This is a genomic window from Mycobacterium timonense (assembly GCF_025821985.1).
Classification (GTDB): Bacteria; Actinomycetota; Actinomycetes; order Mycobacteriales; family Mycobacteriaceae; genus Mycobacterium; species Mycobacterium avium.
Genome location: NZ_JACKSY010000011.1, coordinates 1 through 43,839, shown reverse-complemented (window position 1 = coordinate 43,839; position 43,839 = coordinate 1). Strand labels below are relative to the sequence as shown.

The 43,839-nt window shown below is 66.4% G+C and carries 40 protein-coding genes and 2 pseudogenes; 2 read left to right on the top strand and 40 right to left on the bottom strand.

What is annotated here, in order from left to right; genetic code table 11:
• Nucleotides 1-127: 127 nt before the first annotated feature.
• Nucleotides 128-265 (top strand): acyl-CoA dehydrogenase family protein, encoded by a 138-nt coding sequence (locus tag H7I87_RS03320; RefSeq protein WP_139800138.1) that lies wholly within the window; start codon nt 128-130, stop codon nt 263-265.
• Here H7I87_RS03320 and H7I87_RS03315 read toward each other — a convergent pair.
• From H7I87_RS03315 to H7I87_RS03160, 32 genes and pseudogenes are all read right to left on the bottom strand, one after another.
• Entirely contained in the window at nt 254-1,291 is a 1,038-nt protein-coding gene (locus tag H7I87_RS03315; RefSeq protein WP_023900844.1) for a hypothetical protein, read from the bottom strand. The two genes, H7I87_RS03320 and H7I87_RS03315, sit on opposite strands and share 12 nt — an antisense overlap.
• Nucleotides 1,288-2,172: an alpha/beta fold hydrolase gene (locus H7I87_RS03310; RefSeq protein WP_023900843.1), complete on the bottom strand. Its 885-nt coding sequence runs from the start codon at nt 2,170-2,172 to the stop codon at nt 1,288-1,290. The genes H7I87_RS03315 and H7I87_RS03310 overlap by 4 nt, the downstream gene beginning before the upstream one ends.
• 4 nt (nt 2,173-2,176) lie before the next feature.
• Nucleotides 2,177-3,295: an SDR family oxidoreductase gene (locus H7I87_RS03305; protein WP_167380291.1), complete on the bottom strand. Its 1,119-nt coding sequence runs from the start codon at nt 3,293-3,295 to the stop codon at nt 2,177-2,179.
• Nucleotides 3,296-3,317: 22 nt separating this feature from the next.
• Nucleotides 3,318-3,599, bottom strand: a complete 282-nt coding sequence (locus H7I87_RS03300) for an acyl carrier protein (RefSeq protein ID WP_023900841.1) — start codon at nt 3,597-3,599, stop codon at nt 3,318-3,320.
• Between the two features lie 175 nt (nt 3,600-3,774).
• Nucleotides 3,775-4,902 (bottom strand): ParB/RepB/Spo0J family partition protein, encoded by a 1,128-nt coding sequence (locus H7I87_RS03295; RefSeq protein ID WP_083071536.1) that lies wholly within the window; start codon nt 4,900-4,902, stop codon nt 3,775-3,777.
• An 813-nt stretch (nt 4,903-5,715) separates the two neighbouring features.
• The gene (locus H7I87_RS03290) at nt 5,716-5,976 is read right to left on the bottom strand and encodes a hypothetical protein (RefSeq protein ID WP_090417666.1); all 261 of its coding nucleotides are present in this window, start codon (nt 5,974-5,976) and stop codon (nt 5,716-5,718) included.
• Nucleotides 5,977-6,305: 329 nt separating this feature from the next.
• A complete protein-coding gene (locus H7I87_RS03285) occupies nt 6,306-7,055 on the bottom strand; it encodes a hypothetical protein (protein ID WP_023900838.1) in 750 nt (249 codons plus the stop codon).
• A gap of 66 nt (nt 7,056-7,121) precedes the next feature.
• Nucleotides 7,122-9,245: a replicative DNA helicase gene (dnaB, locus tag H7I87_RS03280; RefSeq protein ID WP_083071535.1), complete on the bottom strand. Its 2,124-nt coding sequence runs from the start codon at nt 9,243-9,245 to the stop codon at nt 7,122-7,124.
• A complete protein-coding gene (locus tag H7I87_RS03275) occupies nt 9,242-9,529 on the bottom strand; it encodes a hypothetical protein (RefSeq protein ID WP_023900836.1) in 288 nt (95 codons plus the stop codon). Before H7I87_RS03275 ends, dnaB begins: the two co-directional genes overlap by 4 nt.
• 142 nt (nt 9,530-9,671) lie before the next feature.
• Nucleotides 9,672-10,430 (bottom strand): annotated as a pseudogene (locus tag H7I87_RS03270) (DUF6551 family protein); the annotation flags it as partial.
• Between the two features lie 91 nt (nt 10,431-10,521).
• Nucleotides 10,522-10,788, bottom strand: coding sequence for a hypothetical protein (locus H7I87_RS03265; protein WP_083071533.1), 267 nt, complete (start codon nt 10,786-10,788; stop codon nt 10,522-10,524).
• Nucleotides 10,785-11,132 carry a hypothetical protein gene (locus H7I87_RS03260; RefSeq protein ID WP_083071532.1) on the bottom strand — a complete coding sequence of 116 codons (348 nt, stop codon included), beginning with the start codon at nt 11,130-11,132 and terminating at the stop codon, nt 10,785-10,787. Before H7I87_RS03260 ends, H7I87_RS03265 begins: the two co-directional genes overlap by 4 nt.
• Nucleotides 11,129-11,866, bottom strand: a complete 738-nt coding sequence (locus tag H7I87_RS03255) for a hypothetical protein (RefSeq protein ID WP_023900834.1) — start codon at nt 11,864-11,866, stop codon at nt 11,129-11,131. Before H7I87_RS03255 ends, H7I87_RS03260 begins: the two co-directional genes overlap by 4 nt.
• Nucleotides 11,867-11,961: 95 nt before the next feature.
• Nucleotides 11,962-12,198: pseudogene (locus tag H7I87_RS03250) on the bottom strand (WhiB family transcriptional regulator); the annotation flags it as partial.
• Nucleotides 12,199-12,539: 341 nt separating this feature from the next.
• Nucleotides 12,540-13,571, bottom strand: a complete 1,032-nt coding sequence (locus tag H7I87_RS03245; RefSeq protein ID WP_139800137.1) for a hypothetical protein — start codon at nt 13,569-13,571, stop codon at nt 12,540-12,542.
• A gap of 135 nt (nt 13,572-13,706) precedes the next feature.
• Nucleotides 13,707-14,141 carry a hypothetical protein gene (locus H7I87_RS03240; RefSeq protein WP_264002560.1) on the bottom strand — a complete coding sequence of 145 codons (435 nt, stop codon included), beginning with the start codon at nt 14,139-14,141 and terminating at the stop codon, nt 13,707-13,709.
• Nucleotides 14,083-14,370: a hypothetical protein gene (locus tag H7I87_RS03235; protein ID WP_264002559.1), complete on the bottom strand. Its 288-nt coding sequence runs from the start codon at nt 14,368-14,370 to the stop codon at nt 14,083-14,085. Before H7I87_RS03235 ends, H7I87_RS03240 begins: the two co-directional genes overlap by 59 nt.
• 182 nt (nt 14,371-14,552) lie before the next feature.
• Nucleotides 14,553-14,966, bottom strand: coding sequence for a hypothetical protein (locus tag H7I87_RS03230; RefSeq protein ID WP_083071529.1), 414 nt, complete (start codon nt 14,964-14,966; stop codon nt 14,553-14,555).
• Nucleotides 14,967-14,976: 10 nt separating this feature from the next.
• Entirely contained in the window at nt 14,977-15,828 is an 852-nt protein-coding gene (locus H7I87_RS03225; protein ID WP_139800136.1) for a ParA family protein, read from the bottom strand.
• A gap of 733 nt (nt 15,829-16,561) precedes the next feature.
• Nucleotides 16,562-18,529 (bottom strand): type VII secretion protein EccE, encoded by a 1,968-nt coding sequence (gene eccE / locus H7I87_RS03220; RefSeq protein WP_167380290.1) that lies wholly within the window; start codon nt 18,527-18,529, stop codon nt 16,562-16,564.
• A complete protein-coding gene (gene mycP, locus H7I87_RS03215) occupies nt 18,529-19,944 on the bottom strand; it encodes a type VII secretion-associated serine protease mycosin (protein WP_083071540.1) in 1,416 nt (471 codons plus the stop codon). The genes eccE and mycP overlap by 1 nt, the downstream gene beginning before the upstream one ends.
• 17 nt (nt 19,945-19,961) lie before the next feature.
• Nucleotides 19,962-21,521 carry a type VII secretion integral membrane protein EccD gene (gene eccD, locus H7I87_RS03210; RefSeq protein ID WP_083071526.1) on the bottom strand — a complete coding sequence of 520 codons (1,560 nt, stop codon included), beginning with the start codon at nt 21,519-21,521 and terminating at the stop codon, nt 19,962-19,964.
• 19 nt (nt 21,522-21,540) lie between these two features.
• Nucleotides 21,541-23,109 carry a CpaE/TadZ family protein gene (locus tag H7I87_RS03205; protein WP_083071525.1) on the bottom strand — a complete coding sequence of 523 codons (1,569 nt, stop codon included), beginning with the start codon at nt 23,107-23,109 and terminating at the stop codon, nt 21,541-21,543.
• Nucleotides 23,110-23,292: 183 nt separating this feature from the next.
• Entirely contained in the window at nt 23,293-24,141 is an 849-nt protein-coding gene (locus tag H7I87_RS03200; protein ID WP_023900965.1) for an ESX secretion-associated protein EspG, read from the bottom strand.
• 148 nt (nt 24,142-24,289) lie between these two features.
• On the bottom strand, nt 24,290-24,589 hold the full coding sequence (locus H7I87_RS03195; protein ID WP_023900966.1) for a WXG100 family type VII secretion target: 300 nt from the start codon (nt 24,587-24,589) through the stop codon (nt 24,290-24,292).
• Nucleotides 24,590-24,651: 62 nt separating this feature from the next.
• Nucleotides 24,652-24,978: a hypothetical protein gene (locus tag H7I87_RS03190; protein ID WP_139800135.1), complete on the bottom strand. Its 327-nt coding sequence runs from the start codon at nt 24,976-24,978 to the stop codon at nt 24,652-24,654.
• A gap of 118 nt (nt 24,979-25,096) precedes the next feature.
• Entirely contained in the window at nt 25,097-26,443 is a 1,347-nt protein-coding gene (locus H7I87_RS03185) for a PPE family protein (protein WP_083071523.1), read from the bottom strand.
• Between the two features lie 118 nt (nt 26,444-26,561).
• Complete coding sequence (locus tag H7I87_RS03180) at nt 26,562-26,858, bottom strand: PE domain-containing protein (protein WP_023900795.1); 297 nt, start codon at nt 26,856-26,858, stop codon at nt 26,562-26,564.
• Between the two features lie 147 nt (nt 26,859-27,005).
• The gene (gene eccCa, locus H7I87_RS28930; RefSeq protein ID WP_023900794.1) at nt 27,006-31,184 is read right to left on the bottom strand and encodes a type VII secretion protein EccCa; all 4,179 of its coding nucleotides are present in this window, start codon (nt 31,182-31,184) and stop codon (nt 27,006-27,008) included.
• A gap of 80 nt (nt 31,185-31,264) precedes the next feature.
• Nucleotides 31,265-32,848, bottom strand: a complete 1,584-nt coding sequence (eccB, locus tag H7I87_RS03170) for a type VII secretion protein EccB (RefSeq protein WP_158084984.1) — start codon at nt 32,846-32,848, stop codon at nt 31,265-31,267.
• A 14-nt stretch (nt 32,849-32,862) separates the two neighbouring features.
• On the bottom strand, nt 32,863-34,713 hold the full coding sequence (locus H7I87_RS28925) for an AAA family ATPase (protein WP_139800134.1): 1,851 nt from the start codon (nt 34,711-34,713) through the stop codon (nt 32,863-32,865).
• Nucleotides 34,714-34,766: 53 nt separating this feature from the next.
• Nucleotides 34,767-35,525, bottom strand: coding sequence for a hypothetical protein (locus H7I87_RS03160; protein WP_083071520.1), 759 nt, complete (start codon nt 35,523-35,525; stop codon nt 34,767-34,769).
• Nucleotides 35,526-35,880: 355 nt separating this feature from the next.
• Here H7I87_RS03160 and H7I87_RS03155 point away from each other — a divergent pair, with 355 nt between their 5' ends.
• The gene (locus H7I87_RS03155; protein ID WP_158084978.1) at nt 35,881-36,603 is read left to right on the top strand and encodes a hypothetical protein; all 723 of its coding nucleotides are present in this window, start codon (nt 35,881-35,883) and stop codon (nt 36,601-36,603) included.
• Here H7I87_RS03155 and H7I87_RS03150 read toward each other — a convergent pair.
• The 8 genes from H7I87_RS03150 to H7I87_RS03115 form a co-directional block, all read right to left on the bottom strand.
• Nucleotides 36,535-38,697 (bottom strand): ADP-ribosyltransferase, encoded by a 2,163-nt coding sequence (locus H7I87_RS03150; protein ID WP_083071519.1) that lies wholly within the window; start codon nt 38,695-38,697, stop codon nt 36,535-36,537. The genes H7I87_RS03155 and H7I87_RS03150 overlap by 69 nt on opposite strands.
• Nucleotides 38,698-38,867: 170 nt before the next feature.
• A complete protein-coding gene (locus tag H7I87_RS03145; protein WP_139800133.1) occupies nt 38,868-39,248 on the bottom strand; it encodes a hypothetical protein in 381 nt (126 codons plus the stop codon).
• 23 nt (nt 39,249-39,271) lie between these two features.
• A complete protein-coding gene (locus H7I87_RS03140) occupies nt 39,272-39,481 on the bottom strand; it encodes a hypothetical protein (protein WP_083071517.1) in 210 nt (69 codons plus the stop codon).
• Between the two features lie 94 nt (nt 39,482-39,575).
• Complete coding sequence (locus H7I87_RS03135; protein WP_090417675.1) at nt 39,576-40,322, bottom strand: DUF4031 domain-containing protein; 747 nt, start codon at nt 40,320-40,322, stop codon at nt 39,576-39,578.
• A complete protein-coding gene (locus H7I87_RS03130) occupies nt 40,319-41,215 on the bottom strand; it encodes an alpha/beta fold hydrolase (protein ID WP_244179129.1) in 897 nt (298 codons plus the stop codon). The genes H7I87_RS03135 and H7I87_RS03130 overlap by 4 nt, the downstream gene beginning before the upstream one ends.
• 67 nt (nt 41,216-41,282) lie before the next feature.
• A complete protein-coding gene (locus H7I87_RS03125) occupies nt 41,283-42,185 on the bottom strand; it encodes a hypothetical protein (protein WP_083071514.1) in 903 nt (300 codons plus the stop codon).
• A 7-nt stretch (nt 42,186-42,192) separates the two neighbouring features.
• The gene (locus H7I87_RS03120; protein WP_083071513.1) at nt 42,193-42,573 is read right to left on the bottom strand and encodes a hypothetical protein; all 381 of its coding nucleotides are present in this window, start codon (nt 42,571-42,573) and stop codon (nt 42,193-42,195) included.
• Nucleotides 42,570-43,709, bottom strand: a complete 1,140-nt coding sequence (locus tag H7I87_RS03115) for a DUF5131 family protein (RefSeq protein ID WP_083071512.1) — start codon at nt 43,707-43,709, stop codon at nt 42,570-42,572. The genes H7I87_RS03120 and H7I87_RS03115 overlap by 4 nt, the downstream gene beginning before the upstream one ends.
• Nucleotides 43,710-43,839: the final 130 nt, after the last annotated feature.

Here is a 43,839-nt window from a genome sequence, read left to right as displayed (position 1 = left end):
GGCCGGTGTGTCGCCGACCGAATCTTCTGCCCGTTTCCACCATCAAAGAATACATGTTTCTTGTGATAAATGCCCAGGTAGGCACGCCGTAAGACTGTCGGTTTGAGCGGTGACCTACAGATAAGCCGTGGGCGCCCACGGTTATCAGGAGGATTCCATTCCTGCGCGCCTGTATCGCGACGCGGTCGCTGCCCCGATCACGGCGGGGGTCAATGAGCTCCTCAAAGACCTCGCCTTCGAGGCCGCCGGCGCGCTAATCCCGTAGCTGCTGAATGCTCACCCGGTAGCCATCATCGTCCATAACGCCGTCGCAGACGTGGGTGATCAGCGATTGGTCAATCGGGCAGCCGGTGGGGATCAACCGATTCAGCCGTGACCCGAGGCAAAACTGTTGGAACTGCGTGTGTTCGGGATAGAGGATCTGCGCGAGGGACCGCAGCGCGAGGTCAATGGGCTTCCACTGGTCGTCGTTGTCGAGTACCTCGATCCAGGCATGTCCGGATGCGGCGAGCGCGGCAAGCCACCCATAACGGGTGCGGCACTGCAGCCCACGCGCTAGGAATCGATGCTCGAGCTCGGCGCTGATGCTCACGCAGTCGAAGATCCGGCGTCCTCGCATCCAGGCGGCGTCTCGCTGCGCTGCGGTGGGCATCCGCGCGAATGTGTAACCGGCGTCGATAATTTCATCGACGACCGCGCGGATCTGTGCGGAGTGGATGACCGCGGCCCTGCCGGCGGTGGCGGTCTCGCACGAGAACGCCAACGTAGGTCCAACCACGGTGGCTTTACCGTTGGCGGCCTGGGGCGCGGTGTTGTTGTGCCCGGCCTCAGGCGCCCACACCACCCAGCGTTCACCCGCCACAGGCGTGCGGTCGCGGGCCGCGGTCTCATCGCTGTGCGGAGCACAGCTGCCTTGGGCGCTGAACTTCCACCTCATCGACGTCGTCCAGGTCGCAGGATCATCGGTGATGAAGCGCAGCAGAAAACCGAGGCTGATCTCGGGGATCGATGTGCCCAAGCGTGCATGCAGCGCGAGATTGATCAGGTCGAACTGGTCGTATCCAGAGGGGTAGGCGGGCAATCCGTGATCGGTCAGCGCCGCCAGCGTGGCCGCATCGCACCCCAGGAAGGTTGTGGCGTCTGCGGAGGCGACGCTCGGGCAGGCGTACTGACGGGGTACGGGTGTCAGCTCCGAAAGCGCCTGCAACCACACGCCATCGTCGGCCACGCCGGCTTCGTTGGAGTCGGGCGAGGTCGCGGTGTCCTCAACGCGTGCCCGGCCGGCCATCACGTTCCCGCTGCTGTTGTCGCCGCAGCGCGATGCTCCAGCGATGCGACGAAATCGAGCACGGCCACCTCGAACTGCTCGGTCTGCTCCACCATCGGCATATGTCCGCTGCGCGGAATCACGCATCCACGACTGCCCGGCAACAGCGCGCAGGCATCCTCGAGCATGCTCGGCGACCATTGGTGGTCGCCGTCGCCGATCATGAACATGGTCGGAACCGCCAGTTGCGCCAACATATCTGGGCGATCAGGCTGGTTGATGACGCCGGCCAGACACGCCCGGATCTGAGCCTCTGAGTTGAGCGCCAAGAAATGCTGCCGCAGCCCCAGATAGCTGGCCGTGCCGCCCTTTTCGACTTGGGCGCCGGCGAACACCAGCGGGTACAGATACTCAAAGACCGCCCGTGCCCCGCCGGCGTCCAGCCGATACATCAGATCGCGCAGCACGAGCTGCAGCCGGGTGTTGCCGTACGGGGTGAAGGCGGGGCCGACCATGATGGCCGCACTCACGCGCTCGGGGTATTTCAGCGCGAAGTCACGCGCGATAAGCGTGGAGATCGATGACGCCAGCAGCGTGGCCTTGTCCAGGGCAAGGAAATCCAGCAGATCTAACAGGTCCTCGACGTGCTCGCCCAGCGAAAACTCGGTTCCACGCTGGGTGGAGACGCCCTGATTTTGCAGGTCGTATTTCACCACGGTGTGATGCTGCACCAGCGTCGGGGTGAAATTACGCCAGGCGGGCGCGACGATGAAGAAGTTGTTCAGACACACGATCGGCGCCCCCTGGCCGTCGACTTCGACGTAGAGTTCGCCACCGTTGCGGGTCGGGCAGCGCTGCCCGCTCCGGTACCGCATGTCCACTGTTTCCGGGCGCGTGAAATCCATACTGCTACCCCTCGATGCTTCCCACGGCCGCCACCGGCGATCCGCTGTGCGCCAGGTGGTGCTCTGCATAGGCCGCAAGGACCTCGCGCGGGGTCGCGAAATTGATCACCTCAGGGTTGACGTAGCGCAACAGGTTGGAGCAGTCGTAGACGTGATCTTGCATCAAATACGGTGCGTGGAAACGCAGTTTGTCGGTGAACATTTGATCGATCGAGGTCAACATCGCGCGATCCTGGACGAAACGTGGCTCACAGATGTCCAGCGCATCGGCGATACCTGCCATCAACACACCGACGTTGCCCAGAGCGGTGTTGGCTATCGTGTAGAAGCCCGATCCCGCGCCGCGCAGACTCAACGTGACCATCGCCTGCGCGACACGATCGATGGGTAGCGCGGCATTGCGCGCGTCCGGCTGCGCGATGACCTGGACACCGTAATGCTTCAGGTAGGAGCCGAGCCGATCGGCGACTTCGGCTTGGAACCGACTCATCTCGTTGATCAGCGTGTAGATACCGCTGGGGGTGCAGGCCGCCATCGCGTACGTGCGGCTATGACCGATGATGATCGGCAACCGCATGATCCGAGCCGTCGTGAATCCAGCGGCGCTGACCAGGTATTCGGCGTCGCGTTTGGAGCGCTCGTAGGCGTTGTTCATCGGCGCGTCGGCAGCGATGGGTTCCTCGTAATGGATGCCGGATTGCGCTCCGGCTGTCCCAATGGTGCTGGCGTGGTTGAAGACCTCGATGCCCGCACGGCGGGCCAACGCGATGGCCTGGCGGGTGCCCTCGACGTTGACCGCCCGGATGGAGGCCTCATGTTTGTCCAGGTAGCGCAACGAGGCGGCGAGGTGCCACATTTCGTCGACGTCACCCAGACATTGGAGGTCGTCGATTCCGCAGCCGGGCTCGGTCACATCGCCGGCTACGGCGCGGCACCGCGTCGTGATGGCCTCGGCCAGCTCGGCGCACTCGTAGACCTCGGCTGCTTCCAGAAGGCTGCTGCGCAGCCTGCGTTGCGCGGTGTCGTCATCGCTGCCGCGGACCAAACAAACGATCTCTGTCGAAGGGCTTTTCAGCATTTCCAGAAGTAAGCCGATTCCGACGCTGCCCGTCGCGCCGGTCACAAGAACTCCCATGGTCTGCCTCTCAATTCGCAAGCGGGGCCGAACTCAGCCGACGCACCTCATCGGTGAGCTGCGCGATGCTGGTGAACGCCTCAGGTGGTGTGTCCAAGCCGAACTGAATCCCGAACTGACGCTCCACAGTGGCGATCAGCGCGACAAGGGATTGGGAATCAAGCCCGAGCGCGCGAAGTTCTTCGTGAGGCTGTGGCTCTGGCTGTTGCGGGTCGCCGAGAGCGCGGCTGACCAGAGCGGTGATGGCGGCTTCGGTCTGTGTGCGTTCGGCGTCGTCATCAGCGTCGGCCAAGGTTGTGCTCCCTCATCGGATACATGTTCGACACACTCTTCTTGATCAGTGGATGCTGGAAAATGCCTATCCCGCAAGGTATCTAGCCTGGTAATAGTAGCCACCTAGCGCCGTTCGTGTTTGACCTGAAGCTGATCGCGGCCAAACACTGGCGGGAATCAATCGGATCGTGCGGCTACTGGGCCTGCGTCGTCTCAACCGTCGCGTCGGCCAGCTCAGCCAACTGCTGCCACGCCTGTGCCTGCGTCACAGCAAGATCAGCAACGGTGCCCAAGCTATGCGTTGGGACAAACGGGAGCACCTGCCGACAATTCGTGACCGCCGCCTGTGCCGCGAGCAGCTGCCGAATCAAGTGTCGGCCAGCTTCATTGAACCGCACGGCGGGATCCCTCTTCAGTCGTTCCAGGACCACGTCGAAGGACACCGCTTTGCGTTCTGCACGCAATTCATCTCCCCAGGGGATGTCCATGCTGACCGTCGGCGGCCTCTCGTCACTCCCGGCCTCTCCATGCTCGCCAGGTGTTGGCATCTCCCCGCCGGGCGACAGCACGTCAGCGCCGCCACCATCCCGACCATCCAGTGCTCCCCGCAAACGTTCCGGAACAGGATCATCACCATTGTCCAAACGAATGCGCACATCACGCGCGGTCGACACCGAGATATCCGCCGCGCGTGCAAGTTGACGCAAGGAAAGGCCCGGAGTTTGCGTGAGCAACGCCGCGGCCCGCAGCCTGCCACTGACGGGATCTACCGGACGCGCCTTGCCGTCCCGCCCAATCCGCCTGTTCAACTGACGACTATCGCTGGTTGAACGCTGCCGTATGTTCGCGACCACCTTGGGCGACAAACCAACAAAGCTCGCCACGAATCGATCAGACCACTCAGGGTTGTTCAGCAAAATCCTGGCCGCTGATTCCTTACGTTCCTCGAGGGCCAGCGGTAAGCCGTGTCGGGTATTGAGCAGTGCACTTAACGCAAAAGCTTCTTCCTCGCCGCCGTCAAAAATTGCAACTGCGATTTCGTCCTGGCCACGAATCTGGGCCGCACGAACGCGATGCAAGCCATCTATGACTCGCAATGAACTCTCGTGCACAACGATTGGCGGTAGCAGGTCCGGGCATTGCGCCAGCGCTTTCGCGTGGGAGTGATCGAGGCCTTGCGTCCGCGCCGACAAGCGGCCCTGCAGACGCGAAACGGCCAATTGTGACACAGTTATCCGGTCAGGCTCTTGCGTCAGCGCCGACACCCACTGCAGGACCGAATCACTTCCCGCAGCTTCGATATCACTCCGGCCGTCGGTCAACGATCCGGTCTCTCACGCTTCGCGTGCTGCCGGGCACCAACGAGCTCGAGCAACCGCCGATTCCGTGCCACGATGGGAATGCTACGAGCCAGTCAGGTGCATACCCCGGGGTGCGGCACATGATTTTTCTGGCAATTCACTGAAAGCGTGGCCTTTTGCTCACCCCTCTCCGGCTCGCTTGCTGACGGCCGACGCCATGAGGTGGCCCAGCGGTCAGGCCGGCGGGCCTGCGGCGGACCGCAGCGAGCAACTCGGAGCACCATAGGTGCGACGACCGACGACCTAACGCGGGCCGTCAGGTTCTCGTGGTGAGATGCCAGTGGCCGCCACGGCACCAGTAGCATCGGGTCGGCGCTTTCAGCACGTGGCGGAACGGCTTCCGCAGCGCAGCCTCCGCCGCGCCGCGTGTCTGATACTGAATCTTGGTCGGCGTCGGACACTTCCGCTTGCGGGCGGTCATGCCGGGAGGCAGCGTGTGTCGTCGTCGGTATGGAAGAACAGCAGCGGTGAACCTGGCCGATCGTGTTCGCTGTACATCTTGCGGCCGTGTCGGCGGCAGATGACGTCTGCCAACTTCCACGGTCCACCTGCGCCCAGCGGAATGCGCTGGCCTCTGTGTGGTCCGTTGAACCACACAGCGTAACCGTCACTGTCGATGCCCACAGCGTTTCCGCTTGGCCCGATGACTGCCGTGACTGTGTTCCAAGGAATCTCGTCGAGGGTGCCGTACATGGCCTTCCTTTCGTGTGACCCGACGCCGATAACTGTGCGGTGCTTTCTTTCCTGACCTGCCGATGCACGGCCACCCCTATGTCAGGTCTTGGGCACTGCCGAGAGTGCGGCTATCGCGCGCGGTGTGATTGCGAGATCCTCGCTGTCGCGGTCCATCCCCATCGCTTCGGCGATGTCCGCCAGTTGCGTGCCGAGGCTGTAGGAGGTGCACTGAGTGATGTAGAGGGCTTCACGTAGAGTTTTCACCTCTGTCACTAAATCGTGGACCAGCGTCGGATCGGCCGCCGCGATCACATACGCGTCTTCGTTGAATCGCATTGCCCTGTCGACAACATCGGTCATGTTCACTCCCTTACGTAAACCGCTCGACGGTGATCCGGTAGCCCGGGGCCGTCGCCATCTTTCGGTTTGACCTCCTCACGCGACTGAAGATCGCGTGATTCCCTATGCCGCTTGCGCGTCATCGGGTCTTCTCGCTTGCGCGAGCACACCCGTGGTGGGTGTTGCCTCCGGTCCGGAGGTGAGCGCGGGCGGAATTGCCCGGGCGAGGATGGTGTTCGCTGCCTGGATGTCGGCGTGGTCTTCGTGGCCACATTTCACGCAACGTTGTGTTGTGTTGTGTTGTGTTCTAGCGTTTTCCGGCGTCGTAACCGGTGCCTCAGACGCCATTGTCAATCCACCTTCTTGACGTAGTCGTCGAGGGCGCTCTGCAACCGAGCGTCGTGGCGGTAGTCGCGGCGTGCGACGTCGACAAAGTGTCGGCTCTGTTCGGCACTGAATTTGCCGCCAACGCCGCGGTGGTACCGCTGTGCGGGCTCACCGGGTGGGGCCCACCGCAGCCGTGGCTGCGTGGCGATGAAGTGGGAGACGGCGGCGAGTTGTTGCAGTGGTTGGGTGAGGTGGTCGAAGTCTCGACCGTAGATGGCCGCGGCGGTCTCCACTCCCGCGCCGAAGGCTGTGGCGGCCAGATCGCTACGCGGTCCGCGGATGTGGTGTTCTCCCAGCGCATCCCACACGGGTTGGGCGATCAGTGTCAGGACCACGGGATGCCCGTCGAGCAGAGTGCACGGCGGGTAGGGTCCCCCGAAGAGGTTGGCGCGCGTCGTGGTTCGCTCGATGAGGTAGAGCAGAGATTCGATCGCGATGTCGGGGTCGAACCAGTCAGGGTCGCCGTGGTGGGTGTGATCGTGGGCGATGAATCGGCCCTGGCGGTGCGCGTGGGAGAAAAACCTTGTGAGCGCGGCTGCATTTGCATCGCCAGTGACCCCGTCGATGCACCCGAACCCGTCATAGGTTCCCTGGATCCCGAGTGCGATCGGGTGATACTGCCCGGCTCCCGTGCGTTGTAGCAGTACGGCGGTGGCCTCGATCCCCCTCAGGTTCACCCCGCTGACGAGGCACGCCGTGTCATAGAATCCCACGACGGTTACCCTCCCCTTGTGTTTGCTGTACGCTGTTTATCAGCGCCGCGGATCGCGGTTCACGCATCACCAGTTCTGCCTATTGCCAGTATCTTCCGCGCCGTATCCGCCGCGCGCCATGTTTGAGAACCGGCTGAGATGAAGTTGGCTGGCAACTTTGATCGTGCGGCACGGGCCCGCCCTGTGTTTGCCGATGATGATCTCTGCTTCGCCGGCCTGTGGGTGGTCACGCTCGAACGCATCGGGTCGGTGCAGCAACATGACGACGTCGCTATCCTGCTCAATGCTGCCTGACTCGCGAAGGTCGGATATCAAGGGCCGCTTATCCATTCGTTGTTCGGGACCGCGGTTAAGCTGGCTGATGGCTACCACCGGGAGGTCAAGCTCTTTGGCCATGAGCTTGAGGGTTCGGGAGAATTCCGAGACTTCCTGCTGGCGGCTTTCAAAGCGCTTGCCCGAGGTCATCAGCTGCATGTAGTCGACCACGATCAGTTTCAGGTCGGTCTTTTGCGCCAGGCGTCTGGCCTTGGCGCGAATCTCCATCATCGTCAGATTCGGTGAGTCGTCGATGAAGAGCGGCGCTTCGCTGATGTCGCTCATCTTCTTGGCCAGTCGGGTCCAGTCATCGTCGCTCATCCGCCCCGCGCGCATGTTGGCCAGCTTGATCTTGGCCTCGGCTGACAGCAGGCGCATCACGATCTCGGACTTGCTCATTTCCAGCGAGAAGATGATGCTGGCCATTTGATGCTTGATCGAGCAGGATCGCATGAAATCCAGTGCGAGCGTGGAGTTGTGGGTGGGAACCATGCCGCTGCCGGCAAGGTAGAGGTGGTCGTCGTTGTCCACCTGGATGCAGCGCACGGCGACGCTGTGCCGCGGCAACACGGCGGTGACCGTGCGCTCGCCGGCCACAACGTGAATCGGTGTACCCGCAAAACCTGGGGCCACGACATGGCCCAAGCCGTTGAGTAGCTCGACGGCTAAGGTGCGGTGCTCGGGCCGGCGCCAGGCCGCCGTGATGGTGGAGCTGTCGCCGGCGCCGCCGGTGACGTCGCTGGCTTGCAGCAGTCCGCGCAGCATGGCGCGGCGCTGTCGCAGGGAGCCCCGCAGATACCGCACCACCACTGTGTCGTAGCCATTGAGTTCGACGGTGCGGTCTGCGCCCAGCCAGCGGCCCACCGTGTAGGGGTCGTCGAGCTGATGGGCGACCTCGGGCAGTTCGATGGGCGCGGCGGTGGGGATCAGGTCACCGGCGCGCAGTTCGGCGGTGATCACGATCCCGCGGCGGCTGGGCCACTGATGCTGTTCGTCGGCGGTGATGACGGTGCCATCGGAGAAGTGCACGTCGTAGCAGGGCCGGCCATAGAGCACGGCGGTGGTGGCGACCACCTGCGTGGGCCGCCCGTCAGCTCCGAGCAGATAGTCGCCGACGGCGACGTCGCCCATCGTGGTCCACCCACTCGTTGTTGGCAGAATCGTATTGAGCGCGAGCGCTTTTCCTACGCCTGGGCGTGCGGCCACGGTGATCATCTGCCCGGGGTGTAGGCCGTTGGTGAGCTCGTCGAGTTCGATGAATCCGGTGGGAACCCCGCGCGCGAGACCGCCGTGGGTGGACAGATCGTCGAGTTCGTCCATCGTCGGCTGGAGCAGGTCGGCCAACGATGCGTAGTCCTCGCGGCGGTCGCGGTTGCTGACGTTGTAGATCTCGGCCTGTGCCCGGTCCACGACGTCGCTGACCTCAGCGCCGTCGGCGCCGGCGTAACCGTATTGGACCACCCGGGTGCCGGCCTCGACGAGGCGGCGCAGAACGGCTTTCTCGGCGACGATACGGGCGTAGTAGGAGGCATTGGCCGCGGTGGGCACGATGGCCAGCAGGGTGTGCAGGTAGGGGCCGCCGCCGACGCGCCGCAAGACGCCCTTGCGGTCGAGTTCGGCGGCGACGGTGACGCCGTCTGCGGGTTCTCCGCGTCCGAACAGATCCAAGATGGCGTCGAAGATGGTTTGGTGTCGTGGCGCGTAGAAGTCGCCGGGCTCGATGATTTCCAGGACGTCGGCGATCGCGTCCTTGCTCAACATCAGGGCGCCGAGCACCGATTGCTCAGCGTTGTCGTCGTGCGGGGGCTGCCTGCCGTAGTCCTCGGGTGTTGGCTGCTGATCGATTCTGGTGGGTCGCCGCTCGACTGTGGTCATGCCGGCCTGCTTCGCAGCGCGGCCGGCGTCTGGTTGATTTCGCGCACCTGGTGCTGCAGCGCGAGGGCCAGTTTGACCGCGTCGTCGCGGTCGGCGATCTGCTGCCGGGCCAAGGCGGGGGCGTCGCTGTGGCGGAGGTACGGCCCGAAGTCATCGAGGCAGTCCGGGCAGGTGTCTCCCGAGTGGCCGACCGGGTCGGTGCAGCCGGGGATGACGCACTGCGGGTCAGCGCCGGACCGGGTTCTGCCGCCCGGCCCGGCGTCGGGTGACTTGCTGCTACCCATCGTGGCTTCCCTTTCTGCTGTGCTCCTTATTGGGTTGAAGTACCGGCCCGGCGGTCCCTTTCCGTCGCTCGGCCCCCACACAGCCCGTGTGACCTGGGCACATAACACGTCCCCGGCTGAGGCTTTGGTCCATGCGGAGGCGCTACGCGGCCGCCCGGCGGGCTTCGGGCGTGGCGGCACGCAGCACGCCCCGAAAGCCGGTGGGCATGACCAGTCGCGCACCGGCGGCCCGGTGCAGGTTGAAGCGTTCATGGAAGGTGATCGCGACGAACTTTGGCAGCGCCCCGCCGCCGTGTTTGCCGCCGGCCTTCTTGGCCTTGGCGAGGAAGACGACGCGTTCGGGGGCGAGGTCGATCAGCGCGTCGACAAGGGTGTCGCAGTCGAAGTTCTCGTCCTGGCCGAATGCGTCGAGGAAGACGGCCATGCCGCCTACCAGAGCCGCGTCGTAGGCGCCGAGCTGCGGCCCCCAGGTTTCGTGTAGCAGCCGTAGAGCGTCGCGCAGCAGGCCATGCCCGCCGCGGCTGTTGGCGACCTTCTCGAGCATGGCAGTGCAGCGCAGATGCCCGTCCTTGGGTGTTTCGTCGACGCGCAGCTTCGCCCGTGCCACCGTTTCCTCGATGGCGATGACGTCGGGATCGCGCTGGGCGCGGCGGGCCTTCCAACGGTTCCATGTCGTGAGCCGGCTGTGCTGCACGTCGATGCCGACGAACAGTTGAGCCTCCTCGGCGACGCTGAGGCCGCTGTGGACGCGCGCGGCGATCGCGGCGGAGGGGTCACGCAAAGCCACTGCGGCCCAGCGGTGTTGGCCTTCCACGACGGCGTATCGCGGGTGCTGATCGGGGCCGCGGTCAGAGACCTCGATGACGCCCAGGAGCCGCTGGTCGAAGTCGTCGGCCATGGCTTGGGCGCGACGGGGTGTATCACGGTGTGGCCGGCGAAGATGTCGGCGACCGGGATCGCCAGCACGTAGGGCTCGGCGGCCTGTGGTGTGGTCATCGGTCGTGACCTCCTGTGGGTGGGGTGGGGGCGGGGGTGATCGTCCAGGCGACGTGGCGGCGTCCGGGTAGCCGCAGGCGCCGGATCTGGCCGCGGTGTTCGAGGACGACCAGGTTGCGGTAGATGATCTCGTTGACCAGTGCGGGCGCCCAGTCCAGCAGCAGTTGGCGTAGCTGGGAGGTCGTCGCATGGCCGTTGGTACGGGTCAGTGCGTCCAGCAGGTGCTTGCGCACCAGTTCCGGTTCGAGGCGCGGTGCGCTCATCGCGTCGGTACGGTGTCGTCGCTGCGGTGGTTGAAGGCCTCGACTTGGTCGGTGGGCGGGTGGGTGATGCGCGCGCAGGCCGGGCAGAGCGGGGCGCCGTCCTGCAGCAGTGCCGTCGGTGACGCCTGGACCAGGCGCACGCCGCATCGAGATCGCGGCGCCCGCCCGAGGGCGATGTCGAGGAGGTGTTGCATGCGGCCGACGCAGTGGATGACCTGATCGCCGTCGTAGCGCCGGGGTGGGTCTGCGGGCGGCAGTCGGTTGGCCTGCCAGTGCCGCAGCGACCCGTGCAGGTAGTCAGGTATCCATGCCGTGGGGGTTAGCACGACGTCGGCGACGCTCACGAGCGGTCCCCCGTGCCACGCCCTGCCGCCCACAGCGCCCGATAGTCCATATCGCGCAGCAGGTACAGGTCCTCGGATGGCAACGTCGGCAGCATCCGTGCCAGCGCGGCCGCCGCGGTGCCGTCGTACTCCATGGTGGCCGGAAAGATCGCCTGCACATCACCGGGGATGTCGGCGACGAACCCACCCCCGGCTACGTCCTCCTCGCCGATATCGCTGACGTGCCAGCCGTATTCGCCGACCAGCCGCGCGATCAGCCACGCCGCGCAGCGTCCCCGCGTCCGGGGCTGCTCCTGCGCCGACAGAATGGGAAGGGGGTCGCTGCGGCGCCAGTGGTCTTGGTGGCGGTGTGCGGGGCGCAGGTGCATCTGCGCCAGCCAGCACAGTTGGGTGAGCCACTCGTCGCCGGTTTCGGCGTCGTTTTGTCCCAGGCTGGCCACGGCGCGGGCTAGGTCGATTAACCGGCGCGACACGGTGGGGGCGGGAACCTGTTGGCGTGCTGCGCGATTGCCCCGCAGATCCCAGCTCACGGTGACGGTGCGCCGTGTGGGTGCGGCGGCGGTGACGAAGGCGGTTGCGGTGTGTGCGTCGAATTCCAGGCGCTTGGGAACCCATCCGTAGGCGGCCAGGTCGGCGATCATCCAGTAGGCGTCGATCACCTCGGCGGGGGGCTGCTCTTCGCCAAGTCCGGGGATGCGTCCGCGGTCGGCGGACCGTTCGGCGGGCCGCGTCATCCGGCCAACCTCGCGTCCTGGTCTTCGTACCACTCAACCGTGGAGGCGGCGATGGCGGGCAGCCGGCGCGGCTCGCCGACCCACTCGCTGGGGGCACCACGCTTGAGGCGGCGGCGCTCGCGGTCGGACAGACCGCCCCACACGCCGTAGCGCTCGTCGTTGTCGAGCGCCCATTGCAGGCACGGGTCTTTGACCGGGCAGCCACGGCAGACTTTTTTGGCGTCGGCGGTCGAGCCGCCCTTCTCCGGGAAGAACGCATCCGGGTCGGTTTCCGGGCAGACCGCCTGGCTGTACCAGTCCTCATCGGACGGTCGGGGTTGGGTTTGCAACATGCTGATCAGCTCGATCACCGCGGCTTCAGTCATCGCATCTACCTCCCAAGTCGGTCGCCCCCACGGGCAGCTGAATGCGCAAATCCAAACGGTTACGATTTGCACATCGATAGGGCTAGATTAGCCGCTGACTACGACATATCCGGCTCCCCGAAATGGAAAGTTTCTCTGTGGCGGTGAACTCGCGGACCAGCCGCCGAAGGCTGCTGGGCGTCGAGGCCGGGTGTCGCGCCGTAGCCTGTGCAAACGCCATGTCCCCGCTGCGGGAACCCGTCGCGGCCGGCTGGCCGACCCGTGCACAGGCCCACCGGGGGCTCTGCCATTTCGCCTGGCTAGGCTGCTTATCGCCGAGAGGCGCCGCGGGCGTAGACGACGGCCTGGTCATAGCCGTCCGCCATGGCCAGCAGGTCGCTGTTGAGGTCTCTCAGCGCGGCCGCGGCCAGTTCGTTTTCGGCCGCCGCACCGAAGAGCGCCCTGTCGTCGACGTCGATAGTCTCCGCGCTGATCCGGCGTGCCCGCTGTTGCAGGTCGTCGAGCGTCGCCACACAGCGGTGCAGCACCATGAGCCGAGCCAACAGGGCGTCGGTCAGATGGTGCCGCTGCGCGCCCACCGCGTCCTCGGCGATGCCGGTGAGCGTCACCAGCTGGGCTCGTTGGGCCGTTGCCGCCTCATGCACGTCGAGGCTGTGCGCCGCGCGGGCGATTTGGAAGATCTCCTCGTCGGAATCGAAACGCGACCGCAGGATGTCGACGCCGGGCAACGCCCATGCCGGGCTGTCGATCAGCTCGGAGACCACGGCGATGCCTTCGAGCAGATATGCACCACCTGGGGTGATCTTCCCTGCGCCGGCCAGGGGATTCCAGTCCAGGACACGGCGGGCGGCGTTGACTTCCCGACGTTGTGCCGCAGTGAGCCTGAGTGGATCTCGCCGCGCCCAGACGAGCAGGCCGGCCAGGATCAGCGCCACCGAAGCGCACGCGAGGGCACCCCAGCCGGCGATGACGCCGACTCGAGCCCGATCGTCGGCCGCCCGGGAACAGACGCGGCCGGCCAGGGCCAGCAGGGCCGCGGCTATGGCCCAGTAGGCGGCTCGGCGCGCGGTTACCCAACGCGGAAGTCGTGCCTGCCGCGGCCCGGGCACCCCGAACACCGCACCGGTGGGCATGCCTGTCGACCGCCGGCGAGCGATGAGTTCACCGGTGGGTGCACTCAGATCGGCCAGGCGCAACGGCGCAACGAGCCGTCCTCGCCACAGCCAGTTCGGGCCCGCGGTAATGCTGCGTCGATCCTGGGCCTGCCAGAAGGCCACCCGCATCCGAACGTGTGCCCGCAGCGCATCACGCTCACTGTCCGCCTCGCGTCGGCCGCCCACGCCTCTGGTCCCTTTTCGCGGTCCAGAGAACCGAATTCCTCTGGAGTAAAACAACTCCGGCATGGGGCGCGTTACCGCACCGCCACCGGGAAACCCTTTGCCAAAGACTCCTGTGACCATGCCGGAGTTGTGAACTCAGTCTATGGCGTTGATCTCGGGCGATCTCCTGCCGCGCGAGGGTTGCTTTTCGCAACATCGACGCGCGGTGTGATGCGCCGCGGCGCATCTATTCGGGTTCGGGCAGGAACTCCTCGGGCACGAAGTAGGTCGCACGTCCAGCCGAGGCGGCGCCTCGCCATGGAAGTACCGGTAGATCTGAGTCTGTGACACCGGCAGGTCGGGGGCCTGCTCCTTGAGCATCCGCTGGATCCGCAGCGGCGTGAGCTTGCGCACCCGATCGGTGTCGAGCATGCGCACGTTCATGCTGCTGGCCAGTGCCTGGAAGCGGGTGGCGAAGTAGTCCGTCGCGACGTGCGGAGGATCGATGGTCGCCGCCCTGTCGCGGTGAGCGCTACGGGCTGACTCGTAGCGCGCATCGACGGTGGGGGTCTCCTCGTCGGCGCCCTCCACGAAGTAGGTCCACGTCCAGCCGAGGCGGCGCCTCGCCATGGAAGTACCGGTAGATCTGAGTCTGTGACACCGGCAGGTCGGGGGCCTGCTCCTTGAGCATCCGCTGGATCCGCAGCGGCGTGAGCTTGCGCACCTGATCGGTGTCGAGCATGCGGACCTTCACGCTGCCAGCTAATTCCTGGAAGCGTTTTGCGAAGAATTCGGTCGCAACGTGCGGCGGATCGATCACCGCCCGAGCGTGCGGAGGTATTGCGGGGATCAACTGGTGCGACGCTACTTCATGCCGTGCGCCAGCACAGTCATCCGTTTCTACGTCGGAAACGTTGTCCGTGTGGTTGGTCATCGGTCATCCAATTCTGCGTTCGCTCCCCCTCGGAGACCCTCCGACCTTGTGCGAATCCAGCAACTACCCTAGCCGCCGATGGCCGAATTGCCACCGACGCCCTGACTGTCTCCCACATTCGACACAGCCGATACCGGCGGCGGAAGAACTCGCGCGACGCCGGGAATCTGGACTCCACGACGTTCGAGGAACTCCTGGATCGCCAACGAGGTCGCGTCCCCCTTGGGCAACTCGTACTCGTCGATGAAGGCGGCGAAGGCGGTGTGCACCTGGGAATTGATGTGCACGTTCAAGCCCGTGCGCTTGACCTTGCGGCTGCGCAGCTGTTCCAGGGCGGGATCATGAGCGACCAGGTCGGCGACGGGGTTGCCCCCGGGCCCCGGTTGCACGGCTGCCGGCGCGGCTGCCGCGCCGGTGGGCACGCCGCGCATCCGCGCGGCATCGGATGACACCGCACGCCCGCGAGGGTTGGGCAGCGGCATGGGAGAGTCTTTAGCCATTGGTGATCAGTCCTTCCTCGGCGATTCGCAGCGCGACCCGCTGATAGTCCTCGGCCGCAGTGCAATTGGGGTCATACACCGAGATCGGCTGGGAGTGCGCCTTGGCCTCGGTGACGCGAACCGTGCGGGAGATAGATCCCAGATATTCCTTGGGCCAGGCCTCTTCGATGGCGCGGCGAATAGCCTTGGTGGCGCGAGAGCCGCTCATGTAGTTGGTGAGCAGCACGTGGGTGATCTTGATGCCGGGATTGTTGAGGTCCACGTTCTCCACCGCGGCGTCCAGCGAAGCCAGCGCTCCGACTTCATCGGGACCGGTCCCCACGGTGGCCAGCACCCATGTCGCTGCCGACAACGCCGCCGAGGCGAGCTCGTTGAGGGTGGGCCGGCAGTCGATGATGATGAAGTCGTAAGCGGGCAGGGCCTCCACCTCACGGCGCAGACGCATCTGACCCCCCGGCCCCAGACCCTTGTCGAGTTCGTCGAGCGCTTCACGAGACGGCGCGACGTCGACGCCGTAGTCGGTGCCCTGAATGACGTCGTTGAGCGGGACTCGGCGGTGCTTCTCGGGATGGAGAACGTTGAACATGGTGGGCGTCGGATCGCCGTCTGGCGGAATCTGTAGACCCAGTCCCGTCGTCGCGTTGCCTTGCGGGTCCATGTCGATGAGCAGCACGCGGATCGGACGGGTCTGGTCCTCGGCCTCATCGAAGACGTGCAGTTGAGCCAGCTCGTAACTCAGGTTCACCGCCGTGGTCGTCTTTCCGACACCGCCTTTGCGCATGGCAACTGCAATGACGACGGGCGGGGAATTCAGGGCCCGGACCAGCTTTGGAGTCTTTGGCATGCGCAAATCATAACCTTCCGGCACGGGGTGGATGCCCTAGCTGCGCCAAAAAACCGGCAGTCACCTGGGGCCATACTGTCTTCGCAGGTCACAGCATAATTCACACGCTTTGTGCGCGACACGCGGCCAGACATTCACGAACCATGGAGGCCAGATTCACGGGTGGATCACGCCTTGCGTGCGCGCAATGTGCATCCGCCGGGGCCAAGACCGGCCCACATCCGTTGTTCATCTCATCGCCTGACACCGGTTCCCCGTCGCCGACACGCCGAGCCGACCCCGCCGCCCGCCGGCGAATTGCCGCCCCGCCGTACCCGGCATACGCCCTGCACACGGGCCGATGATCTGATCTCGTCGGCCGGCTGCCTGGGTTGCACTGCGCCAAGCCGCCAGCGAGGACCACCGGTGGGGCCGCCGCCAATACGCCTGCACCGCCGCCGATTACGCCGCCTGCGGCATCCGTCGAGCACCAACAAACAGCGCGCGCAGGCCTCCCGCCGCCTGACACCGTTCCTGGAGCTCAACGAAGAGACCACGGGCCGATACGCCCGGCTCCGCGCGCAAATGAGCTGCTGCCGCCGGCACCTCGATAGGCAAACGATACACCGCCGGCTCGAAGAGCCTCAGAAGCGGTGTGGCACAGCACCATTCGACGAGGTATGCAACTCCCTCTCGCGGGGGCCTCCCCGCGTGCGTCAGGCCAGACGTCGCGCAGTGCGGTTTCGACGCACGGCTATTCGGCTGGCGGGGGCCGGTAGTTGCGCGGCGGGCGCCGCGGCGCCGGCGGCGGCGAGTCCAAGGATCGCCGGCTACGCGGAACGCGTTGGGGTGCACCAAGATCGCGGTGCCCCCCATTTCCGTTGGATGCCGACTCGGGCCGATCGGATCCCGAGGGTGTCGGCTCGGCGGCCGGGGGCGGCGCCGGCGCGCGCGGCGGCGCCCATTGCGGTGCTGGCGGTGTGGGCGTCGATGCGGCGGCATCGGGCCGTGCGGGTCTGCGTGCGTTCACCGGTGCCGGCGCAGCGTGGCGTCGCGGTGTGCGCGTCAGGACCGGAGCGGTGGAGACCACACGCCGTGGGGGCGCGATGTTGTCGGCGGCCAGGCCCAGGTAGCGGTCCTCTTCACGGGTGCGGATCGTCCACACGGTGATCGGCTCGGCGGTGCCGATCGACACCTCCAGCACTTGGCCGGGACCTTCTACCAAGGTCATGTCCGCGCCGCCGGCGACCGCGTCGGGGCCCAGCAGCCGAAGCACCGTGCGGGCCGGCACGGTGGTGACCGTGCGTCCATCGAAGACGGCGATGTCACAGGTGCGTGCACCAGCAGTCGCGTAGAACAGCCGCTGATCGTCGTTGACGGTGGCGACCAGTCCCTCCCAGCGCTGCCGGTCGTCGGTGTGGATGGCCACCACGGCGCCAGTCACCACGGCGCGCAGCACCAGCTGGCGCGCCACCTCCACCCCGACGCGGGCGTCGATGCGTCGCCGCTTGGGAGCCCCGGACTGGTCCCACAGTGGTACGGCCACCAGGGTGCCTTCATCGAGTTGCCCAAGGATCTGGCCCGACGGGCCGATCGGCACCCGCACGTCACGAACTGCGGCGAAGCCCACAGTCGGCATCCTTGCTTGCAGGGCGCGGTCGCCACCGGGCAGTCCGGCGTCAAGCATCTGCCGCTGAATTCCGGTCGGGCGAGCCAATTTCGCTTCGGCCAGCGGCTTGTAGGCCTTGCCGTGCTGGACGTAGCGGACGAGCACACCGACTTGAACGTCGGTGGCGGCATCACCGGCGCCGGTCAGTCGAATCACGGTGACCGTTTCCTCGGTGCGCCACGACCACCAGCGGTCGAATTGCCCGTCTGCCAACAGTTCTGGAATGCCCACGTAAGTGGTGATGAAGTTGGGACCCGAGCGGATGTAGGACCACTTCTCCTGGTTGTCCACCGCACCTACCGGCGTCAACAGCACGTCCCCCATGGCGTCGAGGTCCTCGGCGGACAGGGCGTAAGCGCGGATCTGTTCCTGCTGCAGGCGCTGCACCGTACGGTGCGCGGCAGCGGCCAGCGCCTTGGGGCCCCCGCTGCGTGAGGGACCACGCTCAATGATTCGGTCGAGGTTGTCTAAGGCGTTGAGCCGCAACACCAGCCAGGTGCGCCGTTGACCGACCAACGGTCGCGGGCCCACCGACTGCGAATACACCGTCCGGTAGGCGGTACCGGGCGGGACGTGGCAACCAGCCTCGACGACGTCGATGTCGATGTTGAGCCCGTACTGGCTCATCAGTGACACCACCAGCGCCAGAGGCAACTCGCTCCCGCTGACGGTCCGGCCACCCGCCTCGGTGGTCAACGCCAGCTCCGGACCGACCTCCACGGCAGCGACCAGCGTCTGTCCGTCCCACCGCACACCTGCGGTTCCGGAGATGACGTTGATCTCGGTCGCCGGCGTCAGCTCCGGAGGCAGCCGGCGGCGCCGGTGCCGCAGAAACGACCACACCACCGCCATCCACTCGACGAGGACCACACGACCCCGGATCGGGATGAACAGCGCGACCGCAGCGACGAGCAGGATCAGCACCGCCGCCCACACCGGCAGGGCCTGGCTCAGGGTGAGGGCCACCGTGATCCACACGCCGATCCCGAACACCAGCGCCGAGACCATAGGGATGCGCAGCCACCTGTTGCGCGGCCGGATCGCCTTCGCCATTACTGCCTCCCTCGGCGCACACCGGTCGCGGTCACGATGATGGCCACCGCGACCACCACGAACGCCACCGCGGCGATGGTGATCGCCGCAGTCCATTTCGGTGCGGTGTCCGGCGGTGGCGGCGGCTTGGGCAGTGACAGCTCAGCGGCCTGCACGGTCACCGCGGGTGCGCCGGTGGCCGGGACCTCGTAGGTCAGTGCTGCCACCGGGTCGATCAGCCCACGCCCCACCACGTTGTCCACGCCGCGTGCCGGAGCGTGCGCCGTCGTAATGATCCTGGTCGCCACCTGGCGGGCGGTCATTTGCGGGAACCGCGAGCGCAGCAGCGCGGCCAATCCTGAGACATAGGCCGCCGCGTAGGACGTGCCGGCAATCGGCACTAACCCGCCCTGGTCGCCGGGGACGGCATTGATCACTCCGTTGTCGCCGTTGGACAGCGACACGATGCCCGAACCGGGGCCGGCCACGTCGACCCAGGGCCCGGCCATGGAGTTCTCGGCGCGCACGCCGTCGGGTGAAACGAAGCCCACCGAGAGCACCAGGTCGTCGAACCACGACGGGGTCGACACCACGGTGACCCCTGACCAGTTGCGGGGATCTTCGGGGTGGGTCGGGTCGGCTTCGGGGTTGCTCTTGCAGCTTTGGTTGCCGGCCCCGGAGTCGACGGAGGCGTTGACGTTGCCCGCCGCGGCCACGACCAGGGCGTCCTTCACCTCGACGGCATACTTGAGTGCACCACCCAAAGCGGCCTGATCGATCGGGTTGGACACCTTCACGCACGAGACCACCGAGACGTTGATGACACGCGCACCCAAGTTGGCGGCGTGCACGATGGCGCGGGCCAGGGTCCGAATGTCTCCGGCTGTCCGAGAGTTGTTGGGGTCGTCGGGATTCGACGACTGGTTCTGGGGCATGTACGCCATGGAGGTCTGACGGATGGCCACGATCTGGGCGTTGGGGGCCACACCGATCAATCCGTCGGTCGGCGCCGGCGCCGCCCCGATAATGCCGGCAACCAGGGTGCCGTGGCCCTCACAGTCATCGAATCCGTTGCTGCCAGAAGCCGGGTCGACATAGTCGCCGCCGGGAATCATCCCGGGCAGGCGTGGTTGGGGGCGCACACCGGTGTCGATGACGGCCACGACGACCCCGGCGCCGGTGGAGAACTTGTGTGCCTGCGCGATTTGCAGCGCCGTCAGCGGCGGCGGCGTCTTGGCCAGATCGGAGTTGGGCAGCACGCCTCCGACGGCGCAGGCACCGTTCTTGCGCATCGGCCCATCGGGGCCGGGCGGCCCATCGGGCGGGGCGGCCGCCACATCGGGATGCGGCGGCTGCACCGCGCCCGCGGTACCCAACGGCGCCACCGCGACCAGGGCCGTCACAGCGGTCAGCACGCCCGCCGTGCGCGCCGCCATGAGCACGGCGCGCCGGCTCACAGCAGGCTCCGGAAGAACGCGAAGGCGCTGACGATCCAAAAGGCCAGCATCACCACGGCGAAGTTCATGAGGAACTCCAGATTTTCAATGTGGCGCAACGTGATCGGCGACATCTTGGTCCCGGGCAGCTTCATGCCAGCCAGCGCCGCCAGCACCGTCACCGCGGCGACACCGCCGAGCACACCGATCTCAGCCACCGCGTTCGAGGTGCCGGCCATGATGGTCAGGCTGAACCCGACGAGCAAGACGAAGGCCGCCACGAAGAAGGTGACGGCGTGCACCCGATCTGGCAGCGAACGCCCGCGCAGCACCAACACGAAGATGGACAGGATCGCCACGGCAACCTCGCCCCAGAAGTAATGGGTGGCGGGTTCGACGGCCACCACCGCTCCGGCGACCATGATCATCACGGCGGCGATGAACAAGCCCGTGAGGTACTTGTTAGACACCCGGGAACGACCCTCGAGTTGGGCGTCCTCATCGTCGGACAGCGCCACCGTGCGAACGTCGTTGCCGTCGTCGAACACCTCGACCGCCATCGCGGCCTCGTCGAGCTCGCTGCGGTCAATGTCTTCACCAGGCACCGGCAGGCTCGGCGGCCTCACCCCGGCCAGCAGCAGCGCCATCCCCGGCGCCAGAGCCACAACGCCTAGGCCGAGCACGACCGCGACGGTGCCTATCTGGCGCATGTCGAAACCGGTGAAGGTACGCACGCCCGCAGCGATGGCCCCGGCCACGGCGACCGTCACCACCGTGGTGTGCACGGTGATGCCGATCTTGGTCAGCCACAACACCATTAGCGACACCGCACCGGCCGCGAACGCGGCGGCCACGACGTTAGCCGCCGTCCAGTGGCCCGGGGTGTTCTCGTATGCCGGCACCGCAACCCAGCCCATCGCGAACGCCAGGACGACCGCGGCCATCCCGGCGGCATAGGACAGGCGCAGCGCCGATCGGCGCCCGGCCACGATCGCGGCTGCAATCGCCAACAATGTCAGCGCCGCGCTGGGCGGCGCCCACCACACGTTCGACGGCGTCGACCACCACGCGGCGATCGTCACCGCCGCGGTCAGCGCGGCGCCCCCGACGATGGCGATCAGTCCCAGACTGCGCGCTGTGTCGTCGGTGAAGGAGGCGAACTTGACCGCATTGAATTCGGCCAGCGCGTCGCTGCCGTCCTCGATGATCGGCTTGAACACCTCGGTGGAGTGCACCTCACGCAGCAAGAGCCGGGCGCCGTCGAGAACTCCGGCCTCGGCCAGGGTCATGGTGCGCGCGAACGGCATGCCCCCTTCCACGGCCAGGGTGTACACGCCGGTGGTCGAGAAGTCGACGCTGAGGCCTTCTGCCCGCAACGTCTCGGCCAAGAACGGCACCAGCCCTTCCATGACGATCGACAGTGGAGCGTGGGCAGCCAACGAGGAGTCGACGTTGTAGTCGCCCACGTGGATGGCCACCCGAATCTGCTCGGGCACCGCCGCGACCGACGTGCTGCTACCTTCAGGCTGCCCACCCGGATCAGCGGGCAATGAATCAACCGGCAGGACCACTGACATGGGTTGCCTCCCTTCGTGTTTAGCTCGCCGCGGCGACCGGGGCCGGGGGTTGCGGCACGGAGAAGTCGTCGGCCAGCATCGCTGCGAGGTCCTCAAATGCCCGCCGCGTCCTCTTCTTGAGCTTGTCCAAATCGATGCTCAGGCCCTCGTCGAGATGCCGATCGAAGGGGATGTGGTGCAACTTGAGCTGCTGGCGCGAGAGCACCGTCGTCAACGCCTGCATGTCCAGCCGGGTGTTGGCGGTCGTCTCATTGACCACCAGCACTGTACGTGCCAACAACCCTTCGTAGCCGTGATTGCGCAGCCAGTCGATGGCCTGACCGGCCTTGAAAGCACCCGGATTCGACGCTTCCACCAGCAGCACAAGAGCATTGGACTTGTCGAGCATCTCGCGCACTACCGCAGAGTTCAGCGCCTTATCCCCGTCCCACAGCAGCATGCTGTAGTAGTGCGAGGCGATCTCGTAGACGTCACGAATGTCCTCGGGCACCAGCACCCGCTCACCGTCAGCGCGCCACCCGTTGGCCAGGACGTGCAGATCAGTGTCGGTCGTCGACAGGAACCGCTGCACCTGGTCGTGCTGGCGCAGATCGTCGGGCTCGGTGTCGAGCATCTCCATCATCGACAGGTTGTTGGGATGCTGCGCCGTACGCAAGGGCAGATCGCCGGCGTCGGGATCGGCGTCGACCGCGATGACCCCATCGGCGCGAATCGAGGAGAAGACCTGACCCAAGGTGGCCGTCACCGTCGTCTTGCCGGCTCCACCCTTGAGCGTGAGCACCGCGATCGCGTACATGGTGTCCTTCGGCGCGCGGATCCGCCGATGCACATCGCGGCGCCGTTTCTCTTTCTTGCCCGGCTTGAGCTTGAACCCGGACTTGTTGGCCGCGCCGCGCCATCCCGTGTTGGCCACCGGGGCGCGATCCTCGTTGGCCGTAGAGATCAGCTCCTGGGCGATGCCCGCGGATGCCGCCTGGATGGGAGCACTGGGCCGGCGGTACTGATCGGCCTCGGCGCCGCGCCCCACGGCCTGCTGACGATCGGGAACCGATTGGCGCCCACGCTGTTCGTGATCGGCTGTGACCGGGGGCAGCTGCTGGGTCACATCGGGGCGAAACTCCCCCGCCTGGGGCCGGCGCGGCGCCATCGCGGGTCCGCTGCGCGGCCCTTGCGACGCTGCCTGGGGCTGGCCCCACTGCTGCCCGGGAGGGGCTTGTGCACCCCAGTGCGCGGACTGCTGCCCGAAGCTGGCCGGTCCCGGTTCGGGTTGCTGCGGTGCCCCATTGACCCGTTTCGCCGGGGGCTGTCCCCACTGTGGCTGCGGCTTGGGATAGGCGCTCGTGTCGTCACCGCCGGTGGCGCCGCGTTCACGCTCTGCACTGCTGGGCGCGCTCGCGCCGCTCGGTGCACTGGCCGCGTTGGGCGTACCCCACGCCGGGGGTGCGGGCGCGATGCTTGTGGGCGGCGGCCCCGGCAACAGTGTCGACGGGGCGGGGTCGGGTTCAGATGGTGCAGAATGCAATTCCTCGGCAGGGCTCTCCGGTTCCGACCAGTGCCGGCCGTTGCCCGATTCGACATCTTCAGCCATTCGGCTCACCTCTCCCCGCAAAATCAGACGGCATGATCGGCCTAGGGTCCGATCGCTTATCAGCTGTCGCTCTGGGCATTCCCCGGAGCCATTCTCCCAGCGTTCACCAGCACACTAGCGCACCATTTTGGCCAAACTCCGCGCCGCGGAGCGCGCTTTTTCCTGCGCTGATGCACCGGCCCGTCACCACCGGGCACCCTGGGTAGCGAACCAGTCGCGGCTCGGGGTCAGCTGCACCAGATCGGTCATCGCGGCGCGAAATCTGGCGAAGGTTCCGGGCCCGAAAGTCACCCACAGGCGGGAACCCTGCCGTCCCACTGCCGACAAGACCCGCCCGTAGGAGGTATCGGCGACGAAGACACCGGCTTTCGTATCGACGGTCTGGATGCCGCAGTTCTCCCGCATGACGATCTCGCAACGCTGGCCCGAGTACGCCGATACCTCGTTGAGGATCTTGGCGGTCGGCACGTCGACGCCCAGCTCCCCGCGCAGGGCACGCACCATGTCCCCTGGCGTGGTGGTCGCCGAGATCTCGGCGACTTGGTCGAGGGGGAACGTCACCGACTCGAACTCGGCTGGGGCAGGCGCAAGCACCTCAGCTGACTCGCGCATCGCCGACCAGATGGGCGTGGACACCACGTCGTCGAGCGACTTCGTCGTCGACCACACCGCCTGGATGAGGACCTCATCGTTGCGGCGCATGGCCATCACGTGTGTCTCGCCCTGGCGGGCGACGACCGCACGCCGCATGCGGTCCTCCTGCATCCCCCGCAAGGTGACCTCGATATCGGGGCGTTCGAGCACCCTCATCCATGAAGCCAGGGTGGGTTCGACGTTGCCGTCAAGGTCGATCAGTCCCGCATCGACGAGCAGGGGAACGGTCTCGTCGTCGACGAGTGCCTGGTCTTGGGGGTAGTACACGTTGTTCATCAACGCCAGCACCGGCGGCAGACTGTCGAGGTCCATCAACCGCTTGATGAACAGCGCCGAGTCCACGCTCAGGTGCGCCGCCGCCAGAATGTCTCGGGCCATACCGGTTGATGCTACTTGGGCAGATAGGGCATTTCGCCTGCGCTCCAACACTTTTCGAGCTAAGCGGACAGTCCCATGCACGCAGCAAGGCGCCCCGATCCATCAGCGCACTGGATCGAGGCGCCCTACCTGGAGCCCTGCCGGCGGGTCAGCCCGGGAAGTAGCCCATCATCTGCTTCTCGTTGGTCTGCATGCCCTGCGTGCCGCTGTGGTAGGCGTTCACGCCGCGTTGAACGACCTCGATGGTGTCCTGGCAGACGTGCTCGAACTTGGTGAAGCAGTCCTGGAAAGTGTTCGCGGTGTCACCGTGGAAGCTGCCCAGCAGCGTCTGCTTGTTCGCCCGGCCTGCGTCGAGCAGCGACTGAGCGGTCGTGCCGCAATGCTGCAGCTGCGTGGCGACAGATTCCATGAGCGGGTAGTTGTAGTGGACGTCGTCCGAAGTTGCCATGATTTGGTTTCTCCTTGTGAGTCAGTGGATTTGGATTGCGTCGGCGTTCGGGGCCGGGCGGCTCAGTGGAAAGGGCTGACGACGCCGGTGATGTTCTGGAAGTCGCCGGCGGCCGAGGCTTCCTGCGCGTCGGTGGACCCGATGCCGAAGTGCAGCGCCTCACGGATCTGATCGAGCACCTGGTTGCTGCTCACGGCGGTCTGGTGCACGTCCTGCAGCCAGGTCTGGAAGGCGTTCGACATTTGGCCGCGGTTGGCCGTCATCGCGCTGTCGGCGATGACCAGCATCTGCTTGTTGTTGGCCTGCGCTGAATCGACCAGCCCTTGGAAGCTGGCGGTCTGGGCTGCCTGCACTGCCATGTCCATGTTGAATGGCATGCCACTGCTCATGAGTGTCTCCGTTTCTCTGAAATGGTGGTGGTTATGCCGCTCCTGGATGGACACGCCGACGTGGCGCGCTGCGCTCCGAACAGCCTTGAGCGCAAGTTAGTGAGGTGACCCGCTGCCATCAGCTGGCCTCCTGGTTATCGGTGTGCCTCTCGGCGACGAGAGCACCCGCCGACACCGTTTCCTGTTCGTCGGGACTGTGGCCCCAGATCGGAATGAGTTCGGTGTCAGGGCGTTTGACGGTGGCAGCCTTATCCTCGTCGCGGCGGCGGGGCCCGTGCATCGGCATGCCCGAGCCGCCAGCGCGCAGCGCCGGGGCGCCACCGGGTGAGGTCGGCGCCGACGGTGGCGCCGCCCCAGGAAGGGGGCCGTCCCATCCACTCGGGAAGCGGAAACCCGTTGAGGCGCCCGACAATCCAGCGAGGCTGGGCACGCGGATGGCTGCGGTGAGCCCGCCACCCCCGGTGCTGCCGGCCAGCCGGTCCAGTGTCGGAGACGAGGGATGGGTGTCGAAGAAGCCGGGGTTGTCCAGGCGGTGCTCGGGTGACACCTGATTCATCAAGTTGCTGATCTGCGACCCGAACTGCTGACCGACTTGCTGAACCTGCTGGCCAACCTGTTGCGGAACCTGCATGCCCTGCTGGACTCCCGAAGCGACCTGTTGGGGAATCTGCTGGACCAGTTGCTCGCCCATGTTCTGCTCGGTCGTCCGGTCGGCGTCACGTTGGGCGCCGTTCTCACGGAATCGGGCGACCGCGGCCTGAGCTTCGGCTTTCTGGGCGCCATCGGCGGAGCGTTGGGCCATCCACGTGGCCATGGAGACAAGGCTGCCCATCTTGCCCTTGAGGACCGCGGCAGTGTTCTGCGCCTTGATGGCCTGCAGCTGTACGCGATCGGTGGCGGCCATGGCGGCATTGATCGCTTGAGTGATCAGCGGCGGGAAGCTCGTGATGCCGGTCAGCGGCGGCAGCTTGGCGAACGGGTCAAACGTGGTGTTGGCGACCGTCTGAGCCAGGTAGTTGGTTTGCACGGCCACGTCCTGCATCCACATCTCCTGGTACTGGCCTTCCCTAACGCCGATGGGAATGGTGTTCATACCAAGGAAGTTGGTGGCATACAGAACCGCGGTGGTGACCCGGTTCTCCACGATTTCGACCATTTGGGCCATCGTGGTGTAAGCCTCGGTGAAGGCCACGGCCTGCGCTTCGGTGCGTGCTGCGGAGGTGAGGATCTGCGCCTGCAGCATCCGGTTGACCATGATGAACCGCACCACGGTGCGCTGCATAGCCATCGCCGCCTCGCCCTGCCACGACGCCACCAGATACGCCAGCATCGCGGTGAGCCGGTCGATGGAGATCTCGTAGGCGGTGGCGGCCGCGGCGAACTCGGCGGAGGCGGCGGTCATAGGGCCAGCGCCGGCACCGGACATGAGGCGCCCGGTGATCACTTCGGGGGGTCCGTACACCATCAGCGAGTTCCCTCTTCGCCGGCCAAATCCGACGCGGACCGCACCGGCATCGACGCTGCGTCGATCCCGGTCCCCCGCCGCTGTCGGTCAGTCATGGTCGTGTGATGCGGTTTCCCGGTTACAGGAACTGCGTCGCGTTGGCGTCGTCGACCATCGAGTAGTTGGCGTCGGTCACGCCCAGAGTGCCAGCCAAGCGCGCCAGCTCCAGGAACCCCGCCGCCGCGGTGCCGAGCAGATCCGCTGAATGTGCGCTGGTGTTGACGGTGGCCAACGCGGACGCTTCATCGGTCCCGGCCGGTGCCGGCGCCATGATGACCGGGGCGCCGCCGTCGATGATGCCGGCGGTGGCCGCCACGTTGCTGGCGACATCAGCAACGCTCGCCAGCATGACCGGTGATACGACGTTGGTGATCACTAGCAAACCTCATTCCCCTCGAGCCGTGGATAACGATCTGGCGGTAATGTTACCTGTGATGGTAAAACTCGTCACTAGCATATCGCCACCCCGGCGGGCAAGTGTCGCGCTTTTTCCTGCTCCGGGCATTCCCCAGCGCCTCTGACCTCAGTCCCTTAGGGTGTCGTCTTCGCTGTAACGGATCCCCGACCAGGCGCACTGGATCCGGCCCTTACGCGCGAATCCGGCCTCGACGTAGCGGGCCCGTCCGGGTATCCCGAAGTTTTCGAACTTTTCGTCACCGATCTGCCCGTCGAACTTGTTCCCCGACAGCATCACCGTCGGCACGGCGTCGCCGATCATGCGGCGCAGGATGGGGTCCCGGTTGATCGCCATGAACAGCTCTTCGGCCGCCCGGGCGAGCACGAAGTGCATACCCCGGGCCAACGGTTCGTGGGCCATGGTGTCGTGCAGCTTGAAGAACGCCGGCTGCTCGCCCATGTTCCGCGTGTTGGCGAACAGGTGGTAGTCGTCGACGACAAAGAAGATCTCCGGCCCCGTCCACCACGACCTCGCAGCGCGGGTCTCGGCGTCGACGTTGGGCGGCAGGTCGCGCTGGTCGATCCTGAAGCGCTCCCACAACCTCATCACCGATTCCCGCAGCTCGTCGTCGTTAGTGACGTAGGCGAACAGGTTGTTGTCGCTGATCTTGCCCAGGTGCCGGCGTCGGGGGTCGATGAAAATGACAGCGGCCTCCTCGACGCCACCGGGGAACCGCCGGGTGATGCTGTCGTAGACCGCCCCGATGGCCTCGCTTTTGCCCGACTTGGCGTTGCCTGCGATGAGCAGGTGCGGTTCGCGCCACATCTCGGCGTAGGCCGGGGTGAGACGCTCCTCTTGGATGCCGAAGGCGATGCGCAGGCGCCGCCGCGGGTCCCAGCGTCCTTCGCGCTCGACCGACTTGTGGTCGGCCTCGGCGACCATGACCGCGAGTTGTTCGTAGGTTAGCGATGTCGGCAGGGTCCGCAGCCGTTCGGCCGAGCTGGCAGCAAACTGCTCGGCGATCTGGCCCACCAGCGCGGTCATGCCGACGTTGGTTGTACTCGGGTCGTCGATGCCGTCGATACGCGGCAGGGCGACCAGGCCTTGCAGCTCCGATCCCGACGCCAGCACGTGTCCGGGCGCCGTGCGTCGCTTCTTGGCCAGCGCGTTGCTGATCCGGGAGTACTCCGTATCGGAATGCAGCTCGATGATGCTCTTCATGTGCGGTTCGATACCACGCATCTCCACCACCCGCGCGGTGGACAGCACCAGGTGCACCCCGTAGTTGAGCGCGCCGACGATCAGTGATTCGACCTCGGGACCGCGGAACTGCAGCACCTGCCCTTCGGCCACGGCGGCGTCCCAGCCGTCGATCATGATGTAGACGTCGCCGTAACGGTCCTCGTTGAGAAGCGGATACTCGGGGTTGGTCCGCAGCTGGCGGTAGTCGGCCATCGTGCCGATCTTGTGCTCGCGGAACAGCCGCTCACGATCGCTGATCAGCGTGCGCACCTGGGACAGCATCCGGTTGATGGCGTCGGGCTCAGAACGGCTGGCCACCCCGCCGACGTGGGGAAGGTCGGCCAGCGGGCCCAATCCGCCACCGGCGTAATCCACCAAGTACATCTGCACTTGCTCAGGGGTGTTGTGCAGCGCCAGCGAGCACGCCAGGGTCTTGATCGCCGTCGACTTGCCCGTCTGGGCGCCGCCGATGATCAACACGTTCTGATCGGTGGTGTCAACGGTCCACAGCGGCTGAGAGTGCTTGACCGGGTTGTCGAACAAGCCCATGGGCACCTTGAGCTTGGGTAGCGCAGTGTTGGCCGGCACCGTCCAGTGCTGCAGCGTGGCATCGGCCTGATCGAGGGTCTTGACCTCCAGCGGCGGCAGCCACATCCGGTACGGCGGAGGGAAGTCCGCCGAGCGCAGGCGGTCGACCACGGTGGTGAAGATGGTCGGTGCGTTCTCGAGTTCCTCTTCGGTGTGTTCGAGTTCGCTGACCACTTCGACCGAGTCATCCTCGCTTGTGGGAAGCGGCGCCTCGATCGCCGTGAACGCCTGTGGCCCGACGAATCCGCCTTCTTCCGAACGGGTTTGGGTGCGCTCGACGATGGCTTCGGAGGCCGGCGGGAAGTACGCCGCACCGGTGAAGCCGGCGTAGAACTGCGTCAGTTCCCCGGCCCGGTCACCGCCCTTGCCCAGCAAGATGCCGTGTCCCGGAGTGCCAGGAAGGCGGTAGGCCGCATCCGAGCTGTCCAGCAGCGCACGCGATTCCTGCGGAGTTCCGGTCTTCAAACCGATCTTGTACCACAAGTTTGACTCCAGGCCGCTAGTCCGACCCGACAGGTCGAGGTTCTGCGACGCGAACAACAGGTAGATCCCCAATGAGCGCCCGACGCGGCCAATTCGCTGGAATAACGGTCCGAAATCGGGGTGGGCCGCGAGCAACTCGGTGAACTCGTCGATGATCACGAACAGCGACGGCAGCGGCGGCAGGTCGACACCGCGCTCGCGCAGCTGCTCGTAATCGCGAATGTCTTTGACGTCGTTGCGGGTACTGAGCTCGTCGGCGCCGCGCAGGACGTCGAACCGGCGGGCGATCTCACCGTCGATCATCTCGGCCATGCGGGCCACCAGGTGAGCTTCTTGCTCCATGTTGGTGATGACCGCGGTCACGTGCGGCAGATCGCCCATACCCAGGAACGTCGGGCCGCCCTTGAAGTCGACCAGCAGCATGTTGAGCATGCTCGGCGAATGCGACACGCACGCATTGATCACCAGATTACGCAGGAATTCCGACTTACCCGAGCCGGTAGCCCCCAGCAGCTGCCCGTGCGGACCGGTACCGCCCTCGGCGACCTGCTTGAGGTCCAGATCGAGCCGGTCGCCGTTGGACAGGAACCCGATCGGGATGCGCAGACGGCGTTTGTCGCCGTAGCGGCTGATTGCGCTCCAGGTCTCAATCGGGTCCAATGCTCCCGGGTCCCGCACCCGCATGAGCGTCGCCCAGTCACGGCCGCGTTCGGATTGCTTGGCCTGCCGCCCAAGGCTGGTCAACGACGCCACCTCGTACTTGGCCAACTGCCGCGCGATCGTGCGTGCGTCGGTCAGCGAAACCTGGTCGGCCACCGCGACTTTGGTCGGCTCGGCCAGTGGTTTGTCGGCCTCGGTGCGCCACACCGTGCGGTCGGCGTCGCAGCGCAGCACGATGCCCTCACTCGAGGTCAGGGCATTGTCTGGCGGATTGACCATCAACCAGGTCACCGCGGCGCGCGGCGCGATGACCGAGTCGATCAGCTTGTCGGTCACCGTCGAGTCCACGACCACCAGGACGTGCCGGTACTTGTCGTTGGTGAACTCGACGTGGGGGTCGAAGTTCAGCGTGAAGTCGATGATCTTGGCCGGGTCGTCCTCGTCCTTGCCACCGACATTGGCTGTCAACGTCGACCAGTCCGAGTACATCATCCGCGCACTACCGAGACGGTCGATCTTCAGCGGATGTTGGGTATGGGGAAGCCATTTCATCCATGACCACTGCGGGCCGTCGGGGTCGTCGGTGAGCAGGACCATCGCCAGGTTGTCCGGGCCGTGAGTGACCGCAGCGTGCAGCAGCATCGCCCGCAGCATGCCCAAGGCCACCTCCCGGTCCCCGGTGAACCCGATGATCGGGAACCGGGCGGTCGCCAACGCCAAAGGCATCGATGACACCGTGGAATGGTGCCGAAGGAAACGAACGGTCTGCACCCAGCCGACCGGCTCCAGGAATTCCCCGGGCGGCGCTTCTGGTGCCACGATCCGCGCCGCCAATTCCACCTCGCCGAGCCCGTATCGCAGCGCGGTGTATCCGTCGTTGGTGGGCGTCACTTCCCACATCCGTTCCGTGCCAATAAGACTGGGCAGCATGACCGGATCGGGGAAGGCGTGCTGGAGGCCTTCGTGCATGCTCAGACCGCGGTCGAACACCTTCTCGCGGGTGACTCCCAGGCCGCGGGTCTGCGCCTTGCGGTCGGCCAGCAGCTGGGCGCGCGAGGTGCCCCCACCGCTATGGCCGGTCATCAAGCCGCCCATACCGGCCAACATCAGGATCGGGAACATGACCATCATGGGGTTGAAGCGCCCCGAGCGCAGCATCAGCGCGACCATGCCGGCCAGCACGACCAGCATCATCAGCGGCATTCCGATGGTGCGGATCTTCGATGCCGGCTCGCCTTCCTCAATCTCCTTGGGCGCCGGCACCTCAACCTCGTCACGGGAGATTCGTGGCGGTTTGACCGGTGTGAACGGCCTGTTGAAGCTGATACGCACCTAGCTCACCTCGTCCTAACCGAGACCACGTGCTGATCCCTCATCGAAAGCCCCCGGCCAGGGCGCGGGCTGCGCGACATCTATTTGACTTCCTTCTTGTCCAGCCCAGCCACGGTTGAGTTGGGTGGTACACCGTCATGGCGGATCAGCGCATCCTTCTGGGACAGCGTCGGGCCCGGCGCGAACAGCGACACCACTACCCAGGGGGCCGGCACGGGGTAGCGCAGCTTCAGTGATGTCAGCGTGACGTCGCCGGATTCCCTGTCGGAGGTGTCCAGACCGAACCGCACACCGGTGTCGGCGATCCAGAAGTAGGACTCCCGCAGGCGCGAATCCGTTGCCGCGCCGGTCACTTGGACGAAGCGGCCCGTCGTCGCGGGCATGTACACCTGGTCGGCGGTCATCCCCTGCGACGACGCGGCTGAGACCATCGGCACCAGCGCCTTGACTTGTGCGGGGGTCAGCGGCAACGTCCGACCAGTGATCACCTCGGTGCGCGAGGTGGGGTCCGCACCGAAATGCGACCACGACCAGCAGGTGACGGGCTCGTTGTCGGCGTCGACGAGATGCACCGCGTCTATGGGGTAGAACGAGACCGCCAGCTGGGTGGACTTCGGAAACGCCGCCAACGCGTCGGGGCCGACCTCGACCGGAGCGGTACTGACCTGCGGGTTGGCCGCCCGGATCATCGTCGCGGCGGTCAGGCTGACCTCCTGCACCCCGTCGGCCAAGGTGGCGTAGTAGGTCTTGTGACCGGCCAGGTCCCGCGCGGTCAAGATGGTGCCCACCGTCAGCGGCTTGTCCGGCGCGAACCCCGGATGCTCGCCGACGCCGGCGATGGCCGGGGCCACAAGCGGCGGCTCAGCGGGAATGGCGTTGAACAACCCCTGCGAGATCGGCAGCACCAGGTCGCTGCCCTTGAGGCCGAGGGCATCGGCGACGATGGGGTCGGTGATGTTGACCGTCGAGCGCACCACCACCCCGTCGGGCCGCGAGTAGATCAGCCATGTGCGGTTGTCGTAGCCGACCAGCCGCGCTTGGTTGCCGCCCATCGTCTTGGTGTCCGGGCCCTTGGTCAGCGCCCCCCCGATGGCGGTGGTAGTGACCGGCGATCGGGCCGTGGTCGGCAGACCAGAAACCGGGTCCAGCGGCACCGCCGCACCAGTCATGGTGGTGTCGCATACCGTCCAGATCGACGACGAGTCCTGTGCATCCCGAATGTCGTTGGGAGCCCCGGGAATACCCACCAGGGATCCACGCGGATACTTGTCGATCTCGGCTGCGCTGGCTTTGACCGGGTTGTCTGGCTGTCCGATGATTAGCCGCGCCGACGTCAGGTTGGTCACTGGGTCCAGGCGATCACCGACGCGGATGTAGAGCGCCCCGGTGTCCTTGTTGGCGACAATCTTGGCGTCCTTGACCTGCCCGGCCGGGGAGAACAATCCCCACACCACCGCGCCGATGCACACCACTACGCCGAGCCCAAGTCCGAGCGCCAGCGGCGAGGCTTGCGCGCGCTGCGGGTCGTCGATCATGCGGGTGTCGCGGCGCACCAGCGCATGCTGGAGCCGGCGGTAGAGGAACCGCCACCCGCTGACTTGGTATTTCGCCGTGAGCCGGAAGCCGCGGCGGCGCCGCTGCTCGGGGCCTTCCAGTTCAGCCACGGCTGATCTCCCGACTATTCATAGAACGGAACTCCTTGGGTGGAGCAGACTTCGCGGAACGCCTCGGCGACGTCGCTGTCCTCGATGGTGACCAGAGCTTGCTTCGACAGGTCGATTCCGGCGGCCGATGTCAGCCGGTAGTCCCGGATTTCGGTGGCCTTCTCGGTCACATTGCGCACAAAGCGCGCGTTGCCGGCCTTGTCGATGCCCGACACCACGCGCGGGTTGCCGCTGGAATCGACGTCGTCGACCATCATGGCCGCCAACCGCTGAAGGTTGCACAACAACAGCTCCTGCGCAGCCGAGGAGTACAGCGCCGACTCGGAGCTGGCCATCAGGTCGGCGATCTTCACTAGGTCCTCCGGTGTGTAGGACTCGAAGTGAATCCGGGAGGTGAATCGTGATGCCAGACCCTCGTTCATGGTGAGGAACCGGTCGATGTCGGCGTCGTAGCCGGCGATCACCGTCACCAGCTTTTTGTTGGGATCCTCGGTCTTACGTTCGTTCTCCAGCCGGGCCAGCAGCGTGTCCACGGCTTCTTGACCGTAGGCGTCGCCATCGGAATACCCCTTCTGATACAGCGAGTACGCCTCGTCGATGAACAGCAAGCCCCCCAACGCCTTATCGATGACGGCGTTGGTCTTCTGAGCGGTCTTGCCGAGGTACTGATCGACCAGCTGAGGGCGTGAGGCCTCCACCACCTCAGGGCGGGCGATCACCCCGAGCCCGAATAGCAGCTGCGCCAGGATGCGCGCCATCGTGGTCTTACCGGTGCCCGGCGGACCGGTGAAGATGTAAGCCGCGCCGACGTCCTTTTTGGCGATGCCCATCTCGGCGCGCTTCTGATCCATCATCGCCTTGGCTTCCAGCCGGCGGATCTGTTCCTTGACCGCGTTCATGCCGATTTGCTTGTCCAGCAACGTCATCGCGTCGGCGCGCACGCTTTCACGTCTCTTCTCGCGGGCTTCCACCTCCAGCGTCGCCGCCGAGCTCCCCGACTCCGGATCCCACGGGTCCGACCGCGTCGCCAGTGAGGACGCGGTGACGATCTCGACCGTCTTCTCCGGATCGTCGATGGCCTCCTGGACCTCGGGCAGGTTCATCCAGGCCTGCAGCTCCTTGAACGCCTGCATGGCCTCATCGCGCTGCCCTTGGGCGCGCAGCGCGTAGCCGCGACCCAACCGCAGCTTGGCGTGGACCTCGTTAGGCAATCCGCCGGTGTTCAAACCACTTTCGGCGTACCGCTGGGCTTCGGCGGGATTGCCTGTGCCGACCAGCGCCCACACCTTCCACACCAGCATGCCGGCGTTGAGCAGCTTGACGAATTCAACGTTGTCTTGGGAGCGCCATTGCTGCTTGCCCTCAAAGCTCAGCACGTCGGGCCAGCGCCGCGCCAGACCCAGAAGACCCAACCGCACGTAGTCCAGCAGGTCCAAGTCCAGCGTGGAGACGTTCGGTAGGCGCGCTTCTCGAGTGATGACCTCGTCGGCTCTGGCCAGCTGCGGGGGCTGCGCCTCGGCCAGGGCCGCGGCGTAGGCGATCGCCACGTGGATACGGGTGTGGGTCGGCATGCCCAGGGCGAACGATCCGAGGGTCATCGACGTGACGACGTTCAAGTCCGCGACGGTCATCTGCGCGGTCTTGAGCGCGGCCCCCAGGTTGGACACCGACTGGTAGGCGCCGGCGGCGACGTCGAGGGCCTTTTCACCCGTGGCCACCCTGCCCAGCCAGGCGTCGCACATCGAGGGATCGGCCTGCACGGCTTGGCGAAACGCCTCGCGGGCCTCAGCGGTCTGACTGTTACGCAGGTACCTCAACCCCAGCACGAACACGTCGAGTGGTTTCAGTCCGACCCCTGCTGTCACGCTACCCAGCCCCTCTACGCCCCAACTGATAACTGCACGCCGTAGACGTGCAGTTATGCGACGATCCTAGTTGGGCTCGACGGGGTCAACCGGTGCCGACCGTTGACGAAAATGCGGCCGCCGGCGATCCCGGTGTAGTGGCTTGCCTTGGCTTCTTGAGCGCAGGACTCCATCAACGGGCAGCCCTTGCACAGCATCTCGGCTTCCGCGCAGGCAACCCGGCACTGGGTCTTGTTGCCGCCGGCGGCGAAGACCTCCTCAGCGCGGTTCTCCCACGCGGAGATGACGCCGATGTTGGTTCGGCAATTCGGCACGTTGGCCGCTGCCGGTGCGGCACCGGGCCGGCGGGGCGCACCGGCGCCGCGTCGGTTGGCCAGGGCCCGCGCTAGCCTGGCGGCCGCACCGGCGTGGACCGGGACCGCAGCGGCGCGGCGCGCCCGCTGCGGCGCGGCCGCCGTCGAGGCTGCCGCGGCGGTGGCCTGTGCACGCTGATGCTGTTGTGCCCGTTCGGATGTGGCTTGCTGGATCAGCGCCGCGGCGTCACTGCCCCTGGGCCCGGTGCCTGGCAACGGAACATCGCCGAGGATCGCCGGATCGATGTCTAGTGCCGCCAGGAACGGCGCCAGCATGCTGGGCGGGGCGGCCAAGACAGCGTTGGCGGTCTTCGTCAGGCCGATGCCGTTGAGGTGGTCGACGACCTTGCGCCGGGCGAGGCGGCCCTGTCGGCGGTTGCCGTTGGCGCGGGCGGCGGCCGGATAGCTGGTGCAACTCGGGCAGCGGCGACGAGTTCCGTCCTTGAGGGATCGGCACATCAGAAGGCCTCCGCAATCGGTAAGGCCGGAGTACGACGAAGCATGGTTTCCCTTCCAGTGAAGGTGTCTTTGGCACGGCCAGATTAACCCACATTCGGAAACTTCACCACCCTTGGTAAGTTTTTTAATGCCGTGCCGCATCGCTGCTTCGAGTTATATCGGCACGTCACCGCCCCTAAATAGACCGTCGCTACAAGTTTTCGGCAGTCATGACAGCGATGGGGGAAAGTGCATTCAGCCTCGGCGCGGCACATCCTTTTCGGCCGCCGCGCCGGGCAAGATTTCAACGAACCGACCGCCACCGGAGGTGAGAAAGCCGATGACAGACCCACACGAGGACACACACCTGAACAGCGTGGCCGCTGACGAGCGCACCGGCCTGCTCGAGCGGCTGGCGGTCGCCTCACTGGTGGCCGAAGCCGAAGACCTCACCCGCGGAGTCCGCTACCTGTCGGTTGCAACCGGCGATCCTGAAACCGACGACGACCTGGCCCGCGTCAATACGCTGACCGCCGCGGCGTGGACCCCGCGCCCCGGCGCCGCCACCACGTCCATTCGTGGTGGCAACGACTACCTGACTATCCGCGTCGAGGGCTTCCGACGCGGAGGCGTTCGTCGACGACCTCGCCGAGCTGGCACAGACGATCAACCCTGGCTTCTGGCGCATCACTCGCTCACCGCACCCCTTCTGAGCAGGGCCGATGACACGTCCCCACGTCCGTCGCGAGCACAGCTAATCGTCGACCGCGCGGACGGGCTCCCCGTTGACCAAGTCATAGGCAGTGGACCTGATTGTCACGATGTCCAGTTCGTCGAGGTCGGCCAATCTGCCGAGGGAGTCGGCGATCGCCTCCGGGGTCATGCCTTCGTCCAGCCGCTGCTGAATCTCGTCAATCTGCGCTCTGGTCAACGCCATGTCAGCCCCTTCCTGCACCCATCCGCCGCCGGCCAACGCCGCGTGGGGACATGCTATTCCCGCTGCTCAGCGCCGAGACGTGCCGCCGGTTCATCAGCCGGCCTTCTTCCAGCCACCGACGCCGCTGTCTTCAGCCTCGGCGACCAGATCCTCGCCCACTAGGTAGACCGTCGGCTTACCGGCGATCCCGTTGTGCTCGACGTGCACGCACCGCAGCTGCGAGCCCATCGGCAGAATCACCTCGTCCTCCCCGGAGAAGTTGGAGATGCTCTTGACCGGCAACCCCTCTCGGGTGCGCACCACCATGTAGTAGGGCGGATGCCCGGCGAACGCTGAGGCCGTGGACTGCCTGGTGGTCGTGCTAGTCACCTTCCCCACCTCCATGCGCGCACCGACGCTGAACACCGCGTCGATGTACTCAGCCGGCGTTCCCTTCCACCCGCTGGGCACCTTGGTCCCCCGCACCACCGTCATCGGCGACATGTTCGGGTTGTGCTCGCGGAACTTGTCGAACGCCGACTCGATCCCCGAGACCACCGTCTTAATCGACCCCGACGGCGTCGCACCGTCACGCCCGCAGATCGCCGCGTTAATCGCGGTATAACTGCCACCGGTGTAGGTCGTCAACGCCGACCGCTCCTTGCTGTCGAGCGACTTCTGCACGAACGCCGCGTTCGCCGCCGTCAGCTCGCTGATGCTCGACGTCTTGACCCCCGGCCCGCTCATGGAGAATCCCCACGCCTTGAGGTTGCCCACCCGCTGGGCGATCACCGCATAGTCGTCGACCGTCTCCTTGCCCCACGCCCGAATCCCGCTGCGCCACAACGCCTTGTGCTTTTCCACGCCGAGGCTGTCCGGCGGGATCTTGTGGTCGAAGTGCGGGATGACCCCGCCGCCGCGCGTCAGCGTGCCCAGCGCCCGGCGATGCGCAGCGACGTAGGCCTCCTGCGCGGCCGCGGCCCCCTTGCCGGCAGCCAGCGCCTCAGCACGGGCCGCCTCCCCGGCAGCCACGGCCGCCTTCTCGCGCACAACCTTCTTGTGCCGCTTGGTCGCGTCGTAGATGTCGGCGCGCACCGGCCCAGCGCCCACGGCCTCGACCAGCTTGTCGCGGGCCTCGCCCATCCGGTCGTCAATGAAGCTTTGATGCTGCTCGCCGCTCCAATGATGTTCTGCGGCCTGCCCTGCCAGCTGCATCAACACCTGAGACTTGATGTGGTGGGCTTGAACCTCGGTGTCGCTGGCACCTTCGGGAAGCGCCGGCAGCTCAGCCAGCATTGGAATGCGGCTGGCCTTATTCAGCGCGGCGGACTTCCCCCCGGCAGCGGCCACACCGTGATACACCCCGTCGCGCTTCTGCAAGATCAGGAAGTCACCAGATCCTCGGCGGTGGATCGCCGTGCCGCCGTCGAGCAGACGTCCCTCGACCTCGACCGCGCCGGATCCGGTCTCCATCAGGAACTTGCCCGGAATGTAAATCGAGGTGTCGCGCACCGCCCCGGCCAACAGCGCCGGCTGCGGCCCCGCATCCAGCGCCCCGGCCGCCTCGGCCACCACCGACCGGTTCAACGACCGCGCCAACGCCTCGACGTCCTCGCCGCTGAGATTGGCGCAGTACTCGTCGCGCTCCTCCGCCGGCAGAGTGGTGGCCACCCCGTACTTCGCGGCCACCACGTCATCGGCTGCCAACGGGACTGCGAGCTTGGCCTGCTCATAGGCCGCCTTGGCCGCGTCGATCTCCTCACCGGCTTGCGCGAGCTGCGCGAGCTGCTCGCTCGTCAGCGAGTCCCCTTCTGCCGAGCCCAACTCCTTGACCAGCTTGCGGCGGCGCGCCTGGGCCCGCTGCACGGCCTTGCGGCCGTCGTCGACGGCCTTCTCCGCCGCGGCGAGCGCCTCCTGCGCTTGCTCCAGGGCGTGCTCCTCCGGGGAGATCTGCGGGCCGGCCAGTGCGTCCTGCTCGGCCTTGGCAGCAGCGATCAGCAGCCCCGCCGAGGGTGGGTTGGAGTGGGTGCTGGGCATCGGGGTGTCACCGAGCACCGATTCCTCGATGCCCATCGCCTTCATGAATTCCGGTAGGACGCTCGGGGGTGCGGCCAGGATCGCCTTGGCGGTGGCGACCAAGCCTTGCTCGGTGAGGTGATCGACCACTTTCTTGCGGGCCAGCCTGCCCAGCCGTCGATTGCCGTTCGCTTTGGCCGCGGCGCCATAGCTTCCGCAGCCGGGGCAACGCCGGCCACCATGTTGGGTCGATCGGCACACCGTTGCGCCTCCTTCAGGTGTCTCTGGCAGGTACACCTATGAAGTACCGACGCACAGCGCGTTTTCCGTCACCTCATCTCAGAATTGGCCCACAACGCGCCTCCTAGCAGCGGCGATGCCACGTCCCCTGGCCCGCTGTGCCACTCTCGGCGCGAGGGGCCTACCGCCGCTCAGCGAGCTGCGTCTGCCGCTTCAGCAATTTGCGCGGCGGCGTCGATGTCGCTCTTGTGGGCACGGCGCGCCTGGCTATGCCTCCACGCGCTTTTGGCTCGTGCACCGGGCTTGAGTCCTGCGGCCTTGACGTCGACCCACTGCTCGGTGACAAGCCACAGGGCCTGGTCGTGGGCGTCTTCAATATCTCGAAACAGGCGGTCGCCATCTCCGTCGAGCACCTCGACGATGTCTTCCCAGTTGGGACGTCGACCTTCTTTGGCGGCAGTGAAACGACGCACCGGCCACGGCCGGGGCGCCGGCGCCGCAGTGCCCAATCGGCAACCTCGGGCTTTCAGCGCCACCCGGGCCGCCGCTGCCACGGGCGAACCAGTTGCCATCCATGCGACTCCCCTTGGTGCTCTTAGTGCCAGATTTTCAACGCGTCGAGGACGGCCCAGCTGCCGCTGGCACCGGCGCCGCTGGCTGCTGCCAATACTGCCGCAGTCCAGATCATCCGCCGGACGCGTCGAACGAATCGCAACAGCGCGAGGGCGACGACCATCCCAATGGCACCCAGCGCCACCAGCACAATGGGGTCGCCGTGCCCAGCGAGCACCGAGTCGATTGACATGTTTGATCTCTCCCGTATCCGTTGACCCGCATTAACTCCCCCCAAGCGGTGACCGTCGGCGCGACCCACCCCGGGGACGTGTCATTCATGCCGGTCAGAACAGCGTGACGACGTGCCAGCGAGTCCCCGCGGTCGCCGCGACCACCTCTCGGGAGAACTGCTTCGGTCCCCGCGGCGCCGACAACTGACGACACCCGCGCCCACGGCCACTGCGCTCGCACAGGAATCCGCCGGCGACCTCGACGTCATGGGCGCGGGTGAAGAAGTCGACCGCGAAACCGGTGAGCCGCGCCAACGCCTGCAGTTGCTCCCAGCTCGGATACAGCTGTGCGGCTTCCCACTGATCGACCGCAGGCTCCTCCACCCCGCAGGCGCGGTCGACCTCAGGACCGTAGAGCGCCCGCATGTCCAGGGCCGCGGTGATCGCCCGCGGCGACACCAGCCCATCGCGCCACGCCTCGAACGCCACGCGCAGCTGCTGCCGTGCAGGTCGGCGACGCTCACACCAGGGTCTCCTGCACACCGGTCTCCAACTCGGCGCGGTAGCGGCGTCGATGATGGCCACGGCGTCGCGCCAGCCCACCTCGACCGCACCGAGCGCGACCGCCTGGCGGCGCTTGCCCTCAGTCACGTCGTAGTGCCAGTTCTGCGCGGCCCGGCTTCCTGACCGCGCCCTGGGTTTACCAGTCTTGACCGGGTCTTGAAACCAGCTGCGCCGCAACCCAAGCCGCGCCGCGAAGGCGTGCAACTCCTCCTGGGTGTCGGCGAACAGGTGCGACCACGTGGTGTCGTGTCGCCCGACCCGCGCCGGGATCCGGGCGTCGTCGATGTAGACGGTCATGACGCCACCCCGGCCAGCACCGGCACCGCGGCCCGCCGGTCGACGCCGCAACTGGAGGTATCGATGGCGATCGCCCTCCGGATGGCCTGATGCACGACCTGTGGCGCCTCCAGCGGAAGCATGTGGCCCGCCGCCGGAATCTCGACGTGCTCGGCACCCGGGATCGCCGCCGCGAGGTCCCGGCCGTGCGCCGCCGGAGTCAACGGATCGGCCCCACCGCTGAGCACGACCGTGCGGGCCCGGATGGTGGCCAGCATCGGGTACTGGTCGTAGTCACGAAGCGCCGGCAGGAACCCCACGGCGGTGGCCACCGACACCGCCGCCAACGCATCCGCAGCCACCGCGGCCACCGTCACCGCCGACGCCGGGCGCCGACAGCGGCCCAGAGCCGAACACAGCGGACCGACCATCGCCGTGAGCGCGATCTGCGGAGCCCGGTCGACGACACCGAACAGCGCTGCGGTCGCCGGTGTCCTCAACATCCGTCCCAGCCCGCGGTGACACAGCTTGCCGGCCGCGGTGGCAACAAGCACCAACCCCGCCGGTTCGACCGGCCGGCGGTCCAGCCCGAGATAGCCCAGCGCGGCCATCCCGCCCATGGAATGACCCACCAAGGTCACCGACCCTGAGACCTGCAACCCGGCCAGCACGGCGGCCAGATCCTCGGCCAACCGCTCGATCCGATAACTGCGCATCGGCGCTTGCCCGGAGCGGCCATGCCCGCGGTGGTCGTAGCTGATGATCCGCACCGCGGGCCCGTAACGATCCACCAGGTAGTCGATTTGGCGCGCCCAGCACACCTGCGACAGGCACAACCCATGCAGGAACACCACGGTGTGCACCGCGTCGGGCCCGCCAAGGTCGCGCACCGCCAGGACCACACCGTCGTCCATCGTGAGGTTGACATCGCGACACCGCGGTCCCTGAGCAATCTCGACCACGACCGCCACCCCTTCCCCTCTACGCTGACGCCTCGACATGCGCTGTGGCACAACCTTGTTCGCGCAGCGCGGCTGCGGCGGCGGTCACACCGTCGAGCGCGGCCGACAGGTCGGCGACCGCCTTGTGCGCGGCCGCGGCAGGATTCGCATAACCCTCGGTGATGCGGTGAGCCACTCGAGCGAGATCCCCGTGGGCAGCGACCAGCCCGGCGATCTCCCGTAGGGCCTGCAGCCCGATCGCTCCCGGCCGCGGCGGCTTGTTCGCCGACGTCCAGTCGATCGGCGCACCCAGCGCCTCACGGACGAGTGCCAGCTGCTGCTGCAACTCGGTCACATCAGGCAGCGCGGCGATGCGCCGCGCCAACGCCGCGGCGGCTTCGTCATTGGCCTTCTGCTGGGCCGCGGCACGCGCCGCCACCTTCTCGGCGTCCAAGGCCTCCGCACGCAGGGTGTCGTAGCGCGCAAACACTGACCGCACCGCATCCCAGGACGGCTGGTGATCGGCCTTAGGGGCGGCGGCCTGGTGCACGGTCATGCGGGTCACTGAGCGCCCCGGCGACATCAGTCCCCAACCTTCGGGCAATTCACCGTCGCGCACGATGCCCGGGTCCGACACGACCAGCCACCACTGATCGCACTGGTCGGCCCAGGCGTCGGCCTTACCGTTCTTGCGACCCAGCTCAGCAACCCAGTCCGACCGCGACACCTTGATCTCATGACCGATCAACTGCCGCCCACTGGTGGTGGTGAATCCGACGTACACCGCGTCGCAGCGGCGCCCGGCGCCATAGCCACCGTTCATCCCGACCTCGGGCACGAAGATCCCACCCGGCAGCCGCCGCGAAGGTTCGATGTAGTGCCGGCGCAGCCGACAGAGCAGCTCGCTTGCCCTCATCGCCGAGGAGTCACGGGTAACCGTCATCGCCGTCCTACCTCACTTCGGTGACGTCGATCGGGAGCCAGTTACGCACTGTCACAGACCATTTCCCTGCACGCACCAGGTCGGCCAATTGCTGACACTGTTCGTCGGTGTCGACGTCCCAACCTTGTCCGATCACGTTGACCGGCCCGCGCACCCCTGCCCGCCAATCGAGCACCGTGTACTCCAAAGCGCCGCGGCGCCGAAACGGCGCTTGGCGCGTGAGCACCGCGACGTCCTCACCGGCCACGCCCCGCACCGTCCACAACTGCCGTTCGTGGTCGAGCTTGACCCGCTGCCCGACCGTCATGGTCACCGGCGTCATCGGCTCGGGCTGGTAGTACAGCCCGCGTTGTGAGCGTTCGGCGTTGCTGAGCGCCTCGGTGATCATGACTGCGCCTCCAGAAGAGTGGTGGATGCCTCTACCTGGCTAGTACCGGCGGTGAGCGCGGTTTCCGTCACGCTCTGCGGGTACTGATCCCAGATCCGCCCGTCGAGGGTCCGCCCGGCACGACGCTTCCCGACCCGCACCGCGATGGTGTTGCGGTCGAGCAGCACCGTATTGCGGGTCCGCTCGCCGGGTTCGAGCAGCCGCGTGGTGGCTCCGCGCATCGTCGCCGCGCCCGCGGCCTTGACACGCACCGTCGGCGACATGCGCCCGCCTAAGGGATGGTCGTAGGCGCGGCCGAACGCGAAGTCCTCGTCATCGGTGACTGCTACGGGCAGGTACTCGCCGAACTGCTTGAAGTGAAACGCGATGCCCGCCGCGACGCAGTCGTCGCGCACGGCCCGCACCCAGTCCGGGTGCAAGGGACGGGCTCGCGGCCCGGATTCGCCGCCGGCGATGACCCAGTGCAGCACCTCCCGCACCCGCAGACGTTGCCCGTCCCAGGCCGGATGATCCTGCGGCGGAACCCATTTGCGCAGAGCGCGACGCAGCTCGACTGGTTCGAGCAATGGCTCCAGCGACAGGTAGCGCACCGCGGCCGGAGTGTCCAGCAGCGCAGGGATCCGGATGTCGGCCCAGTGCTGGTTCTCCACGCTCACACCGAGCCACACATTCGGCAGAAACCCGTGCTGCTGGCCATGATTGGGCAAGTACTGCTCGCGCGAGGGCCGCTGCGCCATGACGTGCTCGCCGAAGTCGGTCACAGCCGACCAGAACGCGGCGCTGTTGAGTAGGGCACGCATCCGGCCGTGCCGCTTGGTCAGAACTTGGAACGTATGCGTGGCGCAGCTCTGCATCACTGCGAACACGTGCGCGATGTACTCATCGGGGACCTTGTCGTGGAAAAGGTCTGCGGTGGAGCAGACGAACACCTTGCGCGGCGCCCGCCACCGCATCGGCTGATCGAGCCGCTCCGGCCACAGCGTGACGTCAAAGCCGTTGGGCCAGGCCTTGGTTCCGGCGAAGCGGCGCGCATGGTTGGCGGCGTAGCAGTTGTCGCACCCGGCCGACAGGGCGGTGCATCCGGTGACCACCGGCCACGTCGAATCGGTCCATTCGATCTTGCTCCGCGATCCCATCACACGGTCCTTAAGTTCGTAGGTGCAGTTACTTCGTGTTGTTACGTTGTGCTGTGACCCCGGGTGGGGCGGGTGAGGCTGCATCGCTCTTGCCGGCCTGATGGTGCGGCTTGAAAGGACTGGCCGCCCG

What these genes read in the sequence shown, in the direction of transcription:
- H7I87_RS03190 (WP_139800135.1), bottom strand. Translation starts at nt 24,978, where the DNA reads ATGAGCAGTGGCATGCCATTCAACATGGACATGGCAGTGCAGGCAGCC.
- H7I87_RS03230 (WP_083071529.1), bottom strand. Translation starts at nt 14,966, where the DNA reads ATGCCGCTGCCCAACCCTCGCGGGCGTGCGGTGTCATCCGATGCCGCG.
- H7I87_RS03185 (WP_083071523.1), bottom strand. Translation starts at nt 26,443, where the DNA reads ATGGTGTACGGACCCCCCGAAGTGATCACCGGGCGCCTCATGTCCGGT.
- H7I87_RS03160 (WP_083071520.1), bottom strand. Translation starts at nt 35,525, where the DNA reads ATGTGCCGATCCCTCAAGGACGGAACTCGTCGCCGCTGCCCGAGTTGC.
- H7I87_RS03115 (WP_083071512.1), bottom strand. Translation starts at nt 43,709, where the DNA reads ATGGGATCGCGGAGCAAGATCGAATGGACCGATTCGACGTGGCCGGTG.
- H7I87_RS03225 (WP_139800136.1), bottom strand. Translation starts at nt 15,828, where the DNA reads ATGCCAAAGACTCCAAAGCTGGTCCGGGCCCTGAATTCCCCGCCCGTC.
- H7I87_RS03125 (WP_083071514.1), bottom strand. Translation starts at nt 42,185, where the DNA reads ATGACGGTTACCCGTGACTCCTCGGCGATGAGGGCAAGCGAGCTGCTC.
- H7I87_RS03255 (WP_023900834.1), bottom strand. Translation starts at nt 11,866, where the DNA reads ATGACGCGGCCCGCCGAACGGTCCGCCGACCGCGGACGCATCCCCGGA.
- H7I87_RS03140 (WP_083071517.1), bottom strand. Translation starts at nt 39,481, where the DNA reads ATGTCAATCGACTCGGTGCTCGCTGGGCACGGCGACCCCATTGTGCTG.
- mycP (WP_083071540.1), bottom strand. Translation starts at nt 19,944, where the DNA reads ATGGCGGCGCGCACGGCGGGCGTGCTGACCGCTGTGACGGCCCTGGTC.
- eccE (WP_167380290.1), bottom strand. Translation starts at nt 18,529, where the DNA reads ATGGCGAAGGCGATCCGGCCGCGCAACAGGTGGCTGCGCATCCCTATG.
- H7I87_RS03310 (WP_023900843.1), bottom strand. Translation starts at nt 2,172, where the DNA reads ATGGATTTCACGCGCCCGGAAACAGTGGACATGCGGTACCGGAGCGGG.
- H7I87_RS03120 (WP_083071513.1), bottom strand. Translation starts at nt 42,573, where the DNA reads ATGATCACCGAGGCGCTCAGCAACGCCGAACGCTCACAACGCGGGCTG.
- H7I87_RS03205 (WP_083071525.1), bottom strand. Translation starts at nt 23,109, where the DNA reads ATGGCTGAAGATGTCGAATCGGGCAACGGCCGGCACTGGTCGGAACCG.
- eccD (WP_083071526.1), bottom strand. Translation starts at nt 21,521, where the DNA reads ATGTCAGTGGTCCTGCCGGTTGATTCATTGCCCGCTGATCCGGGTGGG.
- H7I87_RS03130 (WP_244179129.1), bottom strand. Translation starts at nt 41,215, where the DNA reads ATGGACGACGGTGTGGTCCTGGCGGTGCGCGACCTTGGCGGGCCCGAC.
- H7I87_RS03195 (WP_023900966.1), bottom strand. Translation starts at nt 24,589, where the DNA reads ATGGCAACTTCGGACGACGTCCACTACAACTACCCGCTCATGGAATCT.
- H7I87_RS03200 (WP_023900965.1), bottom strand. Translation starts at nt 24,141, where the DNA reads ATGGCCCGAGACATTCTGGCGGCGGCGCACCTGAGCGTGGACTCGGCG.
- H7I87_RS03265 (WP_083071533.1), bottom strand. Translation starts at nt 10,788, where the DNA reads ATGAGCGCACCGCGCCTCGAACCGGAACTGGTGCGCAAGCACCTGCTG.
- H7I87_RS03145 (WP_139800133.1), bottom strand. Translation starts at nt 39,248, where the DNA reads ATGGCAACTGGTTCGCCCGTGGCAGCGGCGGCCCGGGTGGCGCTGAAA.
- dnaB (WP_083071535.1), bottom strand. Translation starts at nt 9,245, where the DNA reads ATGACCACAGTCGAGCGGCGACCCACCAGAATCGATCAGCAGCCAACA.
- H7I87_RS03275 (WP_023900836.1), bottom strand. Translation starts at nt 9,529, where the DNA reads ATGGGTAGCAGCAAGTCACCCGACGCCGGGCCGGGCGGCAGAACCCGG.
- H7I87_RS03135 (WP_090417675.1), bottom strand. Translation starts at nt 40,322, where the DNA reads ATGACCGTCTACATCGACGACGCCCGGATCCCGGCGCGGGTCGGGCGA.
- H7I87_RS03290 (WP_090417666.1), bottom strand. Translation starts at nt 5,976, where the DNA reads ATGACCGATGTTGTCGACAGGGCAATGCGATTCAACGAAGACGCGTAT.